Origin of the sequence: Dyella acidiphila, assembly GCF_014863405.1 — a bacterium.
GTDB classification, from domain to species: Bacteria; Pseudomonadota; Gammaproteobacteria; order Xanthomonadales; family Rhodanobacteraceae; genus Dyella_B; species Dyella_B acidiphila.
In genome coordinates, this window is record NZ_JACZZA010000004.1 from 1 (window position 1) to 57,671 (window position 57,671).

The window sequence follows — 57,671 nt, forward strand, 5'->3', positions numbered from 1 at the left end:
CCTGCGAGGAAAGCACCTCGGCCTCGCGCAGCTTGTGGATGATCTCTTCGGAACTAAAGCGTTTCTTGGGCATCGTCCAGTCTCCTCGTCATAAGTCTATGAACTTTGGATCTGGACCAGAAATTTCAGGTCAGCTCACGCATTCGTGACGCGGATTGATGCACCCGTGGACTGAGCCCTTGGTCGTGGCGGGATAGCTTCTGTGCCCGGCGCGGTGCGCTGCCGTTAGGAACCGCTTCTAAAGAGGTAATTTGGGTAACCAGGAGGCCAAAAAACTGCCTAAGTCACTGTTCTTAATATCTAAATGAGATTTCTGATAAAGGTAATCTAAAGGTAATCAAAATTACCATTATCTGTAAGTGATTGAATTTAAAGAATGGTTCTCTTCCAAAAAATTACCTTTAAGGAAGGTAATCAGATTACCTCCAATTACCCTTGGATTACCTTTGCTGTTTTTTCCTAACTATTTGATCATGCTGATGAAATAGGGTATTTCGTCAGCATGATTACCAAAATTACCTTTTTCCGACGATGCCACCCATTGGGGCTATATACGTAAGCGGGCTGCCGTTCTCGTTCGTAGTCATCCCAGATCTATCTTCTCTACGGCAATGGCCACCTGACCCAGGTGCGCATGGATAGCGCGGGTTTGCGTGGTCAGCAGTGTGTACATGTGATCGGCATCGACCATTCCAGCGCAAAGGCCTGCCGTCATGCCCGCTACCAGGCTTTCCATAGCGGCGATGTGCTGTTGGGTATGGGTGATCAAGGTGAGAAGTGTTGTTGCTGTTGTCATTACTAGCTATTCCCTCGTGTTCCTGCGCACAACATCGCTGAGGTGCAGTCTTGGTGCAAGTTTTCACGAAAGCCGAGTGGATGCCGCTGAGTGGGATGGCTCGTGCTTTTGCGGACTTGTTTGCTTTACACACCTGCGGCTCAGGCAACCCATGCCGCTGCTATGGGAAATGTGTCCCGCGGCTACCGCTAAGAGGCCGCATGACCTAAGCAATCGCGGTTTCCGCACGAGCGTAGCGGCGTGGCGAACAACCCATGACGCGCTTAAAAGCGGTGTTAAAAGCGTTCTCGGATTCGTAGCCGAACGACTGTGCAATGTGCGCCAGCGTATCTTCACCGGTCATTAGCCGCTCCGCCGCCAGCCTCATCCGCCAATGGGTCAGATAGGCGATGGGGGCTTCCCCGACCTTGTCGCGGAAACGTTGCGCGAAGATCGAGCGGGACATGCCCGCCTGTGTTGCAAGTTCGTGCAGCGTCCACCGGCGCGCCGGATCAGCATGCATCGCGCCGATGGCAGCACCGATCTGTGGATCGGCGAGCGCAAAAAACCAACCGATGCCGTCATGCGGCGGTGCGATCAGGCATAGACGTAACGCCTGCACCAGCATCATGTGGGCAAGGTGATGGGCTGCGAGATTGGAACCGAGCCGTTCTTCTCGCATCTCGTCCATTAGGCGCTCGATGACCCAGCGTAGCGCTGCTTGATCGGCCGTCTCCTCGATCAACAGTATCGGCGGGAGTGAATGGAGCAGCACGCGTGACTGCCGTCCGGTCAGGTCGAAACGGGCGCCGACCAGATAGACGTCGCCACCGCCTTGGTGAACGACCACGCCGCCGTAGCGCAAGCCGGCATGCACCTGGCGGACCGATATCGGCGTCACACCCAGATCGCTGGCTAGCGTGAAGGAACGACCACTAGGCAGCACGAAGCAGTCGCCCGCGGACAGCCTGACGGGTGCGACACCGTCGACCGCAAGCCAACAGCCACCTCGGGTGACCGCATAGCATTTGATGCGGCCGACCTGATCGTCGTATCGCACAGCCCACTCGCCACCTGCATCGAAAGCAGCCGTGCGGTAGCGATCGGGTTTGAGAAGGGAGAGGAGATCAGAGAGGGGATCCACGCATTGCTCCGGACGATCGCGAAGAAAATACCGACGATCACGTATAGGTCGTATGGCCGATCCTATCTACACTCCGGGCCAACAAAAAGCCAGGAGCGAAATTCATGATCGTGGTGACCACCCCCACCGGCCAGATCGGCAGTCAAGTCGCGGGAGAGCTGTTGAAAGCCGGAGAGCCCGTGCGCGTCATCGTTCGCCATGTCGATTCGCTGCACGAGCAAATCCTCAATCAGGCGGAGGTGATCGAGGGGTCACATGGCGATGCCGCCGTGCTCGATCGCGCCCTTGAGGGCGCTAACGCGCTGTTCTGGGTGGCACCGCCTGACATGACCAAAGAAATCGATGCGGCCTACATTGAATTTACCCGCCCCGCTGCTGCGGCGATCCGGCGGCACGGTGTCAAGCGGGTGATCAGCATTACCGCACTTGGTCGCGGCACTGCGTGGCAAGACAGGGCCGGTCTGGTCACCGCCTCGTTACGGATGGACGATTTGCTGATGTCGACGGGCGTCGCATTCCGAGGTCTGGCCATGCCGTCTTTCATGGAAAATATCGCGCGGCAAGTGGGACCGATGAAGGAAAAGGGCCTGTGCTTCGGGCCGATCGATCCCGACAAGAAACTTCCTCTGACCGCCACCCGCGACATGGCCTCCGTAGCGGCCCAGTGGCTCGCCCACGACAATTGGACTGGGCAACACGAGCTACCGGTGATCGGGCCCGAGGATCTGTCCTACAACGACATGGCCGCTATCATCTCGGATGTGACGGGTCGAGAAATCCGCTACCAGCAGATCGGTTTGGAACAGCTCAAACAGCAGTTCATTGGACGCGGAGCAACCGAGTCTTTTGCCGCAGGCTACGTCGATATGTACCGCGCCAAGAACGAAGGCATGGACAACGCCGCCGAACGGGATGCGGAGAGCCGGCAAAGGATCACCTTTCGCCAATGGGTCGAGCGCACCCTGAAGCCGGCCATGGCTGAGTGATCAGGGCCTGTTGTGTCTGGAAACGGAAGGCAGTCGGCTCTTGGGGGCGGTGATGGTTTTGGTCCACCGAAGCCTTTGCAGTAGATCTTTAGACGGCGACCGCTTCGAGTGCCAAGCCGACCGATCAGCTATCTGCAATGCGCTCCAAATTAGCACCAGCTCCGGAATCAGGGGCCGCCCCAAACGCGATCAGCTGGACGGATCTGCATGTCGATGCTTCTTGGCGCTGGAGGTGATCCTTGCGAATTAAGGATGTGTGCTTCGATCCCATTTTGAAGTCCTTTTACCCCGTAAAATTGGAGGCTATCTCTTTGATTTGCCGCGACGAAAAGGCCTATTTTCCGTAAAAATGCTGGAGGTAAGTTGTTGATCGTTGGGTACAGTGCACCTAACTTTTAATCTATTGGTCGACAGTTCGAATCTGTCACGGCCCACCAGCTGCACCAGGGACTTACCTCGCGTAAGTCCCTTTTTTTATGCCGCCATCGCAGCACACGTGGCAGCCACGGAGCTTGCTTAGCGGCTGACAGCGGCGGCGCGCGCCAGTACCGCCGCCAAGGCCTGCGCCAGCTGTTCGCCGTGCAGCGGTTTGCGCAAAAAGCCGTCCATGCCGGCGGCGCGGGCGAGGCTTTCCTCGTCGCCACCGGAGCGCGCCGTGATGGCAATCATCGGCAGCGCGTGATTGCCTTCGCGCGAACGCACCAGCTGTGCCCACTGCAGGCCATCCAGGCCGGGCAGGTCCAGATCCACCAGGGCGGCGTCGAAGCGCGAGTGTTCCAATACTTCCAGTGCGCGCAGGGCATGGGGGACATGTTCGACGGCGTGGCCCTGCACTTCGAGCAGGCCGACGATCACCGCAGCTACCGTGGGATCGTCTTCCAGCAGCAGTAGATGCCAGCGCGGGCCTGCCGTGCCGGCACCGGTTTGCACGGATTCGATTCGTACAGCGGCCGCCGGCAGTGGCAATGACACATGGAAGGTGCTGCCCGTACCGGGCGTCGATTCCAGTGCGATGGAGCCGTCCATCAAGGTCGCCAGTTCGCGACAGATGGCCAGGCCCAGACCGCTGCCCGAACCGCGCTGCGGACCGTCCAGTTGCTGGTAGCGATGGAACAGTTTGGCCTGATCGCTGGCGCTGATGCCCTGCCCGGTATCGCTTACGGTGAAGCGCAGTGCGCCGGCGTGACCGGTCAGAGCCAGATGTATTTCGCCATGCTCGGTGAATTTGACGGCATTGCCGCTGAGGTTGAGCAGGATCTGCCGGATGCGCACGGCATCGCCCAACACCTGGGGCGGCGCGTCATCGGCAATGTCCACGCGCAAGACCAGCCCCTTGGCATTGGCTTTGGCGCGCTGCAGTTCGGCGACATCCTGCACCAGCGCGCGTGGATCGAACGGGGCCGGTACCAACTGCAGCCGACCGGCTTCGATGCGCGCCAGATCGAGCGCGTCGTTGACCAGGGTGAGTAGTACTTCGCCGGAATTGCGGATGGTCTGCGTAAAGCGCCGCTCGGTGTCGCCGAGCGGGCGGCTGAGCAGCAGCTCGGCCATGCCCAGCACGCCGGTCATCGGCGTGCGGATCTCATGGCCGAGCTGGGCCAGAAATTCGGTCTTGGCCTGGCTGGCAGCGCGTGCCAGGTCATGCTCCTGGGTGATCAGCTCCAGACGATGGCGCTGCAGCTGTCGCCGACGCATGGCATGGAGCAGCGCTACGAACAGCAGTGCCAACAACAATGCATAGGCAAGCCATGCCCACCAGCGCAGCCACGGCGGACGGTCTACATGCAGATGCAGTGGCGTGGTCAGTTCACCCCATGTGCCATCCGGGCCGGCGGCCTGCACGTGCAAGGTGAAATCGCCGGGCGGCAACTGAGTGAAAGTGCGATCGCCGCGATGGCCGGTGTTGACCCAGTCGTTGTCGAGACCATCCAGGCGAAAGCGATAGACATTCTCCTGCGGCGCAATGAACGACAACGCCCGCGCCACGATGGTGAGATCGCGATCGTTCCAGGCCAGCGTTATGCGGCCGCTGTCGGGCGACAACTCGCGTACACCGTCATGGCCGCGCACACTCAGTGCACTGAGGCGTATTTCCGGCGCGCGCCGATGCGGCTGAATCGCGGCAGGCTGGAAACCGACGATGCCGTCCTTGGAGGGTGCGTATAGATAGCCATCGGGCAAGCGCGCGATCGCATTGCTGCCGAAATAACTGTCGACCAGGCCGTTTTCGAGGCCAAAGCCGCGCAGACTGTTCTCGGCAGGGTCGTACAGCCACAAGCCGCCGCGGGTGAACAGCCACGCACGCCCGGCGTCGTCCACGCGCAGGCTCATGATGCTGTTGACCACGTGTTGATCGTTGAGCGCATGGCGCGCGAAGCGAACCTCACGATCGCCTTGCTGGCGATAGACAGAGAGGCTGTTGGCGTCAGCCACCCACAGTTCATCGCCGTGTAGATCCAGTGCACGAGCGAAACCTCGCGCCACCCCCTCGACATAGCGCACGGACTGCCCGGGCTGCCAACGGGCAACGCCCTTGTCGGTGGCAATCCACAAGGCGTGGTCATGCCAGCGCATATCGTTGTTGGAGGCCTGCGCCAACGCAGGATCGGCAAAAGGCAGTGGTGTGCAGCGCATGCCGTCGGCGGGCACGGTGCAAATCCCCGCAGGCACCAGATTCATATAGGCAGTGCCGTTCTCGTCCAGCGCCACGTTGTAGGGCTGGGCCGGTACATCGATCGGTTCGAGGTGCCCCTGGCGATAGCGGAAGCTGCCGTCGGAAGCATTGACCCAAAGCTGGCCGCGCGCATCCATCGCCATGTCGTAGATCTCGCGGTGCGTACCGGGCAGTCGCACGACCGCGGGCTGCACCGTCTGCGTGGCCGGGTCGAGCACATCGATCACGCCGCCCTGGTTGCCGACCCAGAGCTTGCCGCCGCCTGCCGCGGCCACTGCGATAAAGCTGCCGGCGCTGAGGCTGGCCGGGTCATCGGGTTGATGGATGCTGCGGGTGAAGTCATGCCAGTCCGGTGCCAGATAAGCCAGGCCGTTGTCGGTCGCCAGCCACAGGCCACCTTCGCGATCGTGCAAGAGGCGCAGCACGATCTGGCCGGGCAGCGCGTGAGGCAGCAACTGCTTGGCGTCGAAGCGATAGCAGCGCCCGTCGCGATCGCGCAGCACCAGGCCGTTGGACGTGCCCAGCCACAGGCGGCCCGAATCGTCCGGCGCGATCGAGGCAATCGGCACAGTCGGGATGCCTGCCAGTGGCACGCGATGGGCGACGTCGTCGTGGTCCAGTTGGAACAACCCAAGCACGGTACCGATAAGCAATGCATGCTCGTGATGGATCAGGGCGAATATCCGCGGGGACTCCAGCCGCTGACCGTGCTCGTCTTCGAATCGCACATGGCTGAAGCTGCCGTCGCGCTCGCGCAAATCCAGGCCAGCTCCAGTGCCGACCCATAGGCGGCCATCGGGCTCGGCCAGCAGCGCGCGCACGTCGTTGTCGGACAGGCTGCGCGGGTTGGACGGATCGTGGCGGGCATGCTCGAAGTGCTGTCCGCCCACCAGATGATCGAGGCCGCCATCGCTAAGCCCCAACCACAGCGTGCCATCGCGGTCTTGTGCCAATGAGGCGACCTGATCGACACCCAGGCTATCCGGAACCTTGTCGTCATGGTGCCAGTGCAGGAAGCCATCACGCGTGGCGTCATAGCGCGCCAGGCCATCGTCGCCGCCACTCCACAGCCGTCCCTGTGCGTCGACCAGCAAGGCCCGTACGCGGTCGGACGGCGCGGCATAGGGATCGCCGCTGCGCTGCGTCCAGGTTTTGAATTCCACGCCGTCATAGCGTGTCAGTGCCGAGCCGGTGGCGACCCAGATATAGCCCTCGCGGTCTTGCAGCAGTGCGCTGATGCTCGGATCAGGCAACCCTTCGGCCGTCGTGAAGCGCCGAAATTGCGGGGTGGGGGCCGGCAGCAACGCCGTTGCTGGCGGCGTACTGCTGCCGCTGGCGGGTTGGCTGCCGAACATGAGCGCGGCAAGCATGAGCGCGCTCAGCATCGGCACTCCGATCGCCGCGAAACCTGGCGCGGCAGTGGTTCGGTGGCGGTCACTTCGCTCGGTCCTGTCCGTTGGGCACGTTACCGGTCACGGTAATCGAAGGGATCGAATCGATCGGGGCGGTAGGGGGAGGGTGAAGTGTACAGACTGGGTCCGTGGATAGCAGATGGAGAGCGGTCCGGTGAGTGCGCGATTAGCGAGGATCCGGTCACCTCTTGGAGAAATGCCGGGGCACGGACGCAGGTCTGCATGCGCCGCTTAGCGGCAACTTTCGACACGCTGACGCATGGCGCGACGGAGGCAGGGCCGGTTGGCCGCACGAGGAAAGCCGCTAGCGAAGCAGCCGCGCCGCTCCCGAACTGGCGAGACACGCTCTTTTTGATTCAACGGCTTGTTGTCCCGGTGCGGTCCTCCAGAAGACCGGATACGGCGTTTGCGCCTGGAAAAGCCGGGCTCCTGGCATGGGACTTGCTGCAAATCCGGCGCTGGGAAGTCCAGGCGCCGTGGCGGGGCCCCGCCACATCAAGGATGACCGACGCCCGCCGCCGCCCCTCAGGGGCGGCGTTTTTATTTCCAGGTCCGGCCACGCGCACCGGCACGAGGCCACGGGCAGTCCGCACAGACCGTGCAGGGGCACATGTTAAGATCGTAAAGATCTTAGCCAGCGCTTTTATCAGCGCGGAGCTGGGCGGGCAGATGTCGCGCAGGTCGTTGCATCTTGGGGGAGGCGGGCATCGCCGCGCTGCATGTAGCCGGCGCCATGTTGATGCCGCGCGGGCCTGTACTTTGAGCGGAAAACCACTGGCGATATGAAATTCAGGAAGGACATCAACGGACTGAGAGCCGTCGCCGTTGTGCTCGTGCTTCTGTTTCATGGTGGGCTGACCGCATTTCCCTCCGGCTTTCTCGGCGTTGACGTGTTCTTCGTCATCTCCGGTTTCCTGATCACCGCGATCGTGCGAGCCGATCTGGTCGCCGGCAAATTTTCATTTGCGGATTTCTATGTGCGCCGGCTGTGGCGCATCCAGGTTGCGTTGCTGGCGGTGATTGCCGCGACCTTGCTGGCAGCGGCGATTTTCTACCTGCCCGACGATTTCAACGTCTATTTCAAGTCGGCCATGCAGACCATCGGGCTGACTTCCAACTACTACTTCGCCAAGACCACGACGGCTTATGCGGCCACCGGCTCGCAGACACTACTGCTGTTGCATACCTGGTCGCTGTCGGTCGAATGGCAGTGGTATGTGCTGATGCCGGTGACGATGTGGCTGCTGTATCGCTACGCATCGCCGCGGCAGACGCGCGTGGTGTTACTGCTGGCGCTGGTGGCGGCGTCGATCCTCGCGGTGCGGCAGCCGGTGATGCATGGCGATGCGGCATATTTCTGGTTCTCCAGCCGCATCTTCCAATTTTTGTTTGGCGCTACGCTCGCCGTGTTGATCGAAGGGCGCCCCAAGCCATCGAACGCACTGGCTCTCAATGCCCTGGGCCTGCTGGCGCTGGCGCTGATTTTCGCTATCGCGATGAAGCCGGGCGTGATCGCCGATTATCCCAATCCGTATGCCGTGATGCTCAGCGCCGCCTGCGTGATGGTGCTGTGGATGGGCGGCAACGAGCAGTCCTGGGTCTCACGCGTGCTGTCGCTGGCACCGGTGGTGTTCGTGGGCGACATTTCCTATTCGCTCTATCTGTGGCACTGGCCGATCTTCGCTACCTGGCGCTATCTGCAACTGCCGGAAACCGGCGGCTGTCTGCTGCTTTGCTTCGCGCTGACGTTCTTGCTGGGCTATCTCTCGTATCGCTTTATCGAGCAGCCGTACCGGCGGCTGCGCCCAGGCTTCGGCAAGTCGTTGGCAGTGCTGGTGGTAGTGCCGCTGGTGGCGATGGCCGCGGTGTTCGGCGTTGCGCAGAAATATGCATTTTTCCCTGGGCGTTTCGGGCCGGAGCTGGCTTACGTCAACGGCACGCTGGACAAATATGACCCACCGTTGCGCCGGCATTGCCTGCAGGGACGCGGCACCAATGGCGGCAATGTCGATCCGCATTACCTGGATGTGTGCGTGGTCGGGAAAAAGGATGTGCCCGTTACCGGCCTGATGATCGGCGATTCGTATTCCAATCAATACTGGAATTTCATCGGATTGCTGTCGAACGCGGCCGGCATCTCGGTGGCATCGCTGGCCACACCGTCCTGCCTGGCGTTGCCGGGCGTCACGCTCTACAACTGGTACTCGATCAACTACCAGCAATATCGCGTTTGCGAAGACCGCACCAAGCACTACTACAGCATCATCCAGTCGCACCAATTCAAGTACGTGATCATCGGCGAGAACTGGGTGTACTACGACTTCGCCGCGGTGGTGAATCAGCCCGGCGACCCGCAATCCCGGGAGCTTGGGCAGGCGCGCATGGAAGCGGCCGTGCGGCATGCGCTAGACATCATCACCGCGACCGGAGCGGTTCCGGTGGTGATCAAGGGCGCGCCGGTAATGCCGCCGGATTTCGAGGGCTGCTTCTATCAGCACTTCAAGCTGCGCGAGAAAACCGGCGGTACCGATTGCACGCTGAGCAGCAACAAGAACCAGACCGAAATCTGGTACGACCAGCTGTTCGAGCGGCTGAAAACCCGTTACCCGAGCCTGGTGCTGATCGATCCGCGGCTGGTGCAGTGCTCCGGTGCGACTTGTATGACCACTTACCAGGGCGTGCCGATCTACCGCGATACCGGGCATATGTCCGACTACGGTTCGTACCAGCTCGGCCAGCGCTACCTGCAGACCCAGCCCAATCCGTTTACCAATAGCGGCAGCACGCCTGCGGCGGTGCCGTCCCGCTGAGGGACTCAGGATTTGTCGGGGGGCTGGTCGGTGTGCGAGGTGGCGGGGTGCCAACGCGACTTGAGCCGTTCCAGCACCAGCGGCACCAGCGAGAGCAGGGCCAGCACGCCCAGCGGCGTCATCACGCTGGGGTCGAAGATCAATCCGATGCCAAGCCGCTGGCCCTGGCTGATCGCATGACCCAGTCCGGCGCCGATCGAGGTCTCGAAGGCAAGCATGAGGGTGCCCCCGAACCAGGTGGCGCCCAGGAACAGCCAGAGCGAACAGCGCAGCCAGGCGAGTGCCACCGTGATCAGCCCGAACGGCGCAACCGGCACCAGTCGCAGAAACAGCGTATAGACCACCGGATGGCGTTCGAAGCCATGGTGGAGCCGCTCGACGATGGCGGGCGGATGCTTGCTGCCGGCGCCAAAGGCGTAGCGGCTGGCCAGGAACAGGATCAGCGAGCCCAGGGTCAGCCCGATCGAGGAATAAGTAGTGCCTTCGAGCACACCGAAGGCGAAGCCGCCGGCCAGGATCAGCACGATGGTGACGGGGATGCCGGTGCAGGTCGCCAGGGTCAGCAGGCCGATATAGACCAGCCGGCTGAGCCAGGGATCTTCATTGATGTGCGCGCGGAATTCCCGCTGGTGCGCGACGAGCTGCTCGGGATGGATGCGATCGAACACGCCGGACGCCAACAAGACGATGCCTGCTGCAATCAGCAACAGCAACGGCAGCGCGGCACGCAAGCGGTTCAATAGCGCTCCCCGGTGGCGCCAAAAGCGGCCAGTACGGTACGGGCTTGCTCGCGCAGGATGTCGCGGCGCACAGCGATGCCGCGGCGTTCCAGCTCCCCGACCCAGTCGGCCGGCAGCGGACCTTCGTCGAACTCGGTGAGTTCTTCCACATCTTCGGCGCGGGCGCCGATCAGCAGCGTATCGACGCCGGCCCACACGGTGGCGCCGTAGCACTGGCAGCACGGCTGCGAACTGGTGGCTAGGGTGTAGTGGCCGCCTTGTTCGTTGAGCCGGTAGCTGGCCAGGCGCTGCTGCGCAGTCATGTAGGCCAGCATCTCTGCATGGGCGACCGAGCAGGTCTGCGGCACCACCCGGTTGGCGGCGGCGGAAATCAACCGTCCGTGCTCATCGAACACGGCAGCACCGAAGGGACCGCCGGTGCCGTGCTGGATATTGCGTCGCGACAGCTCGATCGCCAGCCCTACACGTTCCTCGTCGGTGAGATAGCGCCGGCTTGTGTCGGCCACTTCTTCGATCCAGGGCGGCAGGGTGAGGTGGATCTGCAGCGGCAACATCATGCCTGTTTGGCCCAGGTGTCACGCAGCGTGACCGTCCGGTTGAAGATCGGTGCATCCGGGCGGTGATCAAGCCGATCCGCCACGAAATAACCGAGGCGCTCGAACTGGTAGCGCTGTTCCGGCGCGGCACTGGCGGCGGCCGGCTCCAGCCAGCCGCGCACGATGCGCTTGGCTTCGGGATTGATGTGCTCGACCCAGGTCTTGCCGTCGCTTTCGTCATCCGGCGTCGCCACATTGAACAGGCGGTCGTAGATGCGGATTTCGGTGGCGACGCCATGCGTGGCGCTGACCCAGTGGATGGTGCCCTTCACTTTGCGGTCGGCACCGGGCATGCCCGAGCGCGACTCCGGATCCAGCGTGCAGTGCAGCTCGGTTACCTGGCCGGCTGCATCTTTCACCATCTGCGCGCACTTCACGATGCCGACGCCACGCAGGCGCACCTCGCCTTCCGGTTTCAGGCGATGGAACCCCTTTGGCGGCACTTCGGCGAAATCCTCGCGCTCGATCCAGACTTCGCGCGAGAACGGCACCTGGCGCGTACCGAAGCTTTCATCCTTGGGATGGTTCGCGAAGTTCAGCGTTTCCTCGTGACCTTCCGGCAGATTGGTGATCACCAGCTTGAGCGGATCGATCACCGCCATGCGGCGCGGTGCGCTGCCGTCGAGGTCTTCGCGCACGCAGTTTTCGAAGATGGCGTAATCGATCACGCTGTTCTGCTTGCTCACGCCCAGGCGTTCGATCAGCAGGCGGATGCCGCCCGGCGTGAAGCCGCGTCGGCGCAGGCCGCGCAGGGTGTTCATGCGCGGGTCGTCCCAGCCATCCACCAGCCCATCGTTCACCAGCTGGGCCAGCTTGCGCTTGCTGGTGATCATGTAGCTGAGGTTGAGGCGGGAGAATTCGATCTGGCGCGGCTTGGCCGGCTCGGTGCGGAAGCCCGCATCGCGCATGTGCTGCCACAACTCCGGATGGCTGGGCAGGTCCACCTTGTCCACGAACCAGTCGTAGAGCGGGCGATGGTCCTCGAATTCCAGCGTGCACAGCGAATGGGTGATGCCTTCCAGCGCATCGGACAGGCAGTGCGCGTAGTCGTACATCGGGTAGATCGGCCACGCGTCGCCGGTGTTCTGGTGGGTGACCTTGCGGATGCGATAGATCGCCGGATCGCGCAGGTTGATGTTGCCGGAGGCCATGTCGATCTTGGCGCGCAGCGTCTTGCTGCCGTCGGCAAACTCGCCGGCGCGCATGCGGGTGAACAGATCCAGGTTCTCCTCCACGCTGCGCGTGCGGAACGGCGAATTGCGGCCCGCTTCGGTCAGGGTGCCGCGGTATTCGCGCATTTCCTCGGCGCTGAGGTCGTCCACGTAGGCGTGGCCGTCCTGGACCAGCTTGCGCGCGGCGCGGTAGAGCACTTCGAAATAGTCCGAGGCGTGGCGCAGGTCGTGCCAGTCGTAGCCCAGCCAGCGGACATCGTCCTTGATGCCTTCGACGAACTCGGGGTCTTCCTTGCCCGGGTTGGTGTCGTCCAGGCGCAGGTTGCACCAGCCGGCAAACTCGCGCGCGATGCCGAAGTCCAGGCAGATCGCCTTGGCGTGGCCAATATGCAGATAGCCGTTGGGCTCGGGCGGGAAGCGGGTGCGGATGGCCGCGTGCTTGCCCTTGGCGAGGTCCTCGCGAATGATCTGGCGGATGAAATCGCGCGGCGCGTCGGTCTCGGGGGCTTCAGCGGGTTTGGCGGCGGATTCGGTCGACATCGGGTTCAGCGCTTTCGCACGAGGTGGCGGAATCCCCAAGTTTAACCGGATGAAAGCTTTACGTAACCGCTTGCCAAAGCGGCGATCTTTGCGGGCGGTAGCGGGCGCGGCAGCCGCTGCGGGCCGCTAACGCCGGTTGGCGGACAGCTCCAAGTAACGTTGATGAAGCGCCGCCACCTGGGTATCCAGGGCCGTTTCCGGACCGGCGTTGTCGATCACATCATCGGCCAGCGCCAAGCGGTTCGCGCGCGATGCCTGGCTGGCCAGGATGCGGGCGGCCAGCACCTCGTCAATGCCGTCGCGGCCGATCAGGCGCTGGATCTGGATGGTTTCCGGCACATCCACCACCGCGATCCGGTCGACCCAGCGGTAATGGCCGAGGTTTTCGGCCAGCAAGGGCACAGCGAGCATCACGTAGGGGCCAGGGGCCTGTTGCGCGTGCTCGAGCATCCATTGGCGGATGCGGGGATGCATGATGGCTTCGAGGGTCTTGCGCGCAGTCGGATCGGCAAAAATCCGCTGGCGCATCGCCGGCCGGTCGAGGCCTCCCTGGGCGTCCAGCACGTCGTTGCCGAACGCAGCCACGATCGCGGCAAGCCCGTCGCTGCCCGGTTTCACTACCACGCGTGCGGCGTAGTCCGCATCGCACACGGGTACACCCAGGGCCTTGAAGCGCTGTTCCACCACACTCTTGCCGGAAGCGATGCCGCCGGTCATTGCCACGGTAAACGGCATGGGCAGACTCATCCGATTCCGGACAGGCCCATATAGGCATGCCACAGCGCATCGCCCGCGACAAACCAGATCCAGCCGGCCATGGCGATGAAGGGGCCGAACGGCATCGGCATTTCGCGGCCGTGCTTGCGCAGCACAATCAGCGCGCCGCCGATCAGCGCCCCCACCAGCGAAGAAAGCAGCACCACCGGCAGCAGCGAGCCGGGGCCCATCCAGGCGCCGAGCGCGGCCAGCAGCTTGAAATCGCCAAAGCCCATGCCTTCCTTGCCGGTCAGCAGCTTGAACAGCCAGTACACGCTCCACAGGCTGAGATAGCCGATGACCGCACCGAGAATGGCTTGCTGCGGCACGACGAACAGATGAACCAGGCTCAGCAGCAAGCCGGCCCACAGCAAGGGCAGGGTGATCTGGTCAGGCAGCAGCTGGGTACGAAAATCGATGCCGGACAGGGCCAGCAGCGCCCAGGTGAGAAACAGCCCGGCTACCGCCGCCCAGGTCGGGCCTAGCCGCCATACGATCACCGCGCACAGCACGGCGCTCAGCAATTCCACCAGCGGATACTGGATGGAGATAGGGGTCTGGCAATAGCGGCAGCGGCCGCGCAGCAGCAGCCAGCCGAACAACGGAATGTTGTCGCGCGCCGCAAGCGGGTGTTTGCAGTGCGGACAGTGCGAGGGCTCGCGCACCACGCCTGGCGGCAGCGGTTGCCCGTCGGCTTGCAGCCCCAGCACGTTCTGCGCTTCCTGCTGCCATTGCGCCTCCAGGCGGGCCGGCAGGCGCAGGATCACGACATTGAGGAAACTTCCGACGATCAGCCCCAGCACGCCGGCCACGGCAGTCCACGCAAACAACGGCAAGTCGGGCATGCCCGGCTCCAGGCGAGAGAGGAATGCGCCGAATATTAGCCGGCAACCGCACCCGCCAGCTTGAAGATCGGCAGGTACAAGGACACCACCATGCCGCCCACCAGCGTGCCCAGGATCACCATGATCAGCGGCTCCAGCAGGGTGGAAAGGGTGTCGACGGCGTTATTGACCTCTTCCTCGTAGAACTCCGCCACCTTGAACAGCATGCTGTCCAGCGCGCCGGATTCTTCGCCGATGGCGGTCATCTGCACCACCATGTTCGGAAACAGGCCGGTCTGGCGCATGGCCAGCTGCAACTGGTGGCCGACGGCCACGTCATCGCGCATCAGCCTGATGGCATCGCCGTAGACCACGCTGCCGGTGGCGCCGGCGACGGAGTCGAGTGCTTCGACCAGCGGCACGCCGGCGTGGAACGTCACGCCCAGGGTGCGGGAGAAGCGGGCAATCGCCGAATTGCGCAGGATGTTGCCGATGACCGGGAAATGCAGCAGCACGCGATCGAGAAAGTGCGCGAATTTTTGCGAGCGGCGTTTGCCTTCGACCAGGCCGATGACGCCGACGACGATGGTGCCGATCACCACCCACCAGTAGTTCTGCATGAACTGGGACGCGGACACCACCACCTGGGTAGGTGCGGGCAGCGCGGCGCCTGCTTCCGTAAAGGTTTTGGCGAACACGGGCACCACGAACAGCAGCATGATCATGCAGACCAGCATGGCCACCAGCAGCACCATCACTGGATAGAACATCGCCTTTTTGATCTTGCTCTTGATGCTCTCCATCCGCTCCTTGTAGGTGGCGACCGTATCGAGCACGGTATCGAGCACACCCGCCGATTCGCCGGCGCGGACCAGGTTGCGGTAGAGCTCGTCGAACTGTATCGGGTAGAGAGTCAGGGCCTCATGCAGCGACGCGCCGCCTTCGATGCCCTGCTTCACGGCGACCAGCATGTTCTTGAAACGCGGATTCTTCTGGCCGTCGGCGATGATGTCGAAGGCCTGCACCATCGGTACGCCGGAGGCCATCATGGTGGCGATCTGGCGGCTGAAGATGGCTACGTCGCGTGGCTTGACGCTGGAGCCGGTGGAACCGAACAGCGGTTTCGCACGTTCCTTGACGCTTTGCGGGTTCATGCCCTGGCGGCGCAGTTCCGCCTTGACCAGGGTGGCGTTCTTGGTCTGCATCGACCCTTTCATGACCTTGCCGCGCTTGTCGAGCGCGACCCAGTCGTAAGTCGGCATCTGGGTCACTTCGGCGCGCTGCGCGCCCTGTGCCCGGGTGTTCTTTGCGGCTGTTGCAGTGGCCATGCCAATCCCCCAATGATCCGGTCCGGCGCCGAGTGTGGTCGGGGCTGGATAATCCGGAGCTTACGTTACTTTCACAAGACGTTTCGTGGCGCTCCGCGCAAGTCAGGCACGAAAGAGCCCCAAAAGCTTGATCTGGTGCTCAATCCTTAGTCACGCGGTCGATTTCCGCCAGGCTGGTGACCCCGTCCTTCACCTTCTTGAGCGCCGAGGCACGCAGGTCGTTGATGCCTGCCTTGCCTGCCACCTCGGCGATCTGCAAGGCATTGCCGCCCTGCAGGATGATCTTCTGGATGTCTTCCAGCATGGGCATCACCTGATAAATGCCCACGCGGCCCTTGTAACCTTCGTTGCATTCATCGCAGCCGGCAGCTTCATAGACCGTGATGCCGGCATCGATCTCTGCCTGGGTAAAGCCGGCTTCCACCAGCACCTGCGTCGGCAGATTCTGCACCTTCTTACAGCTATGCAGGCGGCGGGCCAGGCGCTGGGCGATCACCAGCGTGACCGACGAGGTGATGTTGTAGGGCGCAATGCCCATGTTCATCAGGCGCGCGATGGTCTGCGGCGCATCGTTGGTATGCAGGGTGGACAGCACCATGTGGCCGGTCTGCGCCGCCTTGATGGCGATCTCGGCCGTTTCCAGGTCGCGGATTTCGCCGACCATGATCACGTCCGGATCCTGGCGCAGGAACGAGCGCAGCGCGGCGGCGAAGGTCATGCCGCGCTTGGTGTTCTGCTGCACCTGGTTGATGCCCTCGACGCGGATTTCAACCGGGTCTTCCACCGTCGAGATATTGCGTTCGGCGGTGTTGAGAATATTCAGCGCCGTATACAGCGAAACCGTCTTGCCCGAGCCGGTGGGGCCGGTGACCAGCACCATGCCGTAGGGCTTGTGCATGGCGTTCAGGTACAACTGCTTCTGGTCTTCGTCGTAGCCGAGCTTATCGATGCCGAGCTTGGCCGAGGAACTGTCCAGTACGCGCAACACCACTTTTTCGCCGAACAGCGTCGGCAGCGTGCTCACGCGAAAGTCCATCGCGTGGCTCTTGCTCAGGTTCAACTTGATGCGGCCGTCCTGCGGTACGCGACGTTCGGCGATATCCAGTCCCGCCATCACCTTCAGGCGCGCGGAAATGCGGCTGGCCAGCTTCGGCGGCGGAGAGGCCATGGCGCGCAGCATGCCGTCCATGCGGAAACGCACGCGATAGTTGGATTCGAACGGCTCGAAATGGATGTCCGAGGCGCCGCGGCGAATGGCGTCGACCAGGATCTTGTTGACGAACTTCACCACCGGCGCGTCGGCGTTGGCATCGATATCGCTGCCGCTGCCGGTGCCTTCCTCATCGCCACCTGCTTCCAGCGCCAGCTCGTCCAGCTCGCCGCCGCCGAGGTCCGGCATCGCGCTGCTCATGGCATTGACCGCGCCATCGATAGCGCGGGTGAGCTGCACCCGTTCCACCAGGATCGGTTCCACCATGCAATTGGAGTGGAACTTGATCTCGTCCAGCGCGTGCAGCTGCATCGGATCGGCAATGCCCACGAACAAGCGCTTGCCGCGCTTGAGCAGCGGCAGCACCTGGTGCTTGGTGATCAGCTCCTGGCTGATCAGGCTGAGCGGCATGCTGGCGGCCGCCAGCGCCGTCACATCCAGCATCGGCATGCCGAACTCCGCCGAGGCCACCTGCGCCAGCCGGTGGCTGTCGACCAGGTTCTGTTCCAGCAGCCAGGCAGTCAGCGTCTTCTTGTTCTGTCCGCAGTCGGCGACGGCTTTACGCGCATCGGCTTCCGGCAATACGCCCTCGGATACCAGTCGGCGGGCCATGCCCGACAGTCCGGAGATGGATGGTTGTGGTTGCGATGACATGACAAATCTGATCCAGCCCCCTGATTGAAAGGGAATTTACCGCACATGACCCCGGCAGGCCATCGATTTTCGCGGTCGCCGTGCCTGTCGGGAAAACCTGTGACCTGGAGCCCATTTAGCGGGGCTGGAGGGTCGCCGCGATGGCTGCTTCAAGAGCTGGCTGGCGCCCGCGAACGGATGGGCGATCCGAGGCGGGGCGTCAGGGCAGGGATGGCTGGGATTGCCGCGGCACGCAGGGCACGGTCAGTGAGGGCCGTTCTCACCGGCTGCGGGTGTGCGCAGGGAGGCAAGGAAGCTCGAATAAGCTTGCTGGCGTTGCGCGCGCTCATCGGGAGGCAGCAGCTGGATGGCCGTGCTCTCTACCCGTGCCGCTTCGTCAAGTTTTCCCTCTGACGCCAAGGTCAGAGCGAGGAGCAGTTGGGGCTCGGGATCCAGATCGTTCATGGCGATCGAGCTTCGTGCCATTTGTTCGGCTTCCGGATACTTGTGCTGTAGCAACAGCACTTCTGCCTGCAGGCCCAGGTAGAAGCGATAGAGATTCGAGCTGGCACGCAATTCGGGGTCGTTTTTGATCTTGTCGAGAAAGAAGCTGGCGCGATCCGGGGCATTTTCTCCCGCCGCCAAGCTGGCGGCGTTCAGCATGCAATTCGTGCATTGCATATGTTCGGCCATGACCTGGTCGATCACTTGCCATGCCTTGGCGTGATAGCCGGCATCCATATAGGCGCTGATAAGTTGATCCTTGGCTTCGACGGTGTCCGGATGCATGGCATCCGCCCATTGCCACAGCGCAATCTGGGTGGACCAGAGGGGAGTGGCGGCACGTACGTTCATGCATGACAGTGCCAGCCATACCGCAAGCAAGGCAAATCCGGCCAGCGAACTCAGTCCGGCCACACGCTCAGGAATTCGTATATCCAGCAAGGTGCGGGGCAGCCACGCGCAAGCTATCGCCAGTGCCGTCATTGCATAACGCTCGTGATACAGGCTTGCGTCGAAGCTCACACCGATGATGTGCAGTACCGGCAGCAGCGCCACCGTTATCAACAAAATCAGACCGCCGAGGTAGCTGCGCCTCAGTGTCAGCATCGCGCCCGCCAGCACGAGCACGGCCATCAGCAGCATGTTTATGGCGCCGTGTGCGCTGAACACCAGAAACTGTTGAGCCGGTACCGGGTGTATCGGTCCCATATCCGCCGCTGGCCACAGAAACATGTGCCAGTAATGCACATAGAGGAACGCAATTTCCTGTAGCCGTGCGAACAGGGGCAGCGGTTCGTCCCCCAGCGATGGGATAAAACCGCCCAGCGCCCAATGACGCAGGCATAGATACACCGCGCCCGCACCGAATACGGCGGCATACACCGGCCAGTTGCGCGCCAACAGCATCCGCAAGCGGGCCAGCAGGCTTGCATCGGCCGGCGCATCCAGGTCGAACCAGTCGAAGATGACCAGCATCAGCGGAAACATTGCGGCGGATTCCTTGGCACAGGCGGCCAGAAAGAAACACAGTGCGACCGCAATGGTGCGAACAAACCGGCGTTCGATGCACATGTTCGCCAGCAAGCCGAGCAGCGTAAACAGGGTCGCCAGCAAGTCATATTGGCAACCGATCCACACCACCGGCTCGACCAGCAAAGGATGCAGGCCGTACACCAGCATCGGCAGTACCAGCGAGAACAGCCGTTTGCCCGATGGCCAGGTTCGCGACCCCAGGTGCAAGGCCAACAAGCCGACCAGCAGGGTGTCGAGCAGATGCATGACCAGCGAGGTCAGGTGCATCGGGCCGGGCGTGACATCGAAGGCGCGTACTTCAAGCGTGAGCGCGGCGACGCCAAGCGGGCGAAAATAGTTGGCCCAATCATTGAACCGGTTGAACAGAAACTGCTTCCAGTCGTCGCCATGGCGCAGCCAGGCATTTTTCTGGAAGTCGATCACGTCGTCCCAGACAAAGCCGGCATGTGTAACGGGCCAATATATCCACGCAATCAGCAGTATCACCGCGACTGCGGCGAGCACGAACGATAGCTTGCTGCCCGGCATGCCCGTGGCGGTCGACGTGTTCAAAATGAAACCCCTGTGGCGTATGCGCCAATTATCGTACCGCCTAAGCCTGCACTCATATAAGGCCACAGTGCGCGTTCTGGTGCTGGCCGGATGGCGCAAATGCGCGCCCGGTGCGGCCATGCGGGCGGGATACGCTGTCTATATACAAGGCCTGCACGGTATGATCCGCCCACACTTTGGGGAGTACCCGGCGTGCCTCGCCTGAGCATCATCCTGCCTGCAAAAAACGAAGCACCTGCGCTTGCGGGCTTGTTGCCCCGCCTCAGGGCCAGCCAACCGGTGGCCGAAATCATTGTGGTGGACGACGGGTCCACGGATGACACGCGTGCCATCTGCGCGCAAAACAGTGTCCAATGTCTCAGTTCGCCTTATTCGATGGGCAATGGCGCCGCCATCAAGCGCGGCGCGCGAGCGGCGACAGGCGAGATCCTGGTGTTCATGGATGGCGATGGCCAGCACGATCCTGCGGACATTGCGCGGCTGCTGGAAAAGCTGGACCAGGGCTATGACATGGCAGTGGGCGCACGCGACTGGGGGAGCCAGGCGGGGGTGGGCCGAGGCATCGCCAATACCCTCTACAACTGGCTGGCATCGCGCATGACCGGCCATGATGTGGCCGACCTCACGTCCGGCTTCCGGGTGGTGAAGGCGAAGCGGTTCCGGGAATTTCTTTATCTGCTGCCCAATGGCTTTTCCTATCCGACTACCAGCACCATGGCTTTTTTCCGCAGCGCCTACCCGGTGGCCTATGTGCCGATCAAGGCGGCGCAACGCGTGGGCAAAAGCCATATTAAGCCGCTGCGGGATGGCCTTCGCTTCCTGCTGATCATTTTCAAGATCGCCACGCTTTATTCCCCACTGAAACTGTTCGTGCCGGCAAGCGCGATCTTCTTCGTGCTGGGATGTCTCAACTACGCCTGGACCTTTCTGCGCGAGGGCCGGCTGACCAACATGAGCACGCTGATGTGGAGTGCGGCCGTGATCGTGTTTCTGATTGGCCTTGTCTCCGAGCAAATCACGGCGTTGACGTACCGTCACGATGAGTGAGCGCGTGAAGCCGCGGATCTTGATGATCACGCGCAACTTGCCGCCCCTGGTGGGTGGCATGGAACGGCTCAACTGGAATATGGCGGAGGGTTTGTCCAGGCACGCCGATGTTCGCATCGTGGCGCCAGCCGGTGCGGGGGCGATGGCTCCGGCCGATACGGCCGTTTGCGAAGTGCCGTTAAAGCCTTTGTGGCGATTCCTGTGGTCCGCGAATCTGGCTGCATTGAGCGAGGCAAGATCTTTTCGTCCGCATGTGATCCTGGCGGGAAGCGGGCTTACCGCGCCGCTTGCCTGGCAGGCAGCCAGAGTGAGCGGGGCCGCTTCAATGGCTTATGTGCACGGCCTGGATCTGGTCGTAAAACACCCCGTCTATCGCGGCCTCTGGCTGCCGGCGATACGCCGCATGGATCGCCTGCTGGCCAATAGTCGCGCCACCGCAGCACTGGCGGTCCAGGCCGGCGCTGACCCGGCGCGTATGAGCGTTGTTCATCCGGGGGTGAAGCTGCCGGAAATTTTCCGCAGTGATGCTGATGTTCAAGCGTTCCTTGCCGGGCAGGGTTTGCTGGGGCGCACCTTGCTGCTGTCGGTAGGGCGGCTGAGCGAACGCAAAGGCCTTAAGGAATTCGTGCAACATGCGCTTCCCCGCATCGTCAAGGCGCGTCCGGACGTCATGTTGTTGGTGGCTGGCGATGTTCCCGCCAACGCGTTGAGCAGTCGTGCCCAGCTGCCGGAACACGTTCTCGCCGAGGCCGAACGCGCAGGCGTGGCTGCGCATGTACGGTTTATGGGCGGCGTTAGCGACGAGACTCTGGAGATCCTTTTCAGGAGTGTCGATGCGCATGTATTCCCGATCCGCGACATTGCCGGAGATCCCGAAGGTTTTGGCATGGTTGCCATCGAAGCGGCCGCTTTTGGTGTCCCGACGGCTGCCTTCGCATGCGGTGGCGTTGTGGATGCCGTCTCGGAAGGACGGTCGGGCAGGCTGGTAGCGCCCGCAGATTATCCCGCGTTGGCCGAGGCGGTGTTGGATGTTCTTGCCAGACGAGCATCTTTTCGCCAGCCGTGTACCGAATTCGCCGCGCAATTCGAATGGACGCAATTCCATCAGCGCATGTTGAGCGAGGTGACCTCCATGCTTGAAGGTATGGGGCATGTCCATGCAGCCCACTGAGCAGGCGCGGCAGCCGCATGCCGTGCTGGACATGCCTTCCAGGCGCTGGAAGGCAATGAAAATTCACCAGCTGCTCGGGCTGACAAGTCGTGCCGTGCCTCTGCGGCTGCTCGAAGTGGGTACGGGCTCCGGCGGCATCGCGCATTATTTCGGCACTCATCCGGACCTGCGCTGCGAGGTGGATGCAGTCGATGTGCATGACAACCGCATGATTCGGGATGGTTACCGCTTTCAATTGGTCACCGACACGAAACTTCCATTCGAGGACCACAGCTTCGATGTGGTGATCAGCAACCACGTTATCGAGCATGTCGGCACGGAATCGGATCAGCGTGAGCATCTGCGCGAGCTCCGGCGGGTGATGAAGCCGGATGGCCTGGGCTATCTGGCGGTGCCCAATCGCTGGATGCTGGTTGAGCCGCACTATCGGCTCGCATTTTTGAGCTGGTGGCCGCACGCATGGCGCGATACGTATTTGCGCATCATGAACAAGGGACATGTCTACGACTGCGAGCCGTTGGAGATGCGCCAGCTGGAACATCTGCTTGTCGGAGCCGGCTTCCGCTACAGCAACCAGTGCATTGAAGCCTGGCGCCTGACCTTTGACATAGAGCGCCCTGAAGCTTCAGCGACGCGCCTGATGCGCAAGATTCCCGATGCGTTGCTCAAGCCGCTGCGCCCGATTATTCCGACGCTTATTTACCGGATATGGCAGTAGTTCGTTCAAAGCGGTGACTGTCGATCCCCATGGTGTGGATCTTTCACCGTACTGCCGTAAAGGTAGGCGCAGGCGGTGATGGTTTTTACCAGCTTGCTCGAAAGCCAAAATGGCAGACGTTCCAGCCAGTGGTTGAGAATGCGGGCGGAGGGTGCCACCAGCGGACCGATCAATCGGGCCGGCAAGCGCAACCACGGATGAAGGCGGGTATCCAGGCTCGCGTAACCAAGGATGCGGTAAGCATCTGGATGTCGCAGCGCGAACAGCGTTGCCGATGCCTGCGCGGCGCGCGCCATTTTAAGGGCGACCATGGGCAGCTGCAGATCGTCCTGGTGCGATACCGATGCGGCTTCGACCCAGGTAACCGTGCCCAGTTCGGACAGACGAATAAGCAGGTCTCTGTCTTCAAAACCATAGTGGCGATACTGCAGGTCAAAGCCACCCACGTGCTCAAAGGCGGTGCGCAGCACGGCCATGTTCTGGCTGCTGCCGACCCAGGGATTGGCATGCCGGTGCTGCGTCTGCCGGCGTCTGGAAGCGAGTTGCTGGTATCTGTTCCAGAAACCGTGGCCGATGCCGGTTACGTGCCCGGTGCTGGCAATGGCTCCGTCGCGAAGTGCCTGTAGATGCAGGGACAGAAAATCTCCGCGCAGGGGCAGGCAATCACTGTCGATGAAAAGTAGATATCGGCCTTTTGCAGCCGCCGCGCCGGTATTTCTCGCGCCAGAACGTCCCACATTTTCAGGTAGCCTGATTAATTGGACCTGCTCCATGGCGCACAGCGCTTGCGGTGGAGAATCCTTGGAGCCGTCATCGACCACTACAATTTCGAGCTGGGCGTCAGATGGCAACTGCTGCTCGCAGAGCGCGGCTGCGACCCGGCTTGCGCCGGCCCAGTCGCGATACATCGGCACGATGACGCTGACGACTTCGGTCACGTGCCGGGCTCCGAAGCGTGCAGGCCTTGTTGCCGAAGTTCATCAAACAATGCCGTATAGCGGCGGGACGTGAGCTCGATATTGAACAGCTCTTCGATCAATTGACGGCAACGGCTGCCGCGGGCAGCCAGTTGCTCGTGGCGCTCATTCAAGGCGGCAAGTATCGCGCTAGCCAGGCCATCAGGATCTTCGGGTCGAACAACCCAGCCCATTTGCGGAGTGACATAACGGTCAAGGCCGCCACATTCGGTCAACACGACAGGCAATGAGCGCTCCATGGCCTCCAGCCCGGCGTTCGACATGCCCTCGTAGCGTGAGGGCAGCAGATATACCTGGGCCATGCATAGCTCATCCTGGATGGTTTGCTGATCCAGTTCGCCGCGCCACACCACAAACGCCGACACGCCCAGATCCTTGCTCATCTGTTCGAGGCGTGCCCGTTCCGGACCGCTTCCCGCGATGACGAACTGGCCCGGAACCAGGTGTTCCTTTATGCGGGCAAGTGCCTCTAGCAGGATGTCGTAGCCCTTTTGCGGCGCAAGCCGGCCAACCGCGATGCAGCGTACAGGCGTCGGGCTGTTGCGTTCGCAAGCCGGCCTCACCCGAATGCCGTTCGGTATCGTGGTGAAGTTGCGCCCGGAAAATCCCTCGGCCTTCAGCTCTTCGATCATGTCGGAGGCGATGAGGTTGATGGCGCCGCATTGCGCGTCCATAAGACGAATGATCCGGCGTGACAGCGGAATGGATTTGATCAGCCCGATGTCGCCGCCGCTACCGGTATTGGCGGGTGTGGCGACCAAAGGGGCATTCAGCAATCCGAGTCGTTTCAGCACCGCGGCGACAGCCGCGGCCTCGCCGAGAAATCGTGTATAGACAAGATCCACACGGTGCCTCAGTCGCAACAGCAACCACGCGAGCGACACGGCATAAGTGAGGGCTCGGCCGAGGCGCCCAAATGCCGAAGACGTTCGAATGCGGTGGGTCTCCACGTGCCGCGAAGCGATGACGACAGGCGCGTTGCCCATGCGTCGCCCCAGGCATATGACTTCATGTCCTTGTTCGAGCCACATTTCGATCAGTCGCATAGCCTGCATTTCGGCTCCGCCGGTCACGAATTGCGGAAGATCCGATACGACAAGTATTTTCACGGCCCGCGCCCAATCTGCATATGCGATCGCCAGTGGCAAAGCATCAAGATATTCCAGAGCACCAGGCCAGCGTCAATTTTTTGCTTGATGTGGGCCGCCCATAGCTTGCGTACCTCTGCTGCGTTTATAAGCGGAAGTTCGCGCAGCGACTGCTCCGACAGCAAGGTTTCTGCCCAGTCCCTCAGCGGCCCTCGCAGCCACTGTGCGATGGGCGGGGAAAAACCTTGCTTGGGGCGATCGATCAACGAGAACGGCACATGGCGATCGAGCAATTTTCGCAGCGGTTGTTTGCCCAGGCCACCGGCAAGCAACGCGCCTTCGCCGAAGCGCCAGGAAAGCTCCACAATGCGATGGTCAAGCAACGGGATTCTCGACTCCAGGCTATATGCCATGGAGGCCCGATCGACCTTGTGCAGAATGTCGTCGGCAAGATAATCGTGCTGGTCGCCATATAGCAGGCGCCGCAGGGGACTCTGGATGGCGGAAGGCAATCTGGCATGGGCAGCATGCTCCACGCTCGCGAAATCCTGGATGCGCGTGAAGCCTGCGCCGGCGATGAAGGCCACGCGCAAGTCATCGATGTCGTCAAATTGAATGCGCTCGCCGAGGCGTCTCAGGCGAGGGGGCAGCGAACCGGAAAAAATGCTCGACGCGCCAGCCGCGGCAAACAGGAAATGCCTGGCTGCATGGCGCGCGTGCGTCGGCAGCCGGTGCAGGTGTTTCCACAGTTGCAAGATGGCCAGGTAGCGGCCATAGCCGGCAAACAATTCATCGCCGCCGTCGCCGGACAGCGCTACCGTTACGCTTTGCCGGGCCAGCTTTGACACCAGCAGCGTCGGCAGCTGCGAACTGTCGGCGAAGGGCTCGTCGAATGTCTCGGCCAGGCTTGGAACGAGTGCAAGTGCATCGTCCGCTTCAAGATAGAGTTCCGTGTGATCGGTGCCGAGATGCTTCGCAACCGCCTTGGCGTGATGCGCTTCGTTGTGGCTGCTGTCGTGGAAGCCAATGCTGAATGTGCGGATCGGCCGATTCGACTGCGCCTGCATGATGGCGGTGACCAGGCTTGAATCGATACCGCCGGAGAGAAAGGCGCCGACGGGTACGTCCGCAACCATGCGCCGTGCGATCGAATCATGCAGCAGGCGATCGAGGCTGTTGAGCAGTTCGGCTGGGTCGCTGCTCTGATCGCTGCTTAGTCCCACCAACGCCACCTGTTCCAGCGACCAGTACTGCGCCAGGCGGGAGGACAGCTCTTCCCAGCTCATCGGGCGGCTCAAATCCGTCGCGCTTAGCGTCAGCATGGAGCCTGCGGGAAGACGATAAATGCCTTCGATGGCCGAATGAGGGCCTCTGACATAGCCGGCACTGAGGAAGGATGAGATGGCCGCCAGATTCATCTGCGGTGACCAACCCGTCACCTCGCGCAGTGCCTTCAGTTCGGATGCAAACGCAAAGCGGCCGCTCACCCAGCCGAAGTACAGCGGCTTTTCCCCCATGCGATCGCGCGCCAGGACGAGCGTTTTATCGGCCTTATTCCAGAGCGCGAAGGCGAACATGCCGTTGCATCGTTCCAGGGTGCGTTGAACGCCCCAGGTCTCGATGCAGGTCAAAAGAACTTCCGTGTCGGAGTGCCCGCGCCATGAGCGAGTCTGCGAGGAGTGCTCCAGTTCCTGTCGCAGGTCTTCGAAATTGTAGATTTCGCCGTTGTAGACCAGCACACGATCGCCGCTGGCGGACAGCATGGGCTGGTGCCCCGCCGGACTCAGGTCGACGATCGACAGCCGGCGATGGCCGAGCGACAGGTGGTCGCCAGACCAGATGCCGGCGTCATCCGGGCCGCGATGCTGCAGCCTGTCGAGCATCTTCGACAGAACGTGTTGCGTGTCGTTGTGGCCGGCGGCGATGCCGGCTATGCCGCACATGTGGCCTTGCCCGCATCGATCGGCTTTTCGCAATACGCCTCCACCCCATTTCCGCCTTTGCTGACGATCACGTTGGTGGCACCCAGGCTCTCCAGCAATCGACGGATCTGCCTGGGCGTGCGCCGATGCTTGTAGACGTCGGTCATCGCGTCATGCGTATCCAGCAGCATCCAGTCGTAGTACATGGCGCGATCGCGCAGGCCGAAGTGGGGGTAATAATTCACGATCGGGTTGAGGCGGCTCAGGGCAAACTGTATGAGCTTCGATTCGCGGAATTTCCACACGATGGGAAACCAGAAATCGAACACGCGCTTGACGGCATCAAACTGCCGCTCGCTGGGCAGCCGAAGGAAATAGTGCCGATACAGGATGCCGGCCACCCCCAACGGAGGCGGTAGAAAATTTCTGACTTTCCATCGATAGTGATCGATGGTGAGGCTTCCGCCGGGTTTGACCATCTCCCATAGCGAGCGAATGCTTTCCTCCGGATCGGGCGTGTGCTGAATCACACCCAGGCACACCACATGGTCATAGCTGGCCTTGCGGAAAGGGATGTGCCGGATATCGGCCTGAACCAGCGTGAGCCTGTCGGAGCCGCCGTTGTTGGCGGCATTGGCTTCGACCGCCGACGAGTAGTCAAATGAATCGAGAATCGCACCGTGCTTGAGCAGAATCTCCGTGAATCGGCCGGCACCCGAGCCGGCCTCCAACACACGCTGGCCGGCAACGGCAGTCAGCTTGCCCCGCATGCAGCGGGCAAGCCGGTCTTCGGACAGCGACAGGCCGGTATGGGAATCCAGCTGGGTGCCTGGAAAGCGATTCCACTGGTCACCGAATGCCGTCGCATAGTTCTCCGAGGAGACAAAGCGGGGAATGCCGCGGACGATCGGGTAGTGTTCTCCGTTGGTGGAGACCAGGCACTCATTCGCGAGGGTAAGCTCGTTGCCTTTGGGGTCGACGATATCCGCAAACATGTTCAGGTCTCCCCCATGGACTGGCGTTGGCCCGGCAGCAGGACGGGCAGATAACGATCGGCAATATGCTCCAGGCTGAAAGAGCGCAGATGGGCCTCCGGCGAAGGGAAGCTGCGCGTGCCGTTCAACACGGAGATGACGGCTTCGGAAATGGCGGCGACATCGCCGACCGGAACCAGCGCGCCGTACTGGCTGTCGCCGAGAATATCGCGGACGCCTCCCGGGCAATCGGTCGCCACCACGTTGCAGCCGCTTGCCAGGGCCTCAAGCAATACGACCCCGAACCCTTCGTATATCGCGGTATGAACGAATATCGAGGCACGGCGCATCTGTTCTTCGGGAGGGTAGACGAAGCCGGCGAAAGTAACACTGTCCTCGACACCATGTTCTTTGACCAGCGCCTGGAGCGAGGGCAGCAATGGGCCTTCGCCCAGGATGGTCAGCTTCGCCGGACAGGACTTTCGAACTTGCGCAAATGCCTTGATCAGGGTTGCGTGATCCTTCTGCGGAACGAGCCTGCCGCAGGCGATCAGTTCGGGAATTTTCCCGTCAAGCTGCGGGTCGTGCGGCTGATAGGGGTTGTCGACAGGGTACGGGATGACATGAATGCGTTCCGGGGAGATGAGTTTTTCCCGGATAAGGCTTTGCTTGACGCCGGTGGAAATGGCAATTGACGCGGCGGCGCACCGATACAGCAAGCGTGCGCTCAATTTATTGAGCAGAGTTTGCGTGGGGGACGCCCCGATCGCATCGTAGTCGGGCAAGCTGCATTCGCCGAGCACAAGGCGGGTCGAGCAGCCCGAAAGAAGATAGGCCAGACACGCGGCGATATTGCCCGAAAATACGGTTGCCATCAGGACATCGGGTTTTTCGCGGCGCAGATAGGCGGCCAGTGCAAAAAAAGAATCCAGCGTTTTTTGCTTGTCCAGAACAATCAGTCTTACATTGCTTGGTACGGAGGACAGTAATTTGCCCTTGCGTATGGCTATCACCATGTCGCACTTGTAACCCATGCTGGCAAATTGCCCGGCCAGCATGAGCGCTATGCGCTCGGCGCCGCCGCCGTCCAGCGATGGTAGAAAGAAGGCCAGATGCTTAGTCATCGCTGTCTGCTTGAAGAGGGTGATGTATAGGGGACAGGATAGTGCGCGCGGAAACATTCATGGCGTCGGTGCCGATGATTTATGCGCCGCCGCAAGCCGGATGGTGCCGATGACGATCACCGAGATATCGCTCATGGCCAGGGCAAAAATGGCGCCAAGGGGGCCGTAATGCGGTGTCAGCGCGAACAGCAGCGTGATCGAAACGCCCAGCCCGGCGAGTTCAGTGAAATTACGGTCGCGCTGCATGTCGACCGTCGTCATGCGGCCGGTAACCAGTTGGCGCACGCTATTGGTGAGAACGTTGAAGCAGAAGGCGCGGAGTATGGGCTCGGATGGACGGAAGTTGCTTCCCAGTACGAAATGAAGCAAAGGCGAAAAAAGAGCCAGGGCAGAGGCTGCAATGACCGAGTAGGCGATGACGGCGGCCAGCAGCTGACGCATCAGCTTGCCCTGGTCGCTGGCCGATGCCCGGAACAGCCGCGGCGTGGCGGCGAGAATCAGGGCGTTCACCGGTAGCGTCGCCGCCTGCATGATGCGGTAGGCAGCCGTATACAGACCCGTTACGGCACTGCCTTGCGCTTTCAGCAAAATGGTTTTGTCCAGTTCGCTGCTGGCGGTAATGGTTGCCCCGCTCACCATATAGGGAAAGCCCTCACGCACGATGTGCGACATCGGGTAGGGCGGCGATGCTTCCCTGGCTCTGACTCGGGCCAATTGCAGCGCAATGCACACGACGGCGACCAGCCACGACAGATGCAGCACGGCGTACGTGGACAGATCCTTGACCTGCAGCACGAGTGCCGAGATTACCGCGCCGATGCGGGCAAAAGGTGCCAGCGTCTGCATGGCTCCGGAAAGCATCATGCGTTCCTTGGCCTGATAATAAAAAACGTAAGGCATCAATGATGGCGCAACGATCAACTCAGCAGCGGCCAGACACACCATGCCAGTTGCCGACATCATGTGATCGAGCAGGAGCATCGATACGGGCCATGCCACGACGAACGCGCCAAGGCCCGAGACCAGATATGCCCGCCGCGTGGCGCTCATGCGCGCATGGGTTTCGCCGTTGCGGGCCAGGTGGCGCAGCAACGCAATGCCGCTGCCCAGGCCGACGAATTGGGCGATGGTTACGTAGAGTGAGGTTATTCCCGCCAGCACACCATAGGCGCGTACGCCGAAGGTATGTGTCATGAGTACCAGGCTGGCAGCCTGCAATACGATACGCGTGGCACTCCAGCCACTGGCGTGCATGGTGTTCTGCAGCAGTTTGCTCGGCCGCCAGCGTTTCCAGTTTTGGGTTGGAGATGGCATAGGGTGTGGCGGGCGACGGATGGTGGAGTGAGATAGGTGCTGAAGGTTACTGCTGGTTTAGGAGTGTCTGCATTTGATGCACGCTGCCATCCAGATAACCGCCTACGTTCATGCGCTCCAGCTCCTCCAGCTGAGCGCGTGCAGCTTCGAGTTGCCGTTGTGCAACCAGCATCCGAATAAAGGTAATGCGGTAGGCCGGCTCGCGTGGCGCCGCGGCGGTGGCCGCTTTGATCGCGCTTAGCCCGGCGGCGTGATCCTGCTGGACATTCCAGCTGAAATCCGCATAGGTGGAAAGCAGCCGTGCGCTTGGATGCAGGTGGGTAAAGGCCGCCTGGAAAGCTTCCTGCATGCGCTGCCGCGGAAGGTTGCAGTCACCGTCCCGAGCGCATTCCGTCAGCGTGGCGAGCGAACTTTCATCCTGGATGGTGGGCCGGTGCGACTTCAGCTTCTGGATCATGCTGTCCCACCACGCGTCTTTGGTCGGCAGGTTCATGCGCGCATTCATGAAGATCAGTGCTTGCTCAGGCAGCACGGATGACTCGGGCAGTGCTGCGGCTCTCTCCAGCGGGGCATAGGCGAGATGCGTGTATGGCGACATCGGGTCGTAATGGGAATAGATGATGTAGGTGCGACCCAGTTCGTATTGAGCGCGAGGGGAGTCCGGGGCGCGGTCGGCAAGTGCCTGGGCAAGCAGCAGCGGCTCGCCCCAGGCCTCGGCTGTCAGGCGCGTTTCGGTGGTCCATAGCAGCAACAGCATCAGCAACGCGGCGCGGCGCAGAATGGGGAACGGAGCGGAATTTGTTGCCACCAGTGCGGGAACGGCAGCGAGAATCAACCCAATGCTGGCGAAATAATTGCGGTGCTCGTAAACCAGCTCCAACGGGAGCACGGTTGCGGTCAGTAAGTGGCAGCCGAGGTACAGCGCGATGCCCAGGGCGATCAATGGGCGACGCGATCGAAACCGCCATGCGGCGCCGATCATGGCGAGCAACGTCAGTATGCTGGCGAGAGTGGTCCACGGGATCAGCACGTCCGTCGAGATATGGAAATTGTCGTGATAGAACGAAAGCTCGTGTGGCAGCGGCAGCAACGTCCAGGCGACGTAGGCCACGACGATGCGCGCTTCACTTAGCAGTCGGGTTTGCAGCGTGAAGTCACGCGTCGACCACTGCGCCGGATTGGCGATTTGCGGCGCAAGCCAGATCAGGCCGATGATCAGCGGAAGGACCAGCGTCAGCGTAAAAAGCGCCACCAGGCGGTAATCGCGGACCTGCGCCGTGGTGTTGAACCGGAAGACGGCCCATTCCACCAGAAAGGCGTAGAGCGGAAGCATGACGGCCGTCTCTTTGGCCAGCACGCCAACGGCCGTGGGCGCCAGGATACTGATGGCGCAAAAACCGAAATAGAGCCACTGCCTGGCTGGTTTGTGGTCGGTCTGGCTCAGGTGGAGCATCTGCCTGCGGCTGGCGATGTAGCCGATCAGGCCGATCAGCACGAACAGGTTTGCCAGACTTTCCATTCGCTGCACGACATACAGCACGGAGGTGATGTTGATGGGCAGCAGCAGCCAGGCAATGGCCATCAGGGCGGCGGTACGGCCGCATTTTTTGTCGTCGTCGTTCCAGCGTGTCTGTGTAAGCAATGCGCGCATCAGCACGAATACAAGCAAGCCGTTCAGTAGATGGATGACCAGATTGGTCAGCTTCATCTCGAACGGATCGAGGCCCGAGGCCAGGTAGTTCAGGGCAAAACTGAAGGAGGCGAGAGGACGCTTGAATTCACTGGCAGGCGAAGACAGCGCGGCGCGTACCAAGGTGCCGAGGCTGAAGTGATCAGGCTGCACGCCCGGGTTGTCGACGATGTTCGGATAGTCGTCAAACAGCCAGCCCCCGTACAGGCCGGGCCAGTATATGAAGGCGGTGATGCACAGTCCGATGAGTAGTGGCAGATATCCGTTGCGAAACAGGCGCGCAATCTTCATGACCCGGCGCCACCGACAAGTTCTTGCGCGGCGGAGCGTGATGGGTGGTGGGCGCTGGCTTCGATAGTCATGGCCGTATCATAGCCGGCCGGATTTCAAACCAGAATTCAAGCGCCTAGCGTCTAGTTGGCGGACGGCTGTGCGGTGCCGCGGTCGAGCTTGCTCAACCTGGTTTGCAGCGTGGAGAAGTCCGCATCGTTGCGCAGGGAAGGACGCTGGCGCAGGGCATCGTCCAGTACTGCCTGGGCCTCCTGGGCTCGATGATGGTCGGCCAGATAGGTCCCTAGTTGCACGATATACGCAGGGTCGGCGTTTTCCAGCCTCACCACGATCTGCCATTGCTGCAGAGCGAGGTTCTGGTCCTGCAAGGCATTGGCGGCCAGTTCGGCATACTGGACATGCAGGCTGACGCGTTGTGGATTGCGGGCTATGGCAACCTCGTAGGTCTTCGCAAGCTGGCCGGCGTCGATGCCCGGGTTGGCGGTCAGCCGCTGGTCGGTCAGGTTGTAGAGCACGCGATAGTTTTCCGCGTTGGGAGCCTGTGTTTGCAGCTTGGACTGCAGTCGGGACCACCAGATGGCGGGGTCCGGGCTTTGATTCGGATGAAGGGCGGTTTGAATTATCAATGCTTCTTCAGGCAGGGCGGTTGTCTGTGGCAGGGCGCTTGCCCGTGCCAGTTCCTTGAAGCCCAGGCCATAGAGCTGATTGCCTGGATCGTCTCCCGACATCGCGATATAGCGACGGGCCAGATCAAGAGCGGCGCGGCTTGAATTGGGAGCGGCTTGCGCCAACGACACCGCCAGTTGCAGAGGCCTGCCCCAGGTGGCGGCGCGCAGTGTGGTCAGGAAGCACAGGTTTGCGATGAAAATGCATGCCATCGCGGCCGGCAGTCGAGAATGTGTGCGCTGTGCGAGCAGCCAGACGAGATCGGCGACAGCCATCGCTATGCCGAGAAGTGCAGGATAGTTGCGATGTTCGAAAACCAGCTCCAGCGGCAATGGGCTGCTGGTTATCGCATGCGCGACCAGGAACCAGCCGATGCCAAGGGCCAGCAGCGGCCGTCTTTTTCGCATGGCTGCCGCCAGTGCAAGCAAGCCGAGCAATACCAGGGCGCCTAGCAGCGTGCTAATCGGATGCAGCAGGCCAGTGGAAGCCTGGTAATCGTCATAATAAAAATGCAGCTGGCTGGGCAACGGCAGCAGAATCCAGCCCAGATATTGGCAAAGTATGCGTAGCTGGCTGAGCTCTCTTTGTGACGCATCAAAATTGCGCCCGGCGTAATACGCGGGAGATGCGTAATGAGGGACGAGATAAATCGCCAGCACCAGCACGGCGCACGCTGCACCAATGCCGTAGCAAAGCTTCCAGGCGCGTTCAAGCGCGCGGTTTTGTGCCTGGAATTGAAAGACGAGCAGCTCCAGCAACAAGGCATAGCCAGGGACCAGCACGATGGTTTCTTTGGCGCCATAACCGACGACGATCAGCGCCACACTGAGCAGCAGCCATGGCCACGCGCGCTGTCCGCGCATTTGGCGATCGCGTGCATGCCAGTACGCCAGCAATGACAGCAGAGTAAAGGTGAAGCCCATCAGCTCCATGCGCTGCACGACGTACATCACCGCCGAAACCTGCAGGGGATGTACGGCCCACGCGACGGCAATGCCGGCGGCCCAATAATTCAGCTGCGCAGGTGCCGGTGCGTCGCTTTGCCAACAGCGCTGCAGCAGCCGATGAGTCAGCGACAGAACCAGCAGTGCATTGACAAGGTGAATGACAAGATTGGTCGCCTTGAAGCCGAACGTGCCGCTTCCGCAGGCATAGTTCAATGCGAACGTGAAGATCGTGAGCGGACGCTGGACGTTGATTTCAGACCAGGCCCAGAGCGCTTTCCAGGCTTGCCAATGCCAGCTTGAGATATGTGCCGCAGGATTCTCGGCGAAGATGGGGTAATCATCAAAAATGAAGCCGCCCGACAGGGCTGGCCAGTACACCAGTGCCGTGAGCACACACAGCCCGGCTATCAGCAGCACGTTGTTCTTGTTGAGCGCGTTTGAAGGCTGCATCAGGTACGGAATTCTTTGCTGTAAGGGGGCCAGATAGTCAAAGGCCGCCTTGCGGCGGCCTTTGGATAGCACAGTAGAGCGAGCTATTACTGGCAGCTGGCCGGAGCGTACTGGCTGGCCACCGAGGCCGAACAGGACCACGAACCCGAGGAGTTGCGGAGCCACACGATCGTGCTGCCCGAAACCTTGGTATTGGCATGGTTGCCGAGCGTAGCGGTGATCGACGGGGTGGTGCTGCTCCAGGCCACGGTCGGCTTGTCCGGGCTCAGGATGTCCGACGAGGAGCTGGTGTTTACGCAGCTGCCCGAGCCGAACACGGTGATGCCGTTGTTCAAGCAGTCTTCCACGGCGGTCTTCAGATCGCCGGCTTCACCCATGGCGCGGGTGACCTGCGAACGGATCACGTAGGTCTGGTACTGCGGGATGGCGATAGCCGCCAGGATGGCGATGATCGCGACCACGATCATCAGTTCGATCAGGGTAAAGCCCTTCTGCGTGCTCTTCATGATGGTTCCTCTGTTTAGGTCGAAATGACCGTTTTTGTCGCCCCCTGCGCCCCGCCCGGGTCCCGTATGGCTACGGGGCCGGCCCCAACACGAGGTCAGGAACAATCAGGAAGCTCTTGGTACTGGTAGCACTATATATGCCATTCCTCCTGCCCTTTATTGCCGGTGCGGCGGGAGGTGACGGGATTGTGCATAGTGTCTCAGTCCCCAACAAGCTCCGAATCAGGCCAATTGGGTGGAATTGTGGACTCCGTCGAGGAGAACTGCGGAGATTGGACGCAGCAGGTCAGGGTGTGACGCTTTTGGTCACTGCACATTGGGTCAGTCCGATACGGTGCAGTCGGCCGGCAGCACATTGCTAGGTATGGAAGAGGTGGTGCATAGCCACGCCCCGCTGGTCGTTCGCTGCCAGTTGATGTATCCGCCATTGATCAGGGTGGAAGAATTGACCAGCTGGCATTGGATCACTCCTTCCCCGCTGGTGGGGGCTTGGGCGCTGATATTGCAGCGGGGGGTGGTGCTTGGAAGGCTGAGGTTATCCACCTGCTCGTAGCTGTTGTTGGTTTCCACTCCGTTGTCGACCAGCAACTCGTAGGCGGTGCGGCCCGGATTGATGTCCGCCAGGGCGGCGGTGAGCTGCGAGCGGGCCACATAGATCTGATATTGCGGAATGGCGATGGCTGCCAGGATCGCGATGATCGCTACCACAATCATCAACTCGATCAAGGTAAAGCCAGCGTTGGACCGTTGGCGTGACATGGTTGGTTTCCCCCTAGTGTTAGCCATAGCGCCGCAGGTTCTGTGCCAAGGACTGGACGGGAATGTGATAGGTTGCTCGATTCCAAGGGCCCGCACTGGGAATGTATTGCCGGAGACGGCACGCATTTGCGTGCGCCGATGATCCTGCTTACCGTCAGCAGCCTTGCCTCGCTATCTCAAGGAGCTCTTATGAAACCCCTGTTTGCCGCATTGATGCTTGCGCTGACATTGCCTGCGATGGCGGATACGCCCAGCGGCGTGGCGTTGGAAAGCAGCGCACCGCATGCGTTCAATGTGCACGACCTGGTGATGATGGAGCGCGTCAGCGACCCGCAGCTGTCGCCGGATGGGCAGGTGGCCGCCTACGGCTTGCGCAGCACTGACTATGCGGCCAACAAGGGCGTCAATGCGCTTTATGTGCAGGATCTGCAGAGCAGCGCCACGCAACCGATCAAGCTGGTGGCAAAGGGTGCTTCCTCGCCGCGCTGGTCAGCGGATGGCCGCAGCCTCTACTACCTGGCGCAGGCCGGCGATACCGCGCAGCTATGGCGAATCGATTTTCCGGCCGGCAAGCATGGCCTGAATCTGAGCGGGGCATCTGCGCCGGTGCAGGTCAGTCACGGAGCGTTGGATATTGACGCCTACAAGCTCTCGCCCGACGGCAAGAGCGTGCTGCTTTCTTATGCGGTATTCACCGACTGCAATGACCTGGCGTGTACCAAGGAGCGTCTCGATGGACGCACCAAGGACAAGGCGTCCGGCACGCTCTACAGCCGCCTGTTCGTACGGCATTGGGATACCTGGTCCGACGGACGCCGCAGCCAGCTCTACATCGCTCGTTTCGGTGCCGACGGCAGCCTCCCGGTCGAAGCCACGCTGCTGAGCCGCGGTATCGACGGCGACGTCCCCAGCAAGCCCTTTGGCGACGATAGTGAATTCGCTTTCTCGCCCGATGGCATCACGGTGTATTTCGACGCACGCATCGCGGGCAACAGCGAGCCCTGGTCGACCAATTTCGATGTGTTCAAAGTGTCTGCGGATGGTGCTTCAGCGCCGCAGGATCTCACTGCATCAAACAAGGCCTGGGATGCTTTCCCGGTACCTTCGCCCGATGACAAGACGCTGTACTACCTCGCTATGAAAACACCGGCTTTCGAGGCCGATCGCTTCGCCATCATGGCCATGGATCTTGCGACGGGTAACACGCGCGAAGTGGATCCGGGCTGGGACCGCTCAGCCGGCGGCATGCAGATCAGTGCGGACGGCAAAACCTTGTATGTCACCGCCGATGACGAAGGCCAGCACCCGCTGTTCGCGGTCGACGTGGTGAGCGGCAAAGTGGACAAGCTAGTCGATACCGGGGCCGTCGGCGCCTACGTGCTCGCCAACAAGCGGATCCTGCTTTCCCGCGACGATCTCAAGCATCCTGCCGATCTGTACACGCTGGGCACGGATGGTGGCAGTCTGAAGCAGGTCACCCATTTCAATACCGCGCGCCTGAAGAATGCGCGGATGGGCGATGTGCAGTTCTTCACCTTTCAGGGCTGGCACAACGAAACCGTGCAGGGTTACGTAGTAAAGCCGGTGGATTACAAAGCGGGCCACAAGTATCCGGTCGCCTTCATCATTCATGGCGGTCCGCAGGGCGCGATGAACAATGACTGGAGCTATCGCTGGAATCCTCAGACGTATGCAGGGCAGGGCTTTGCCGTCGTCACCATCAACTTCCATGGTTCCACAGGTTATGGTCAGGCCTTTACCGATTCGATCTCCGGTGACTGGGGCGGCAAGCCATTGGATGACCTCAAGCTCGGCTGGCAGGCCGCGCTGGACAAGTATCATTTTCTTGACGGCAATCGTGCCTGCGCACTCGGAGCCAGCTACGGCGGCTACATGACCTACTGGATTGCTGGCGTATGGAACCAGCCGTGGAAATGCCTGGTCGACCACGACGGCGTATTCGATGCGCGCATGATGTACTACGCCACCGACGAACTATGGTTCGAAGAGCATGAAAACGGGGGCACCCAGTTCGACGCGCCGGAGAACTACGAGAAATTCAATCCGATCAATCATGTGAAGGATTGGCGCGTGCCGATGCTGGTGGTTCACTCCGGCGACGATTTCCGTATTCCGATTACGCAGGGCCTGGGTGCGTTCACGGCACTGCAGCGCCAGGGCATTCCCAGTGAATTGCTCACCTTCCCGGACGAAAATCACTGGGTGTTGAAGCCGCAGAACAGTGTCCTGTGGCATGAAACAGTGAATGCCTGGTTGAAGAAATGGACGGCCGAAGACGGGGCTGCGCCGACTCATTGAGTTTCAGTTTGAAATGGGCCCTGCCAAGTCGTCGACCTGGCAGGGCTGCATGGCCTGAATGCGACTACGCGCTTATGGCTGTGCCGACGAGGCCTTTTTACGCGCCTCAATATCCTTCAGCAGCTTTTGTACCGTCACGTCTTTGGGGGCGATGGCCAGGGCTTTGTGCGCCATGTCCTCGGCGGTATCGAGCCGGTTCTCTTTGAGCAGCAGACTGGCGCTGAGCCCGTAGTAGGTCTGCATGATCTCATTGTTTTTGTCGACCAGCGACGACCTTGCCGCCCGGTATAGCGCCTTGTTTGCGCGTGGCAGATCGTCATTCTCCAAGGCAAGTTCCGCAATATGAATCATGCAGCCGATGCAGGGGGCGGGATCGGCCAGGACGCTGTCGGCAAAAACGGTCAGGTCCGCAAAATCCTTCTCTCTGACATAGGCATTGATCAGGTCGGCCTTCGCCTCGGGAGCGTGCGGATGCATGGAAATCGCCCAGCGCCAGAGGTTGATGTCGTTCGACCACATGGGCAGGAATGCACGAATGGTCACGATGGAGAAACTCAGCCATAGGAAGGCCACAATCATGATTGCCGGCACTGCACGGCGCTTGAGCAGCCCGGTCGGCGCGCCAGGAAGGCGCAATAAAGGAAGCATCGCGCAGAGAACCGCAACGGCTGCGGTGGCATAGCGCTCATGGTAAAGGCTGCGCTCGAAATGTCCGGGTATGACCTGCAGCACCGGCAGCAGTGCTGCGGTGACGCCCATGATCACGTAACCCCACGGCGACGAGCGCCTGATGCATAGATAGAGCCCGGCGATGAAGGTGCCCACGGCCAGCGTGGTTTGGGTAACGGACGCAGTGGTGGCGATCGTAAAGGATTGAATGTTGAAGGGATGAATCGGATTCATCCCGTCGACGGGCCAGAAAATGATTTTCCAGTAATGAAAGTAGATGTAGCCGATGACCTGCAGTCTGGCCAGCATCGAAATGGGAAAACCCTCGAGACCGTTGGTAAGGCTTCCCAGAGCCCAGCGGCGGAAAATGAGATAAGCGACACCCGCGACAAGGACGCCGGCGTAAGTTGGCCAATTTCTGCTGAGAAGAGCGCCGAGCGTCGCAGTCCGGCCATCTTTTCGAGCGTGATTGACCACCAGCCAATCGAACAAGACCAGCAACAGCGGGAAGGAGATGGCTGATTCTTTGGTGCATGCGGCCAAGAAAAAGAGCAAGGAAACCAAGGCCGCGCGTCCCCACCTGTGCTGAATGCGTAGATTTGCAATCAATCCGAGCAGGGTCAGCATGGTCATGACGAGGTCGAACTGGCAGCCGATCCAGCTGACTGTTTCGATCAGCGCCGGATGCAAGCCATAGAGTGCCATGCACAGCGCGCTGCCCCAGGTCCTGAACTTCGGGCTGCGATCGCCAAGCGTGGCGCAGTGCCAGGCCAGCTTGCCCACGAGCGCGACATTGACGAGATGGATCATGAGCGAAATGACATGCATGGGAGCAGGTGTGCTGTCGAATGCACGCACCTGCAGCATGAAAAGCACTAAGCTCAGCGGCCTGAAATAGTAGGCCCAGCTGTTGAAATCCTTAAGGATATAGTGCTTCCAGTTGTCGCCCCGGGTTAGCCAGGGCGTGTCATGGAAGCTCTGCCAGTCGTCCCAGACAAAGCTGGCGTGAACTACCGGCCAGTACACGATGGCAATAGCAGCAACGACGATGCCGGCCAGAACATATGGCAGCCAGCGGGATGCCGAGGACGTTGCTTGCAGCGATAAAAAGGATTGCTGCAGCGAGCGGAATTTTTCCCTTTGCAAAAAATCGTTCATGGCGAAAACGGTGGCCCCTGTTTCTATCGTTGCGGCGTCAGGATCTGAGCATCCAGATCCAAATCCCCTGCGCCATTTTCATGCCAGATGACTGGCGCGGCCAACTGGCCGCTCGCCGCGCCTTCTTTGTTCGGGAAGGCTGCCCCTGTGCCGGGCATTATCCGGGTTTATGCCGCTGGCCGACGCAGGGTCCAGGGCCTTACAGCCACCGCGAGCGCTTGAGTGCGAAGTAGATCACGCCGACCACGCAGGCCACCACCACCATGATGGTCGGATAGGCCCAGGGCTGGTTCAGCTCCGGCATATGCGTGAAATTCATCCCATACCAACTGGTGATCAAAGTAGGGGCGGCCAGCATGGCGGCCCAGCCGGCCAGCTTTTTCATCACCTCGTTCTGGCCGAAGGTGACCAGGGAGAGGTTGACGTTGATCGCGGCGGCGAGCATTTCGCGCATGGCGCCGATGGATTCGTTGACGCGGAAGACGTGATCGTAGACGTCGCGGAAGTAGGCGCGCAGTTCGTCGGGAATCAATTCGGGATGCAGGCGCACCAGCTGGTTGACCACGTCCTGCATCGGTGCCGCCGCCAGGCGCAGCGTCATCAGGTCGCGCTGCATGTCGTAAAGCCGGCGCACGGTGTCGCGGTTGAAGGTGTCGGTGAAAATGTCTTTTTCGAGAGTCTGCAGTTCTTCGCGGAACTCGCGCACGATCGGCAGCAGGTTGTCGACGATGTAGTCGAATACGCCGTACAGACCGTAGCTGGGGCCATGGGCTAGCAGCTCGGGAGTCTTTTCGCAGGTGTGGCGTGCGGGCGTGTAGGACAGCGATGCGCCGTGCCGGATGGTGATCAGGTAGCGCTTGCCCAGAAAGATATGGGTTTCGCCGAAGGCGATATGTCCCTGGATCAGCTGGGCGGTCTGCACCACGATGAAGAGCGAATCGCCATAGGTCTCGACCTTGGTGCGCTGGTGCGCCTGCTGTGCGTCTTCGATGGCCAGGTCGTGCAGATCGAATTCTTCCTGCAGCTTCAGCAGCAGGGAGTCGTCGGGCTCATGCAGGCCGACCCAGACAAAGGTGTCGGTTTCCTTCAATACTTCGCTGATGTCGTCGATCTGGATATCGCGCAGTCGCGTACCGTCGTTTCGATAGGCGACGCAATTGACCACCATCGAGGTATGCGGCTGGTCCGTGATGTCGTTGAAGGGCGCCATGCGTCGGTGATCCTACGAGTCGGAAGTGCTGATGGTGTGAATGCTCAGGTGTGCCGGTTATGTCTCAAGGTCCACGCCAGGGCCAGCCAGCACGGCAGGGCAAACAGGATCCACGGCTGATTTTGCTGCACGGTACCGGGCAGCAGGTGCAGCAGCAGCGCGATCAGCAGGGCCACCAATTGCAGCACCAGCGCACCGTTGGCGTAAGGCGAGAGCTGCATGCCGCGGCGGGCGCGCCACAGCGGGCGCAGCCAGATGAAGGCGAGCGGGTTGAACAGCAGCAGGTTGGCATTGGCCCAGGCCGAATGATGTTCGGTGAGTGTCCACAGCAGCAGCATCAGCACGCCTGCCAGGCCGGCAAGCAGCAGGAACAGGTTGCCTAGCACCGCGTAAATCAGCGTGGCGCGCCGCCATGCCAGCAGCAGGATGCCGGCGATCAGCAGGCCGGCAATGCCCAGCGGTATGCGCAGGTCCGGCGCCGCGGCCGGCGGTACGGACAAGCGGTTGGGTGACAGCAGATCTTCGCTTTGCACCAGTGGCTGCGTGCCGCCGCGGCCGTCGGCGATGGTCACGTTGCGCAGGCTCTTTTGCAGTTCTTCCGGCAGGAAGCTTTCCTGCCAGGCGTTGAGCGGATGGTCGGCGTAGGGCCCCAGGCCCAGGTCGAGGATCAGCATCAGCCAGGGCTGCGCACTCATCAGGCGCACGGTTTGCTGGCGATACGTCATGCTGCCGGGCAATGAGGTCAGGCGCGTCTTGATGATGCCGCCGAGCGCCCGGTCCAGTGCGTCGCGTACGCGCGTGGTGCAGTTGTCGATGTAGTAGTCGTAGTTGTAGCCGGCGTTTTCAGGGCGCAGGTTCCAGAACAGAAAGTCGCGCAGGGCGGCGGCTTGGGCCGGCGTGAGATTGATGCGCTGCCTGGTGACCGAGCGGCCGGCCTCTTTGTAGAAGTTTTCTTCGTCGGTAGTGGGCTCGGCGTCGATCAGGTAGTGCATGCGGCCGCGCGCAAAGTTGAGGAAGAAGTTCTTTTCTTCGAAGCTGAAGACGCCGTAGTTGAAATCCACTTCCTCACCGCTGACGGTGTCGCGCAGTTCGATGGCGTCGTGGCCGAAGCGCTCCCAGTAGATCTCGCCGGGGCCGTAGGTGATCAGGGAGACTTCGAGGTTTGCTCCTGGTGCATCGCCGACATCGGCCCGGGCGGTGATGCACGCGCTGCACAGGATCAGGGCAAAGGTCAGCAGCAGGCGGCTGGCGAGCGTCATGGGTGGAACCGTCGGCAAGGGAGTGCGTAGCTTATCGGGAACGGCTGGCGGGATTTTGGTGCTGGCCATTGGCAGTCGGGGCAAGCGCGGCTGCTCCCCCGGCCCTCTCCCTCGAAGGGAGAGGGTGAACATCGGGGAGGCTAGCGGCGCACCACGCGGAACTGCTGGACACGCCGGTCATCCGCCTGGGTGACGTGAAATTCGAAGTCGCCGATGGCGATCTGCTCGCCCACTTCCGGCAGATGGCCGAATTCGGAGGTGGCCATGCCGCCGATGGTGTCGAATTCTTCATCGGAAAAGTGGGCGCCGATTTCTTCGTTGAAGTCTGCGATCGGGGTAAGCGCGTTCACGATCCACTCGCCCTCGGCCTGGGCCAGCATCAGTTCGGGCTCTTCCTCGTCATCGTGCTCGTCGTCGATTTCGCCGACGATTTCTTCCAGCACGTCTTCGATGGTGATCAGGCCGGCCACGCCGCCGTATTCGTCCACTACCAGCGCCATGTGGTTGCGGCTGCGGCGGAACTCGGCCAGCAGCACGTTCAGGCGCATGGATTCGGGAATCAATACCGCCGGGCGCAGGATCGAGCGGAGATCGAAATCGTGCCCGTTGCCGAAGTACTTCAGCAGATCTTTGGCGAGCAGGATGCCGAGAATGTCGTCCTTGTCTTCGCCATGCACCGGAAAGCGCGAGTGCCCGGATTCGACCACAGCGGCGAGGATATCGGGCAGCGGGGAGTCGACATCGATCATGACGATCTGTACGCGGGGCACCATCACGTCGTCGACGTTGAGCTCGGTGACTCGCAGCGCGCCTTCCAGCATGGGAAGGGTGTCGGCGCTAAGCAGGCCATTGGCCTGGGCGGTGCGCAACTCGTCGATCAGTTCTTCGCGGTTGCGGGGCTCGCCGGAAAACAGATGGCCCAGTCGATCCCACCATTTTCGGTGGACCGGGCCGCTGGTACTGCCAGGGTCCTCGTTCATTACTCTTGAAAGTGCTGCCCGGAGTCGGGCGGAAGGCCGAGTCTAGCGGAAAAATCGTGACGATTCAGGAACAAGGCCCGGCGTAGCCGGCGGCAAGCCTGCGATCCGCGCTATCACGGGGCGTTACGGGCGCTGGCCAGCGGGCTGCCGGTGAAGGGGTTCCAGCCTTTGGCGGCCAGAGCGGCCCACGCGGTCGCGCCAAGGTGCGGCAGGTGGTAGTAGAAGAAATCGGCATAGGTAGAAGTGGGGCCGATCGCAAAGTCGGTGGCGATACGTGCCTGTGGCGTGGCGTAGAGCATGCCGTTGCCGCTGTTCTGTGCGACAAGCAGCTGCCATAGCGTATCCGGCACCGGCTTGCCGCTGGCTTGCATGGCCGCGGCGGCCTGCGCGCTGCCTTCGGTCCACACGCCGTCGGGATGGCGGCGATAGCCATAGCCGTTGCCGCGCTGATGCTGCGAGTCGACCCAGATCCATACCTGGTCCCAGGCGGCCGGATGCGGATGGAAGACGAGTAGCGGCCAGAGCTGGGCATCCAGGCCCGATTTGTCGCGCTCGAGCGTTTTGCCGTCGTCCAGTGTGCCGACCAGGAAGCGATGCTGCGTGGCGTCCCACATCGATTGCACGAAACTGCTCGCCACCTTGGCCTGCTGCGCAAGCGCCGGATCGTGGGTTTCGCGGCCCGCCCAGAGATCCGCGGCGTAGACATCGAGATTGTGTTCGGTGGCTTTCCAGTGCTGCACACGCTGTGCGTTGTCGTAGCCGAAGTAGCCGCCTTCGTAGGCAGCCGGTGCGCTCCCGGCGACATGCGCCTGGATCCAGTGTAGTTGCGCCACGGCGGCGTCCAGATAGCGCCGGTCGTGGCTGCGGTCGTAGACGGTCAGCCATAGCAGGGCGGCCCAGGCGACATTGCCGGTGGCAGTGCCGACTTGATAAGGATCCTGGCTCCAGTAGTTGCCACGGCTCTGCCAGTAGCCCGGGAGCTGGATCTTGTCGCCCTCGATGGCGTCGCTGCGATAGGCGTTGCGCAGACGGCCATCCTTGAAGCCGGGATCATGCGCGGCGGCCAGCAGCAGTGCATCGGCAATGCGTCTTGCCTGGGCCGGTTCGCCGCACGCCGTCAGGGCCATGCCGGCCAGTGCGTTGTCGTAGACGAAGGCCACATTTTCCAGCGCACGGTTGGCGTCGTCCTGGCCTTGCAGGCTGGGATAGCTGGGCAGCAGCATCGGCCCGTCGCCGGGGATGGCGATGGCGGCCGCGTGCAATGCGGCGCAGCTGCTGGTGGCCAATTGTTCGCGCGGGGCATCGGCAGCGCTCGCCGTGGCGAGCATGCAAGCCAGTCCCATGCCTGCGAGCAGGCGCCAGCGTGTGCGCATGCGGATCTCCGTCAGCAGTAGCTAGTGGTCGTGCTCGGCGGCGTAAGGATCGTCAATGCCGAGTTTGGCGAGGATGCGTCTTTCCAAGGCCTCCATCGCTTCGGCTTCGGCATCTTCCATATGATCGTAGCCAAGCAGGTGCAAGACGCCGTGTACGGTCATATGTGCCCAGTGATGCGCGGCCGGCTTGCCTTGTTCGGCCGCCTCGCGCGCCACCACCGGCGCGCAGATCGCCAGGTCGCCGATCAGCGGCAGCGATACGCCGGGCGGCAGTTCCGCAGGGAACGACAGCACATTGGTGGCGTAGTCCTTGCCACGGTAATCGCGATTGAGGCTGCGTCCTCCGCGCGTGCCGACAATGCGAATGGCCAGTTCCGCCGCCCTGCGCCGCTTGGCGCCAGCGAGTGCCGCATCGACCCAGCGGCGGAAGCTGAGTGCAGACGGCAATCCCTTGCGGTCGACGCCATAGCTGATGTGCACCAGGTGCGCACTGCCGGACAGTTTATTTTGCGCCATCGCCGGGCTTCCCTTCGTCGGCGTTTTCGAACGCTTCATAGGCGCGCACGATTTTCGCGACCAGCGGATGACGCACCACGTCGCGCGAGGTGAAGAAGGTGAAGCTGATACCGTCCACGCCGCGCAGCACTTCGATCGCATGGCGCAGGCCGGAGCGCACATGCCGGGGCAGGTCGACCTGGCTGACATCGCCAGTGATCACCGCCACCGAGCCGAAGCCGATGCGGGTCAGGAACATCTTCATCTGCTCGACCGTGGTGTTCTGCGCTTCGTCGAGAATCACGTAGGAATCGTTGAGCGTGCGGCCGCGCATATAGGCCAGCGGCGCGATCTCGATCACGTTGCGCTCGATCAGCTTGGCCACTTTCTCGAAGCCGAGCATTTCATACAGGGCGTCGTACAGCGGGCGCAGATAGGGATCGACCTTCTGCGACAGATCGCCGGGCAGGAAGCCGAGTTTTTCGCCGGCTTCCACCGCCGGGCGCACCAGCAGCAGGCGCTGCACGCGGTTGGCTTCCAGGGCTTCCACTGCGCTGGCCACGGCCAGGTAGGTTTTGCCGGTGCCGGCGGGGCCGACGCCGAAGTTGATGTCATGCGTGGTGATGGCATGCAGATAGCGCGCCTGGTTCGGACCGCGGCCCTTGATCACGCCGCGCTTCACCTTGATCACTACTTCCTGTGCAGCCTCGGCGGCTTCATCGGTGATCGCATCGATCCCCGATTCGGCCAGGTGCAGATTGATCTTGGCGCCGTTGAGCGATTCGTTTTCGGTGCCGGCGTAGAGTGCTTTGAGCACTTTTTCGCCGGCGCGGGTGGCGCCTTCTTCGCCGATCACCTGGAACAGGTTGCCGCGGTGATCGATTTCCACGCCCAGGCGCAGCTCGATCTGGCGCAGATGTTCGTCGAACGGGCCGCACAGGTTGGCGAGCCGGGCATTGTCTTCCGGATCGAGGGAGAAATCGCGTTGGTTCAGGCCGTTGGTCATAGCTGTGGATGTATCACGTAAAGGTTGGTCGGCTCGTGCACGGCGTGGCGGAACGCGGCAGGCACATGGCCGGAAAGGGTGAAACATCGGCGCTGCGATAAGCGCATGGTGCTGGCATGGAACATCAGTACGTCACCCCGGCAAAAGCCTGGGCCCAGCGTCTTTGCCGCGAGAAAGTCACGGGGTTCCGGCCTTCGCCGGGATGACGAGGAGGGCTGGGCCGCCGCCAAAATTGCCAGGCTGGCGCATTAGCGCATCGATATATGGCACTCGTCGGACGACAGCATCTGGGCTTGCGGCGTCGGTGCTCATGCGGCTTCAGGCGGCTTGGCTGTCCGTGCTGCCGATCCGTCCGCGCAGCGAGTTGGTCATCGCTTCGGTGATCACTACGTCCACGAACTGGCCGATCAGCCGGGTCGGGCCGGGGAAGTTCACGTAGCGCATGTTCTCGGTACGGCCGGTGAGCTCGTTTGGATTCTTCTTGCTGGGTTTTTCCACCAGCACGCGCTGCACGGTGCCGACCATATCCTGATTGATCTTCTTCGCGTTCTCGTTGAGCACGGCTTGCAGCTTGGCCAGGCGCTCGCTCTTCACTGCGGCGGGAGTGTCGTCGGCGAGGTTGGCTGCCGGGGTGCCGGGGCGCGAGGAGAAAATGAAGGAGAAGCTCTGGTCGAAGCCGATGTCGTCGATCAGCTTCATGGTCTTGGCGAAGTCCTCGTCCGTCTCGCCGGGGAAACCGACAATGAAATCCGAGGAAATACAGATATCCGGACGCACGGCGCGCAGCTTGCGGATTTTCTGCTTGAACTCCAGCGCCGTGTAGCCGCGCTTCATCGCGGCCAGGATGCGGTCCGAGCCGGCCTGCACCGGCAGGTGCAGGAAGTTGGCCAGCTTGGGCACGTTGGCGTAGGCCTCGATCAGCGAGTCGGAGAACTCCAGCGGATGCGAGGTGGTGAAGCGGATGCGGCCGATGCCGTCGAGCTGCGCAATGGCATGGATCAGCACCGCCAGGTCGGCCGTGCCACCGTCATGCGTGGGGCCGCGATAGGCATTGACGTTCTGCCCCAGCAGGATCACCTCGCGTACGCCCTGGTCGGCCAGCTGCGCCACTTCCACGATCACGTCGTCGAACGGGCGGCTGATTTCCTCGCCGCGGGTGTAGGGCACCACGCAGTAGGAGCAATACTTGGAGCAGCCTTCCATGATCGAGACGAAGGCGGTGGGACCTTCGGCGCGCGGCTCGGGCAGGCGGTCGAATTTCTCGATCTCGGGGAAGCTGATGTCCACCTGCGGCTTGCCGGTGGCGCGCTTGGCCTCGATCAGGGCGGGCAGGCGGTGCAAGGTCTGCGGGCCGAACACCAGGTCCACGTACGGGGCGCGCTTGATGATCGCCTCGCCTTCCTGCGAGGCCACGCAGCCGCCCACGCCGATCAGCACCGGCTTCCCGCCCTGCTTGTATTCCTTCCAGCGGCCGAGCTGGCTGAAGACCTTTTCCTGGGCCTTTTCGCGGATCGAGCAGGTATTGACCAGGATCACGTCGGCTTCCGACTCGTCCTGGGTCAGCTCCAGGCCATGCGACGCCTTCAGCACGTCGGCCATCTTGGCCGAGTCGTACTCGTTCATCTGGCAGCCGTGGGTCTTGATGAAAAGCTTGCCGCTCATGGCGTTGGGTACCGTGGGATCGAAAGGCCGCGCGCGGTTGGCGCCGGACCGGGCATTTTACTAGCCCGGTCGCCACCCCGCCACTGACAGCAATCGGCGGATCAAGCACTTGCGGGCATGTCCTGGCGCACGAATTGCGCTATTCGGGCTTGGCGCGGGCCGGATGTGGGGGCACACTGCCGCCATGTTTGCTGCCGTACGCCAAGGGGGAGGCGCCGGCTCCCGGGCAGATCGCCTCCCCATGCTGATGCTGATCCTGTTTCGGGCGGTGGTCGGCTGCCTTCTGTTCATGGCTGTGCTGGGCGGCATGCCAGCCCATGCCGGGGTGCTTTACCGCTGCGCGGGGGCGCAGGGCGAGGTGGTCTTCAGCAGCACGGCGGCGGGCTACCACGAGTGCAAGCAGGTGGCCTCATTCGCCGCGCCGGCAACGCACAGTGCCCATCCGGCCAAGGAAGTGGCTTCGCTGGCCTGGGTCACTGGCTGGGCCGAGACCAGTGCGCAGCCGATCGCGCCGATCGTGGTGTCGCTGGCCGGGGTGCAGGGCGGCGTGGAAACCACGGCGCGCGCCGCGCCGGCTATTTCGCCGTTCGGCGGCAGGCCGGGGCAGTGGACCTATAACGAATCGCACGAGACGCTGCCGCCGGCGCTGGCCGGCACCGACATGCAGGACTCGCCGGACAACCGCGTGCTGCGCGGCGCGGTGTATCGCATCGTGCATCGCGATGGCAGCGTGGAGTACACCAATATCCAGCCGGCCGGGTCGCTGGCCAGCAACGTCACGCGGCTTTTCACCTATATCGCCACCTGCATGGCGTGCAACCTGCGCTCGCCGATCAACTGGGGCACGGTGCACCTGGATCTCACCGACTATGCCGACGTGATCCACAACGCCAGCCTGGAATCGGGCGTGGACGAGGCGCTGATTCGCGCGATCATTCATGCGGAGAGCGCGTTCAATCCGCGCGCCATGTCGCTGAAGGGGGCGCAGGGATTGATGCAGTTGATGCCGGGCACGGCCAACAACATGGGCGTGCTGGATGCGTTCGATCCTTCGCAGAACATCCGCGGCGGTGCGCGCTACCTGAGCCTGTTGCTGAAGAACTTCAACGGCGATGTGCGGCTAACTGCCGCAGCCTATAACGCCGGACCCGGCGCGGTGCAGCACTACAACGGCGTACCGCCCTATGCCGAAACGCAGGTGTATGTGCAGCGCGTGGGCGAATTGCTGCAGCGTTACAACAAGGCGCTGCATCCGGCGCCCGCCTCGGCCAGTCTCTAGGCTCAGCTATTGCCGTTGGCGGCGGACGCCGCGGTCGGTGCCTGCGGCGGACGCTGGCTGACGGTCAGCAGCACATGAAAGGGCACGCCGTTGCGCAGGCCCGATACCTGGACCTTGCTGCCCGGCTTGAGCGCGGCCTCGTGCCGGCTGAGGTCGGCCGGATCGCGGATGTCCTCGTCGCCCAGCTGCAGCAGGATGTCGTGCAACTGCAGGCCGGCCAGCGCGGCCGGGCCATTGGGATAGATATCCGTGACTTGCGCGCCGCGTGCGGCAGCGGGCAGGCCGCTGTCCGCCGCCACCGGCACGAAGCCGTAGTCGGCGCCCAGCCAGCCGCGGATCACGTGGCCGGTTGCGATTAATTGTCGCAGTACGTTGGTAGCGGTATCGACAGGAATGGCAAAACCGATACCTTCGGCATTTGCCGCCTTGCCGATCAATAACGTGTTGATGCCGACCAGATCGCCATTGCTATTCACCAGCGCGCCGCCGGAGTTGCCGAGGTTGATGGCGGCGTCGGTCTGGATGAAATCTTCCGGGCTGCTGTTGCTCAGCTGGCGGCCGATCGCGCTGATGATGCCCATGGTCACGGTCTGGTTCAGGCCCAGGGGATTGCCGATCGCCAGCACCACATCGCCCACGCGCAGCTTTTTGGCGTCGGCCATCTGGATCACCGGCAGATTGCTGGCGTCGATCAGCTTCAGGACGGCCAGGTCGGTTTCCTCGTCCGCGCCGACCAGCTTGGCCTTGGCCACGCGACCGTCGTACAGCAGTACCTGGATGTCGTCGGCGTTGGCGATCACATGATTATTGGTGAGCACATAACCTTCGGGGTTGACGATCACGCCGGAACCGAGGTTTTGTTCTCGCCGCGGCACCGGCGGACCGGCCGGCGTGCCGCCGAACAGCTGCTGCATCAGCGGATCGGTGAACATGCGCACGGCCTGTTCGGTGACGAGTTTGTTGGCGTAGATGTTGACCACCGAGGGCGCCGCCCTGGCCACCGCATCGGCATAGGAAGCCGGCGCATTGACTACCGGGGGCGTTGCGGAAACGGTGGCGGTGCCGGCCGCATGCTGCACCCCGAAACGGGTGCGCAGGCGATCGCCGACGCCAGGCCAGAACAGGCTGATGACGAATGCAAGCGCCAACCCAAGCACTACGAAGCGGGCAATAAAGGCAACGATGCCGGCGGCATGCTTCATGTCGTAGTGCGATCCGTAACCGTTTCTAGGAGTGTGGCAGAGCGACGTGACCGCCCCTGCGGTTTTATTGTAGGGTGCTTGACCTGAGGCTAGACTAACGTGATTTCTGTAAGGTAACGAGGTAACGCGGTTTTTTTGCAGGGGCACGATCCTGGGGCGGTCGGCGAAGCGCAACCTTTTTCGTCCGAATCGGCAGAATCTGGTTTCTGCATTCTCAATGGCATGCAAGTACCGGAGAGCCTGATGGCGAACGAAGTCGTCGATCAAGGCCGCCGCCGTTTTCTCACTACGACAACTGCCGTAGTGGGGGGAGTGGGTGTGGTGGCGGCAGCAGTGCCTTTCATCAAGTCGTGGGAACCCAGTGCAAGAGCGAAGGCGGCCGGAGCTCCGGTCACGCAATCACTCAAGAAGATCGAGCCCGGCCAGCAGCTGATCGTGGCGTGGCGCAGCCTCCCGGTATTCATCGTCAATCGTTCGCCTGCGCAGCTTGCGGCATTGCCCAAGCAGGATCCGCGCCTGGTCGATCCGAAATCGGATGGCGCGTCGGCGCAGCAGCAGCCCAAGTACGCCCAGAACGACACCCGTTCCATCAAGCCCGAATGGCTGGTGATGATCGGCATCTGCACTCACCTCGGCTGCGTGCCCGACTACGTGGCCGAGATGAAGCCCGAGCCGTTCGATCCGAACTGGCAGGGCGGCTACTACTGCCCCTGCCATCACTCGCGCTACGACATGGCAGGCCGCGTCTACCAGGGTGTGCCGGCGCCGAAGAATATGGAGATCCCGCCATATCACTTCGTTGACGACACCACGGTGCAGATCGGCGTAGATCCGCAGGGGGCAGCGTAATGGCCAACGTCTTCTCCACTATCGGCGACTGGGTTACCGAGCGCGCACCGGGTTTGATGCCGGTGTATCGCAAGCACATGACCGAGTACTACGCGCCGAAGAATTTCAATCTCTGGTACTACTTCGGTTCGCTGGCCCTGCTGGTGCTGGTCAACCAGATCGTCACCGGCATCTTCCTCACCATGAACTACGATCCGAGCGCCACCGGTGCGTTCGATTCGGTGCAGTACATCATGCGTGACGTGGAGTGGGGCTGGCTGATCCGCTACATGCACTCCACCGGCGCGTCGCTGTTCTTCGTGGTGGTGTATCTGCACATGTTCCGCGGCGTGATGTACGGCTCGTACAAGCAGCCGCGCGAACTGGTGTGGCTGCTCGGCATGCTGATCTTCCTGGTGCTGATGGCCGAAGCCTTCATGGGCTACGTGCTGCCATGGGGCAACATGTCGTTCTGGGGCGCCAAGGTGATCGTGTCCTTGTTCGGCACCATTCCGGTGATCGGCAAGGATCTGGTCGAATGGATCATGGGCGACTTCCTGCCCGCCGACGCCACGCTCAACCGCTTCTTCGCATTACACGTGATCGCGCTGCCGCTGGTGCTGTTGCTGCTGGTAGTGCTGCACCTGGCTGCGCTGCATGAAGTGGGCTCGAACAATCCGGATGGCGTCGACGTCAAGCACGGTCCCAAGGGCAACCGCTGGGATGCGCTCAAGCCGGCCGACGGTATTCCGTTCCATCCGTATTACACGGTGAAGGATCTGGTTGGCGTGGGCCTGTTCCTGGCCATCGCCGCTTTCATCATCTTCTTCCAGCCGACCCTGGGTGGCTGGTTCCTCGAGCATGACAACTCGATCGCCGCCAACAACCTGGTGACGCCGGCGCAGATCAAGCCGGTGTGGTACTTCACCCCGTTCTACGCGATCGTGCGCATGATCCCGTCTGCTTTGGGCACGGCGGTGTGGGGCGTGCTCGGCATGTTCGGCTCGATCGCGCTGCTGTTTGCCTTGCCGTGGATCGACGTGGGCAAGGTGAAATCGATCCGTTACCGCGGCACCGGCTACAAGGCGGCCTTGACCTTGTTCGTGCTGGCCTTCCTCGGACTGGCGATGATCGGCACCGACATGACCGACGAACTGTTCCCGAAACTGTTCGGCCAGGACATCGACATCACCGCCTGGGACAACAATTTCGGCCGCGTGCTGGTGCTGATCTACTTCGGGTTCTTCGTATTCCTGTGGCTGTATACGCATCTTGGTTGGGAAAAGACCAAGCCGGTTCCGGAACGGGTGACGACGCATGATTAAGCGCTACATTCCCTCCTTTGCGTTGGCGCTGGGTCTGCTGCTGGGTACGACGGCGGCGATGGCCGAAGGCCCGGAGCTCGCCTCCGCCGGCAACAACCTGCGCGATACCGCCTCGCTGCAGCGCGGCGCCCACCTGTTCTTCAACTACTGCGTGGGTTGCCACTCACTCAAGTACATGCGCTACCAGCGCATCGCGGACGACCTCGGCCTGACCGAGGACGACGTGATGAACAACTTCAATTTCACCGGCGGCAAGATCGGCGATCCGGTGATCTCGCACATGCCGCCGGAAGATGCGCAGAAGTTCTTCGGCAAGGCGCCGCCGGACCTGTCGCTGGAGGTCTCCGCCAAGGGCGCGGACTGGGTCAACGCCTACCTCAATTCGTTCTACCTGGACCCCAAGAGCCAGATCGGCTGGAACAACCTGGTGCTGCCCAATGCGGCCATGCCGTTCCCGCTGTGGGAGCTGCAAGGCGAGCAGGTGCCGGTGATGGCCGCGGCCAAGCCGGGCGACGATCCGCAGGTGGCCAGCCTGAAGCTGCTGCATCCCGGGCGCCTCACGCCCGAGCAGTACCAGCAGACCACCCGCGACCTGACCAACTTCCTCGAATACGTGTCCGAGCCGGCCGCCCTGCAGCGGCGGCACTACGGCATCTGGGTGGTGTTGTTCCTGCTGGCTTTCACCTTCCTGGCCTATCTGCTAAAGAAGGAATACTGGAAGGACGTCCATTAAAGGGACTTGTGACCGCCGCGTGATGGCGAGGGCCATCCCCGGCGGTCATATGCATGGGGAGATTGTGCATGGTCCAGAACGCTCGTTCGCGGACAGTACTCGCCCTGTACTCCGCTGCCGATGACATCCAATGTCACCGCGTACGGCTGGTGCTGGCAGCTAAGGGAGTCACCTACGATCTGGTCCAGGTCGATCCGGCCAAGCCGCCGGAGGACCTGACCGATCTCAACCCTTACAACAGCCTGCCGACCCTGGTCGATCGCGAGCTCACGCTCTACGACACCTCGGTGGTGTGCGAATACCTGGACGAGCGCTACCCGCATCCGCCCTTGATGCCGATCGATCCACTTTCCCGCGCGCGGCTGCGGCTTGCCTCGGTACGCATCGAACGCGACTGGCTGCCGGAAATCGAGCATATCCGCGCCGGTGGAAAGCCTGCGGATGCCGCCCGCAAGCGGCTGCGCGAGCAACTGCTGAGCGCGCTGCCACTGTTCAAGGCATCCAAGTTTTTCCTCAATCCGGAGATGAGCCTGGTCGACTGCCTGGTCACTCCGGTGATCTGGCGGCTGCCGTCGCTGGGCATCGAACTGGGGCGCGAAGGCAAGCCTATCCTGGATTACGGGGAGCGCCTGTTCCACAGCCAGGGATACGCGCGCAGCCTTACCCCGGAAGAACGGGCGCTGCGGCCTTGACCGGGTCCGGCTGGCGGCGCCTTCTGGACTTCCCTGGGCATTTCAAATTCAATACGCCGGGCCGGGCGCAGCCTTTGCGTCGGTTTTTGGCCCGCCGGCCGCCCACGCAGCATCCACTCAGAGCACCCACCTGGTGACACAGCAGTCCCCCCATGGCATGACTTCCAATCGGCCCTATCTGTTGCGGGCGATCTACGATTGGATCAGCGACAACAACCTCACGCCGTACATGCTGGTGGACGCCACGCGCAGCGGTGTGCGGGTGCCACCGCATGTGATCAAGAACGGGCAGGTAGTGCTGAATCTGGCCATGCGCGCGGTCGCCAACCTGGACCTGGGCAACGAATGGATCAGCTTCCAGGCGCGCTTTTCCGGCGTGAGCCACAGCATCCAGATTCCGGTTCCCGCCGTGCTGGCCCTGTACGCGCAGGAAAACGGGCAGGGCATGATGTTCCCGGCCGAAGAAGAGGATGGCGGCGATCCGCCTTCCGATACCCCGCCGTCACCGCCGGCGCCCGAAACGCCTACCGATGGTGACAAACCGAAGCGCGGCGGTTCGCATTTGCGAGTGGTGAAGTAAGCGCTTCACCGCTGCGCTAACCCAACCTGCGCACGGTTTTTCGCGCTTCAATGCCGGACGTCTCGATCCTCATTGCGCGGCCGGAACGGCAGCACGTTTCCCGCTTGATGGTTGTGCGTGGAAGGTTCCGGCGTATACAGCTCGATAGTCGGCAGAACCAAGGCCGTGAGCACGTTGCCGATCATCCACAAGTGGCCGGCTTCGCGATCGTTGCCGTCGATGCTTACTTCAAAGCTGTAGCGCCGCTCCAGCACGTGCCGTTCGCCCACCCGCTTCAGGCGCAGGCCGCTCAAGCCGACGGTTTCATCCAGCAGCTGCAGCCCATGCTGCTGGCATCGCGTGCGTGCCTCCAGAATGGCCCGGTCGCGCGCACGGCTGAGCGTGAGCCAGGCACCGGCCACGGCCATCAGGATCAGCAGCAAAAGCAGGGTGGCAAGGTCGCCCATGTGCGCAGTGTGTGGGCGGCCGGTGGCCGCCACAAGTCAGCCGATTTGCAGTCGTAGCGATAGATCGATCGCGCGGATGTTCTTGGTCAGTGCGCCGACCGAGATGAAATCCACGCCGGTGGCGGCATAGTCGCCGATGGTGCTGAGATCGACATTGCCGGAGATTTCCAGCGGCACGCGCCCGGCGGTCTGCGCCACTGCCTCGCGCATCAGCGGCAGGCTGAAGTTGTCCAGCATGATGCGGTCGACGCCAGCGTCCAGCGCCTGCTGCAGTTCGTCGAGATTTTCCACTTCCACTTCCAGCAGCAGGCTCGGGTGCAACTGACGTGCCGCCAGCACCGCGGCGGCAATGCTGCCGGCGGCGATGATGTGGTTTTCCTTCACCAGGATCGCGTCGTAGAGGCCGATCCGATGGTTATGGCCGCCACCGCAACGCACGGCATATTTTTGCGCCATGCGCAGGCCCGGTACGGTTTTGCGCGTATCGAGCACCCGCACCTTGGTGCCGGCTACCGCCGCAACATAGGCGGCCGTCTGGGTGGCGGTGCCGGACAGCATCTGCAGGAAGTTCAGCGCCGAGCGCTCCGCGCTGACCAGCGCGCGCGCATTGCCGTGTAGCTCGCAGATCATGCTGCCGGGCTGGACCGGATCGCCGTCAGTGACGTGCCAGTGGATGCGCGCCTGCGGATCGAGCTTGTGCACGCAGGCTTCGAACCAGGGAATGCCGGCCATCACCGCCCGTTCGCGGCAGGTCAGCTGTGCGGCGGCTTGCGCCTGCGCCGGCAGCAGGCTGGCGGTGGCATCGCCCTTGCCGAGATCTTCGGCAAAGGCGCGTTCTACATCGGCGTCGATCGTGGCCTGGTCCGGTGGGGTGAAGCGAAGAGCAGTGGTCATTCCGTATCGTCGGGGCGAGCCTCTTCGTGGCTCAATCGGTCAACGATAGCATCCATGGCGCGATCGAACAGTGCGTTGGAGGCGAGGATGCGCGCACGTCCGTCGGCCATCACCACGGCCAGCTCATACGGCGAGTAATCGGCCACCTTCAGGCCGCGGCGATTGACGAACAAGTAGCGGCCGCTCATCGGGCTGATCCACGACAGCTTGGCGCGCTCGAAGTGTTCGTTGTCGCTGTTGAACTCCAGCCAAGTGCCCGGCTTGAGCCCGCTGACGCGCTCCAGTTCTTCGCGCACTTCCGGTGCGATGGCCTCGGCTTCGGGCTCGGCCTGTGCCGGGTCGTCTTCCAGGTCGGCCATGCTTTCGGCCAGCGGCTGGATGCTTTCGGGAATCGGCAGCGGCGCGGGCGCACCGTCGGCGGCCTGCGCGATTTGCTCCGGTGCGGGCGCGGCTACTTCGCCCAGCTGCTGGCGATAGTAGGTATGCAGCTGACCGAGCAGGCGCTCGATGTCGGCGTCCTGGAAGGCGACGTTGGCCAGGCCCTTGCGCAGCGCGCGTTCGATGCCGGGCAGTAGCTGGCGCAGGTCGCGCTTGGCCTCCGGCGTGCGCACCGGCTTGGTGCTGGCGATAAACGCGTCGACAAAGCGCAGCGCCTCGCGGAATTCGGTGGACTCCTCGCCTTTGCGCAGGATCGTCAGCACCATGTAGTTGGCCCATGCGCGCGACAGTACGCCATGGATCAGCGGCGGCAATGCGTGATCGCCAATGCGGTTGAGGATCTCGCGTGCTGCGCGGCGGCGCGCTTGTTCCAGCTTCTCGCGTCCGCGCGTGGATTCGGCCACGCGCTGCTCGGCCAGTTCGGCGCGGCGGCGGTTGGAATCCTGGAACTGCTGCAGTTCGGCCAGCAGGCGATCGAAGATCGTCATGTCATCGTCGAATTCCTGCAGCAGGCGTTCGACGATGGCCTTGATGGTGTCGTGCAGGCGGCCGTCGCGATCCGATTCTTCCGACCAGCTCTTGGCGGCATCGGCCAGGCCATCGAGCAGGCGGCGCGCCGGATGCTGGCGGTGTGCGAACAGCTTGCGGTCGAGGATCGCGGCCTTGAGATACGGAATCTGCAGGCGTGCCAGCAATACCTGCATCTGCGGCGGCAGGTTGCGGTCTTCGAGAATGAACTCGAACAGCATGCCGACCAGATCGATGGTGTCTTCATCCATCGTGGCGATCTGGCCCGGGCGCTGGCCGCGCAGCGAGCCGAGCTGGGTCATCAGCTGTTCTTTCAGCTGCAGCACCTGCTCGGTGATATCCAGCGTGCTGCCGCCGATCGGCAGCGGCGCCACCGGCACGGTGGCGGCCTGGCTCTGCAGCACGCTGAGCGCGCCGATCAGTTCGTTGGCGGTGGGCAGCGGCCCCTGGGTGATGGCCGAAAGCGGCACATTCGGATGCGCGCGGCGCGCACCGAACAGAGTGCGCAGGGTCTGCAGCAATTCGGCCGAAGCATCGCTGTCCTCGGCGGCAATCGGCGCCGGCACTTCACCGGACGCTGCGGCTGCGCCGCCCGCTGCCGCACCCGTGCTGCCCTGGCGCACCACTTCATGCCGCAGCTGCGGCAGTACGCCGGCGCGCATCAGCTCGGCATTGGTTTCCTGGTACAGCTCGTCCAGCGAGGCCATCACGTAGCGGTCGAACAGCTTGTAGATGATCAGCTTCACGCGCATGTCGGCGCTGAGTTCGCGCATCGACTGGCGGAACGCCTGCGCGAGCAGGGCCGGCCCGATCGGATTGGTGGCGTCCTCAATGCGCGCGCCGCCGCAGATCACCGACAGGCGCTGGTTTACCGCGAACAGGTCGCGGGCCAGGCGGGTTTCGTTCTTGCCGATCATGCTGGTGATGGCCAGCGATTCTTCCAGCTCGTTGTCCGCCACCAGCGACAGCTCGATCGAGCCGGCCAGTGGCGTGGGCGCGCCGCTGCTCGCCGGAGTGGAGCGCTGGCCGCCGACGAAGTCGTTCAGTTCCCGCGAAACCTGAGCCAGGAAGCCGCGCTCGATCACCGGGCGACGCTTGCGCACTTCGCGCATGCCATCGAAGTAATGCATCTGCGCGGCGTTGTTCTCGGCCTTTTCGGCCAGGTCGAACAGGGCGTCGTCGACGTGTTCGAACATATTGCCGATGTATTGCTGCAGGCGGCGGGTGGCGATACTCCGGACGGCGTTCAACAGGTCGCCTCCA

At 62.1% G+C, this 57,671-nt stretch carries 45 protein-coding genes (1 of these 45 running past the window's edge); 12 read left to right on the forward strand and 33 right to left on the reverse strand.

The window, feature by feature from the left end; translation table 11 throughout:
* Positions 1 to 583: 583 nt before the first annotated feature.
* Positions 584 to 796 (reverse strand): hypothetical protein, encoded by a 213-nt coding sequence (locus IGX34_RS08430; RefSeq protein ID WP_192555282.1) that lies wholly within the window; start codon positions 794 to 796, stop codon positions 584 to 586.
* 205 nt (positions 797 to 1,001) lie between these two features.
* Complete coding sequence (locus IGX34_RS22415) at positions 1,002 to 1,919, reverse strand: cupin domain-containing protein (protein ID WP_192555283.1); 918 nt, start codon at positions 1,917 to 1,919, stop codon at positions 1,002 to 1,004.
* A gap of 104 nt (positions 1,920 to 2,023) precedes the next feature.
* Between IGX34_RS22415 and IGX34_RS08440 the strand changes: the two genes are divergently transcribed.
* Positions 2,024 to 2,905 (forward strand): NmrA family NAD(P)-binding protein, encoded by an 882-nt coding sequence (locus tag IGX34_RS08440; RefSeq protein WP_192555284.1) that lies wholly within the window; start codon positions 2,024 to 2,026, stop codon positions 2,903 to 2,905.
* Between the two features lie 516 nt (positions 2,906 to 3,421).
* On the opposite strand, the gene IGX34_RS08445 is transcribed toward IGX34_RS08440, so the two are convergent.
* Entirely contained in the window at positions 3,422 to 6,949 is a 3,528-nt protein-coding gene (locus tag IGX34_RS08445) for a hybrid sensor histidine kinase/response regulator (protein WP_192555285.1), read from the reverse strand.
* An 824-nt stretch (positions 6,950 to 7,773) separates the two neighbouring features.
* Between IGX34_RS08445 and IGX34_RS08450 the strand changes: the two genes are divergently transcribed.
* Positions 7,774 to 9,801 (forward strand): acyltransferase family protein, encoded by a 2,028-nt coding sequence (locus IGX34_RS08450; protein WP_225737329.1) that lies wholly within the window; start codon positions 7,774 to 7,776, stop codon positions 9,799 to 9,801.
* 5 nt (positions 9,802 to 9,806) lie between these two features.
* Here the strand turns inward: IGX34_RS08450 and IGX34_RS08455 are convergent, their stop codons facing one another.
* From IGX34_RS08455 to IGX34_RS08490, 8 genes are all read right to left on the reverse strand, one after another.
* The gene (locus IGX34_RS08455) at positions 9,807 to 10,541 is read right to left on the reverse strand and encodes a TVP38/TMEM64 family protein (RefSeq protein ID WP_192555287.1); all 735 of its coding nucleotides are present in this window, start codon (positions 10,539 to 10,541) and stop codon (positions 9,807 to 9,809) included.
* Complete coding sequence (locus IGX34_RS08460; protein ID WP_192555494.1) at positions 10,538 to 11,095, reverse strand: nucleoside deaminase; 558 nt, start codon at positions 11,093 to 11,095, stop codon at positions 10,538 to 10,540. The genes IGX34_RS08455 and IGX34_RS08460 overlap by 4 nt, the downstream gene beginning before the upstream one ends.
* Positions 11,095 to 12,849: a glutamine--tRNA ligase/YqeY domain fusion protein gene (locus tag IGX34_RS08465; protein WP_192555288.1), complete on the reverse strand. Its 1,755-nt coding sequence runs from the start codon at positions 12,847 to 12,849 to the stop codon at positions 11,095 to 11,097. The genes IGX34_RS08460 and IGX34_RS08465 overlap by 1 nt, the downstream gene beginning before the upstream one ends.
* Before the next feature lie 126 nt (positions 12,850 to 12,975).
* Entirely contained in the window at positions 12,976 to 13,596 is a 621-nt protein-coding gene (gene coaE / locus IGX34_RS08470) for a dephospho-CoA kinase (protein WP_192555289.1), read from the reverse strand.
* Positions 13,593 to 14,450 (reverse strand): prepilin peptidase, encoded by an 858-nt coding sequence (locus tag IGX34_RS08475; RefSeq protein ID WP_192555290.1) that lies wholly within the window; start codon positions 14,448 to 14,450, stop codon positions 13,593 to 13,595. Before IGX34_RS08475 ends, coaE begins: the two co-directional genes overlap by 4 nt.
* Before the next feature lie 35 nt (positions 14,451 to 14,485).
* The gene (locus IGX34_RS08480) at positions 14,486 to 15,757 is read right to left on the reverse strand and encodes a type II secretion system F family protein (RefSeq protein ID WP_192555291.1); all 1,272 of its coding nucleotides are present in this window, start codon (positions 15,755 to 15,757) and stop codon (positions 14,486 to 14,488) included.
* Positions 15,758 to 15,896: 139 nt separating this feature from the next.
* On the reverse strand, positions 15,897 to 17,621 hold the full coding sequence (gene pilB / locus IGX34_RS08485) for a type IV-A pilus assembly ATPase PilB (protein ID WP_192555292.1): 1,725 nt from the start codon (positions 17,619 to 17,621) through the stop codon (positions 15,897 to 15,899).
* Between the two features lie 243 nt (positions 17,622 to 17,864).
* Positions 17,865 to 19,808, reverse strand: coding sequence for a tetratricopeptide repeat protein (locus tag IGX34_RS08490; protein WP_192555293.1), 1,944 nt, complete (start codon positions 19,806 to 19,808; stop codon positions 17,865 to 17,867).
* Between the two features lie 72 nt (positions 19,809 to 19,880).
* Here IGX34_RS08490 and IGX34_RS08495 point away from each other — a divergent pair, with 72 nt between their 5' ends.
* The 3 genes from IGX34_RS08495 to IGX34_RS08505 are packed head-to-tail and all read left to right on the forward strand — an operon-like array spanning position 19,881 to position 22,624.
* On the forward strand, positions 19,881 to 20,735 hold the full coding sequence (locus tag IGX34_RS08495; protein ID WP_192555294.1) for a glycosyltransferase: 855 nt from the start codon (positions 19,881 to 19,883) through the stop codon (positions 20,733 to 20,735).
* A gap of 4 nt (positions 20,736 to 20,739) precedes the next feature.
* Positions 20,740 to 21,906, forward strand: coding sequence for a glycosyltransferase family 4 protein (locus IGX34_RS08500; protein ID WP_338015438.1), 1,167 nt, complete (start codon positions 20,740 to 20,742; stop codon positions 21,904 to 21,906).
* Positions 21,887 to 22,624 (forward strand): class I SAM-dependent methyltransferase, encoded by a 738-nt coding sequence (locus tag IGX34_RS08505; protein ID WP_225737330.1) that lies wholly within the window; start codon positions 21,887 to 21,889, stop codon positions 22,622 to 22,624. Before IGX34_RS08500 ends, IGX34_RS08505 begins: the two co-directional genes overlap by 20 nt.
* A 5-nt stretch (positions 22,625 to 22,629) precedes the next feature.
* On the opposite strand, the gene IGX34_RS08510 is transcribed toward IGX34_RS08505, so the two are convergent.
* From IGX34_RS08510 to IGX34_RS08555, 10 genes are all read right to left on the reverse strand, one after another.
* Positions 22,630 to 23,562, reverse strand: coding sequence for a glycosyltransferase (locus IGX34_RS08510; RefSeq protein WP_192555296.1), 933 nt, complete (start codon positions 23,560 to 23,562; stop codon positions 22,630 to 22,632).
* Entirely contained in the window at positions 23,559 to 24,710 is a 1,152-nt protein-coding gene (locus IGX34_RS08515) for a glycosyltransferase (RefSeq protein WP_192555297.1), read from the reverse strand. The genes IGX34_RS08510 and IGX34_RS08515 overlap by 4 nt, the downstream gene beginning before the upstream one ends.
* Positions 24,707 to 26,632, reverse strand: a complete 1,926-nt coding sequence (gene asnB / locus IGX34_RS08520) for an asparagine synthase (glutamine-hydrolyzing) (protein ID WP_192555298.1) — start codon at positions 26,630 to 26,632, stop codon at positions 24,707 to 24,709. Before asnB ends, IGX34_RS08515 begins: the two co-directional genes overlap by 4 nt.
* A complete protein-coding gene (locus IGX34_RS08525) occupies positions 26,620 to 27,606 on the reverse strand; it encodes a class I SAM-dependent methyltransferase (RefSeq protein WP_192555299.1) in 987 nt (328 codons plus the stop codon). The genes asnB and IGX34_RS08525 overlap by 13 nt, the downstream gene beginning before the upstream one ends.
* Before the next feature lie 2 nt (positions 27,607 to 27,608).
* Entirely contained in the window at positions 27,609 to 28,709 is a 1,101-nt protein-coding gene (locus IGX34_RS08530; RefSeq protein WP_192555300.1) for a glycosyltransferase, read from the reverse strand.
* Positions 28,710 to 28,766: 57 nt separating this feature from the next.
* Positions 28,767 to 29,963, reverse strand: coding sequence for a lipopolysaccharide biosynthesis protein (locus IGX34_RS08535; RefSeq protein ID WP_192555301.1), 1,197 nt, complete (start codon positions 29,961 to 29,963; stop codon positions 28,767 to 28,769).
* A gap of 106 nt (positions 29,964 to 30,069) precedes the next feature.
* Complete coding sequence (locus IGX34_RS08540; RefSeq protein ID WP_192555302.1) at positions 30,070 to 32,004, reverse strand: hypothetical protein; 1,935 nt, start codon at positions 32,002 to 32,004, stop codon at positions 30,070 to 30,072.
* Positions 32,005 to 32,126: 122 nt separating this feature from the next.
* Positions 32,127 to 34,139 (reverse strand): tetratricopeptide repeat protein, encoded by a 2,013-nt coding sequence (locus IGX34_RS08545; RefSeq protein WP_192555303.1) that lies wholly within the window; start codon positions 34,137 to 34,139, stop codon positions 32,127 to 32,129.
* 14 nt (positions 34,140 to 34,153) lie between these two features.
* Positions 34,154 to 34,573 carry a pilin gene (locus tag IGX34_RS08550; RefSeq protein WP_192555304.1) on the reverse strand — a complete coding sequence of 140 codons (420 nt, stop codon included), beginning with the start codon at positions 34,571 to 34,573 and terminating at the stop codon, positions 34,154 to 34,156.
* A gap of 321 nt (positions 34,574 to 34,894) precedes the next feature.
* Positions 34,895 to 35,332 (reverse strand): pilin, encoded by a 438-nt coding sequence (locus IGX34_RS08555; protein ID WP_192555305.1) that lies wholly within the window; start codon positions 35,330 to 35,332, stop codon positions 34,895 to 34,897.
* Positions 35,333 to 35,521: 189 nt separating this feature from the next.
* Between IGX34_RS08555 and IGX34_RS08560 the strand changes: the two genes are divergently transcribed.
* Positions 35,522 to 37,651 (forward strand): alpha/beta hydrolase family protein, encoded by a 2,130-nt coding sequence (locus IGX34_RS08560; protein WP_192555306.1) that lies wholly within the window; start codon positions 35,522 to 35,524, stop codon positions 37,649 to 37,651.
* Positions 37,652 to 37,723: 72 nt separating this feature from the next.
* Here IGX34_RS08560 and IGX34_RS08565 read toward each other — a convergent pair whose 3' ends face one another.
* The 8 genes from IGX34_RS08565 to miaB all read right to left on the reverse strand — a co-directional run bounded on the left by IGX34_RS08565 (position 37,724) and on the right by miaB (position 47,463).
* Complete coding sequence (locus IGX34_RS08565) at positions 37,724 to 39,478, reverse strand: tetratricopeptide repeat protein (protein WP_192555307.1); 1,755 nt, start codon at positions 39,476 to 39,478, stop codon at positions 37,724 to 37,726.
* Positions 39,479 to 39,677: 199 nt separating this feature from the next.
* A complete protein-coding gene (gene corA / locus IGX34_RS08570) occupies positions 39,678 to 40,688 on the reverse strand; it encodes a magnesium/cobalt transporter CorA (RefSeq protein WP_225737331.1) in 1,011 nt (336 codons plus the stop codon).
* A gap of 44 nt (positions 40,689 to 40,732) precedes the next feature.
* Positions 40,733 to 41,947 carry a lipoprotein N-acyltransferase Lnb domain-containing protein gene (locus tag IGX34_RS08575; RefSeq protein WP_192555308.1) on the reverse strand — a complete coding sequence of 405 codons (1,215 nt, stop codon included), beginning with the start codon at positions 41,945 to 41,947 and terminating at the stop codon, positions 40,733 to 40,735.
* Between the two features lie 140 nt (positions 41,948 to 42,087).
* The gene (locus tag IGX34_RS08580) at positions 42,088 to 42,927 is read right to left on the reverse strand and encodes a CorC family transporter (protein ID WP_192555309.1); all 840 of its coding nucleotides are present in this window, start codon (positions 42,925 to 42,927) and stop codon (positions 42,088 to 42,090) included.
* Between the two features lie 113 nt (positions 42,928 to 43,040).
* Positions 43,041 to 44,300, reverse strand: a complete 1,260-nt coding sequence (locus IGX34_RS08585; protein WP_225737332.1) for a hypothetical protein — start codon at positions 44,298 to 44,300, stop codon at positions 43,041 to 43,043.
* Between the two features lie 21 nt (positions 44,301 to 44,321).
* Positions 44,322 to 44,816 (reverse strand): rRNA maturation RNase YbeY, encoded by a 495-nt coding sequence (gene ybeY / locus IGX34_RS08590; protein WP_192555310.1) that lies wholly within the window; start codon positions 44,814 to 44,816, stop codon positions 44,322 to 44,324.
* Positions 44,803 to 45,801: a PhoH family protein gene (locus IGX34_RS08595; protein WP_192555311.1), complete on the reverse strand. Its 999-nt coding sequence runs from the start codon at positions 45,799 to 45,801 to the stop codon at positions 44,803 to 44,805. Before IGX34_RS08595 ends, ybeY begins: the two co-directional genes overlap by 14 nt.
* Positions 45,802 to 46,119: 318 nt before the next feature.
* Positions 46,120 to 47,463 carry a tRNA (N6-isopentenyl adenosine(37)-C2)-methylthiotransferase MiaB gene (gene miaB, locus IGX34_RS08600; RefSeq protein WP_192555312.1) on the reverse strand — a complete coding sequence of 448 codons (1,344 nt, stop codon included), beginning with the start codon at positions 47,461 to 47,463 and terminating at the stop codon, positions 46,120 to 46,122.
* A gap of 241 nt (positions 47,464 to 47,704) precedes the next feature.
* Here miaB and IGX34_RS08605 point away from each other — a divergent pair, with 241 nt between their 5' ends.
* Positions 47,705 to 48,742: a lytic transglycosylase domain-containing protein gene (locus tag IGX34_RS08605; RefSeq protein WP_192555313.1), complete on the forward strand. Its 1,038-nt coding sequence runs from the start codon at positions 47,705 to 47,707 to the stop codon at positions 48,740 to 48,742.
* A 2-nt stretch (positions 48,743 to 48,744) separates the two neighbouring features.
* Here the strand turns inward: IGX34_RS08605 and IGX34_RS08610 are convergent, their stop codons facing one another.
* Positions 48,745 to 49,944: a S1C family serine protease gene (locus IGX34_RS08610; protein WP_192555314.1), complete on the reverse strand. Its 1,200-nt coding sequence runs from the start codon at positions 49,942 to 49,944 to the stop codon at positions 48,745 to 48,747.
* 243 nt (positions 49,945 to 50,187) lie between these two features.
* On the opposite strand from IGX34_RS08610, the gene petA reads away from it, so the two are divergent.
* From petA to IGX34_RS08635, 5 genes are all read left to right on the forward strand, one after another.
* Positions 50,188 to 50,793 carry a ubiquinol-cytochrome c reductase iron-sulfur subunit gene (petA, locus tag IGX34_RS08615; protein WP_192555315.1) on the forward strand — a complete coding sequence of 202 codons (606 nt, stop codon included), beginning with the start codon at positions 50,188 to 50,190 and terminating at the stop codon, positions 50,791 to 50,793.
* Positions 50,793 to 52,097: a cytochrome b gene (locus IGX34_RS08620; RefSeq protein WP_192555316.1), complete on the forward strand. Its 1,305-nt coding sequence runs from the start codon at positions 50,793 to 50,795 to the stop codon at positions 52,095 to 52,097. Before petA ends, IGX34_RS08620 begins: the two co-directional genes overlap by 1 nt.
* The gene (locus IGX34_RS08625; RefSeq protein ID WP_192555317.1) at positions 52,090 to 52,830 is read left to right on the forward strand and encodes a cytochrome c1; all 741 of its coding nucleotides are present in this window, start codon (positions 52,090 to 52,092) and stop codon (positions 52,828 to 52,830) included. Before IGX34_RS08620 ends, IGX34_RS08625 begins: the two co-directional genes overlap by 8 nt.
* Positions 52,831 to 52,898: 68 nt before the next feature.
* Positions 52,899 to 53,522, forward strand: coding sequence for a glutathione S-transferase N-terminal domain-containing protein (locus tag IGX34_RS08630; RefSeq protein ID WP_192555318.1), 624 nt, complete (start codon positions 52,899 to 52,901; stop codon positions 53,520 to 53,522).
* Positions 53,523 to 53,679: 157 nt separating this feature from the next.
* A complete protein-coding gene (locus tag IGX34_RS08635; RefSeq protein ID WP_192555319.1) occupies positions 53,680 to 54,102 on the forward strand; it encodes a ClpXP protease specificity-enhancing factor in 423 nt (140 codons plus the stop codon).
* Positions 54,103 to 54,149: 47 nt separating this feature from the next.
* Here IGX34_RS08635 and IGX34_RS08640 read toward each other — a convergent pair whose 3' ends face one another.
* The 3 genes in view from IGX34_RS08640 to IGX34_RS08650 are tightly spaced (at most 36 nt apart) and all read right to left on the reverse strand, a layout consistent with a single transcriptional unit that may run on beyond the window.
* Positions 54,150 to 54,548, reverse strand: coding sequence for a DUF3301 domain-containing protein (locus IGX34_RS08640; protein ID WP_192555320.1), 399 nt, complete (start codon positions 54,546 to 54,548; stop codon positions 54,150 to 54,152).
* A gap of 36 nt (positions 54,549 to 54,584) precedes the next feature.
* The gene (gene nadC, locus IGX34_RS08645) at positions 54,585 to 55,442 is read right to left on the reverse strand and encodes a carboxylating nicotinate-nucleotide diphosphorylase (protein WP_192555321.1); all 858 of its coding nucleotides are present in this window, start codon (positions 55,440 to 55,442) and stop codon (positions 54,585 to 54,587) included.
* Positions 55,439 to 57,671 carry the 3' portion of a DUF1631 domain-containing protein gene (locus IGX34_RS08650; protein WP_192555322.1) on the reverse strand. The gene runs 65 nt beyond the window's last position, so the window shows 2,233 of its 2,298 coding nt (coding positions 66–2,298); its start codon lies off the right edge, out of view; it ends in the stop codon at positions 55,439 to 55,441. Before IGX34_RS08650 ends, nadC begins: the two co-directional genes overlap by 4 nt.

Coding starts and splice junctions, on each gene's coding strand:
- IGX34_RS08430 (WP_192555282.1), bottom strand. CDS start 796: ATGACAACAGCAACAACACTTCTCACCTTGATCACCCATACCCAACAG.
- IGX34_RS08440 (WP_192555284.1), top strand. CDS start 2,024: ATGATCGTGGTGACCACCCCCACCGGCCAGATCGGCAGTCAAGTCGCG.
- IGX34_RS08445 (WP_192555285.1), bottom strand. CDS start 6,949: ATGCTTGCCGCGCTCATGTTCGGCAGCCAACCCGCCAGCGGCAGCAGT.
- IGX34_RS08450 (WP_225737329.1), top strand. CDS start 7,774: ATGAAATTCAGGAAGGACATCAACGGACTGAGAGCCGTCGCCGTTGTG.
- IGX34_RS08460 (WP_192555494.1), bottom strand. CDS start 11,095: ATGTTGCCGCTGCAGATCCACCTCACCCTGCCGCCCTGGATCGAAGAA.
- IGX34_RS08465 (WP_192555288.1), bottom strand. CDS start 12,849: ATGTCGACCGAATCCGCCGCCAAACCCGCTGAAGCCCCCGAGACCGAC.
- coaE (WP_192555289.1), bottom strand. CDS start 13,596: ATGAGTCTGCCCATGCCGTTTACCGTGGCAATGACCGGCGGCATCGCT.
- IGX34_RS08475 (WP_192555290.1), bottom strand. CDS start 14,450: ATGCCCGACTTGCCGTTGTTTGCGTGGACTGCCGTGGCCGGCGTGCTG.
- IGX34_RS08480 (WP_192555291.1), bottom strand. CDS start 15,757: ATGGCCACTGCAACAGCCGCAAAGAACACCCGGGCACAGGGCGCGCAG.
- pilB (WP_192555292.1), bottom strand. CDS start 17,621: ATGTCATCGCAACCACAACCATCCATCTCCGGACTGTCGGGCATGGCC.
- IGX34_RS08490 (WP_192555293.1), bottom strand. CDS start 19,808: ATGGCCGCACCGGGCGCGCATTTGCGCCATCCGGCCAGCACCAGAACG.
- IGX34_RS08505 (WP_225737330.1), top strand. CDS start 21,887: ATGTCCATGCAGCCCACTGAGCAGGCGCGGCAGCCGCATGCCGTGCTG.
- asnB (WP_192555298.1), bottom strand. CDS start 26,632: ATGTGCGGCATAGCCGGCATCGCCGCCGGCCACAACGACACGCAACAC.
- IGX34_RS08525 (WP_192555299.1), bottom strand. CDS start 27,606: ATGTTTGCGGATATCGTCGACCCCAAAGGCAACGAGCTTACCCTCGCG.
- IGX34_RS08530 (WP_192555300.1), bottom strand. CDS start 28,709: ATGACTAAGCATCTGGCCTTCTTTCTACCATCGCTGGACGGCGGCGGC.
- IGX34_RS08535 (WP_192555301.1), bottom strand. CDS start 29,963: ATGCACGCCAGTGGCTGGAGTGCCACGCGTATCGTATTGCAGGCTGCC.
- IGX34_RS08540 (WP_192555302.1), bottom strand. CDS start 32,004: ATGAAGATTGCGCGCCTGTTTCGCAACGGATATCTGCCACTACTCATC.
- IGX34_RS08550 (WP_192555304.1), bottom strand. CDS start 34,573: ATGAAGAGCACGCAGAAGGGCTTTACCCTGATCGAACTGATGATCGTG.
- IGX34_RS08555 (WP_192555305.1), bottom strand. CDS start 35,332: ATGTCACGCCAACGGTCCAACGCTGGCTTTACCTTGATCGAGTTGATG.
- IGX34_RS08560 (WP_192555306.1), top strand. CDS start 35,522: ATGAAACCCCTGTTTGCCGCATTGATGCTTGCGCTGACATTGCCTGCG.
- IGX34_RS08565 (WP_192555307.1), bottom strand. CDS start 39,478: ATGAACGATTTTTTGCAAAGGGAAAAATTCCGCTCGCTGCAGCAATCC.
- corA (WP_225737331.1), bottom strand. CDS start 40,688: ATGGCGCCCTTCAACGACATCACGGACCAGCCGCATACCTCGATGGTG.
- IGX34_RS08575 (WP_192555308.1), bottom strand. CDS start 41,947: ATGACGCTCGCCAGCCGCCTGCTGCTGACCTTTGCCCTGATCCTGTGC.
- IGX34_RS08580 (WP_192555309.1), bottom strand. CDS start 42,927: ATGAACGAGGACCCTGGCAGTACCAGCGGCCCGGTCCACCGAAAATGG.
- IGX34_RS08585 (WP_225737332.1), bottom strand. CDS start 44,300: ATGCGCACACGCTGGCGCCTGCTCGCAGGCATGGGACTGGCTTGCATG.
- ybeY (WP_192555310.1), bottom strand. CDS start 44,816: ATGGCGCAAAATAAACTGTCCGGCAGTGCGCACCTGGTGCACATCAGC.
- IGX34_RS08595 (WP_192555311.1), bottom strand. CDS start 45,801: ATGACCAACGGCCTGAACCAACGCGATTTCTCCCTCGATCCGGAAGAC.
- miaB (WP_192555312.1), bottom strand. CDS start 47,463: ATGAGCGGCAAGCTTTTCATCAAGACCCACGGCTGCCAGATGAACGAG.
- IGX34_RS08605 (WP_192555313.1), top strand. CDS start 47,705: ATGCTGATGCTGATCCTGTTTCGGGCGGTGGTCGGCTGCCTTCTGTTC.
- IGX34_RS08610 (WP_192555314.1), bottom strand. CDS start 49,944: ATGAAGCATGCCGCCGGCATCGTTGCCTTTATTGCCCGCTTCGTAGTG.
- petA (WP_192555315.1), top strand. CDS start 50,188: ATGGCGAACGAAGTCGTCGATCAAGGCCGCCGCCGTTTTCTCACTACG.
- IGX34_RS08620 (WP_192555316.1), top strand. CDS start 50,793: ATGGCCAACGTCTTCTCCACTATCGGCGACTGGGTTACCGAGCGCGCA.
- IGX34_RS08625 (WP_192555317.1), top strand. CDS start 52,090: ATGATTAAGCGCTACATTCCCTCCTTTGCGTTGGCGCTGGGTCTGCTG.
- IGX34_RS08630 (WP_192555318.1), top strand. CDS start 52,899: ATGGTCCAGAACGCTCGTTCGCGGACAGTACTCGCCCTGTACTCCGCT.
- IGX34_RS08635 (WP_192555319.1), top strand. CDS start 53,680: ATGACTTCCAATCGGCCCTATCTGTTGCGGGCGATCTACGATTGGATC.
- IGX34_RS08640 (WP_192555320.1), bottom strand. CDS start 54,548: ATGGGCGACCTTGCCACCCTGCTTTTGCTGCTGATCCTGATGGCCGTG.
- nadC (WP_192555321.1), bottom strand. CDS start 55,442: ATGACCACTGCTCTTCGCTTCACCCCACCGGACCAGGCCACGATCGAC.